At 66.8% G+C, this 55,546-nt stretch carries 53 protein-coding genes and 1 tRNA gene (1 of these 54 cut by a window edge); 28 read left to right on the top strand and 26 right to left on the bottom strand.

The features are described from left to right. Positions 1-2,574, bottom strand: the 5' portion of a protein-coding gene (locus BLQ70_RS22470; RefSeq protein WP_091861582.1) for an indolepyruvate ferredoxin oxidoreductase family protein. The gene continues 984 nt to the left of window position 1, outside the view; the window shows 2,574 of its 3,558 coding nt (coding positions 1-2,574); its start codon is at positions 2,572-2,574; the stop codon falls past the left edge of the window. 314 nt (positions 2,575-2,888) lie between these two features. Between BLQ70_RS22470 and BLQ70_RS22465 the strand changes: the two genes are divergently transcribed. Both BLQ70_RS22465 and BLQ70_RS22460 read left to right on the top strand, forming a co-directional pair. Beyond that, entirely contained in the window at positions 2,889-3,533 is a 645-nt protein-coding gene (locus BLQ70_RS22465; protein WP_170843501.1) for a DUF1007 family protein, read from the top strand. Beyond that, positions 3,524-4,546 carry a nickel/cobalt transporter gene (locus BLQ70_RS22460; protein ID WP_091861576.1) on the top strand — a complete coding sequence of 341 codons (1,023 nt, stop codon included), beginning with the start codon at positions 3,524-3,526 and terminating at the stop codon, positions 4,544-4,546. The genes BLQ70_RS22465 and BLQ70_RS22460 overlap by 10 nt, the downstream gene beginning before the upstream one ends. Before the next feature lie 3 nt (positions 4,547-4,549). Here BLQ70_RS22460 and BLQ70_RS22455 read toward each other — a convergent pair whose 3' ends face one another. From BLQ70_RS22455 to BLQ70_RS22435, 5 genes are read right to left on the bottom strand one after another with little or no spacing between them, the layout of a single operon-like run. Beyond that, the gene (locus tag BLQ70_RS22455; protein WP_170843500.1) at positions 4,550-4,936 is read right to left on the bottom strand and encodes a nitrile hydratase accessory protein; all 387 of its coding nucleotides are present in this window, start codon (positions 4,934-4,936) and stop codon (positions 4,550-4,552) included. Then, on the bottom strand, positions 4,923-5,582 hold the full coding sequence (nthB, locus tag BLQ70_RS22450; RefSeq protein ID WP_091861573.1) for a nitrile hydratase subunit beta: 660 nt from the start codon (positions 5,580-5,582) through the stop codon (positions 4,923-4,925). The genes BLQ70_RS22455 and nthB overlap by 14 nt, the downstream gene beginning before the upstream one ends. After that, entirely contained in the window at positions 5,579-6,202 is a 624-nt protein-coding gene (gene nthA / locus BLQ70_RS22445) for a nitrile hydratase subunit alpha (RefSeq protein WP_091861569.1), read from the bottom strand. Before nthA ends, nthB begins: the two co-directional genes overlap by 4 nt. A 12-nt stretch (positions 6,203-6,214) precedes the next feature. Continuing rightward, a complete protein-coding gene (locus BLQ70_RS22440; protein ID WP_091861566.1) occupies positions 6,215-7,411 on the bottom strand; it encodes an amidase in 1,197 nt (398 codons plus the stop codon). Positions 7,412-7,414: 3 nt separating this feature from the next. Beyond that, a complete protein-coding gene (locus tag BLQ70_RS22435) occupies positions 7,415-9,004 on the bottom strand; it encodes a gamma-glutamyltransferase family protein (protein ID WP_091861563.1) in 1,590 nt (529 codons plus the stop codon). A 130-nt stretch (positions 9,005-9,134) separates the two neighbouring features. Here BLQ70_RS22435 and BLQ70_RS22430 point away from each other — a divergent pair, with 130 nt between their 5' ends. Further along, entirely contained in the window at positions 9,135-9,374 is a 240-nt protein-coding gene (locus BLQ70_RS22430) for a hypothetical protein (RefSeq protein WP_061965956.1), read from the top strand. 18 nt (positions 9,375-9,392) lie between these two features. Here the strand turns inward: BLQ70_RS22430 and BLQ70_RS22425 are convergent, their stop codons facing one another. The 3 genes from BLQ70_RS22425 to BLQ70_RS22415 form a co-directional block, all read right to left on the bottom strand. Beyond that, complete coding sequence (locus tag BLQ70_RS22425) at positions 9,393-9,758, bottom strand: DUF1850 domain-containing protein (RefSeq protein WP_091861559.1); 366 nt, start codon at positions 9,756-9,758, stop codon at positions 9,393-9,395. Next, a complete protein-coding gene (locus tag BLQ70_RS22420; protein WP_091862006.1) occupies positions 9,755-11,899 on the bottom strand; it encodes a TRAP transporter permease in 2,145 nt (714 codons plus the stop codon). Before BLQ70_RS22420 ends, BLQ70_RS22425 begins: the two co-directional genes overlap by 4 nt. A 175-nt stretch (positions 11,900-12,074) precedes the next feature. Next, the gene (locus BLQ70_RS22415) at positions 12,075-13,040 is read right to left on the bottom strand and encodes a TAXI family TRAP transporter solute-binding subunit (protein WP_091861556.1); all 966 of its coding nucleotides are present in this window, start codon (positions 13,038-13,040) and stop codon (positions 12,075-12,077) included. Positions 13,041-13,247: 207 nt separating this feature from the next. Between BLQ70_RS22415 and BLQ70_RS22410 the strand changes: the two genes are divergently transcribed. Genes BLQ70_RS22410 through BLQ70_RS22380 form a run of 8 tightly spaced genes read left to right on the top strand, consistent with a single transcriptional unit; the run spans position 13,248 to position 20,056 of the window. Further along, positions 13,248-14,897, top strand: a complete 1,650-nt coding sequence (locus BLQ70_RS22410; RefSeq protein WP_244512123.1) for an OpgD/OpgG family glucan biosynthesis protein — start codon at positions 13,248-13,250, stop codon at positions 14,895-14,897. Positions 14,898-14,957: 60 nt separating this feature from the next. Beyond that, positions 14,958-15,107 carry a hypothetical protein gene (locus BLQ70_RS25750; RefSeq protein ID WP_162260073.1) on the top strand — a complete coding sequence of 50 codons (150 nt, stop codon included), beginning with the start codon at positions 14,958-14,960 and terminating at the stop codon, positions 15,105-15,107. 12 nt (positions 15,108-15,119) lie between these two features. Then, the gene (gene aztA / locus BLQ70_RS22405) at positions 15,120-15,854 is read left to right on the top strand and encodes a zinc ABC transporter ATP-binding protein AztA (RefSeq protein WP_061965964.1); all 735 of its coding nucleotides are present in this window, start codon (positions 15,120-15,122) and stop codon (positions 15,852-15,854) included. Positions 15,855-15,876: 22 nt separating this feature from the next. Beyond that, entirely contained in the window at positions 15,877-16,752 is an 876-nt protein-coding gene (locus tag BLQ70_RS22400) for a metal ABC transporter permease (RefSeq protein WP_091861553.1), read from the top strand. Between the two features lie 34 nt (positions 16,753-16,786). Beyond that, positions 16,787-17,728, top strand: coding sequence for a metal ABC transporter substrate-binding protein (locus BLQ70_RS22395; RefSeq protein ID WP_091861550.1), 942 nt, complete (start codon positions 16,787-16,789; stop codon positions 17,726-17,728). A gap of 46 nt (positions 17,729-17,774) precedes the next feature. Continuing rightward, positions 17,775-18,737, top strand: coding sequence for a CobW family GTP-binding protein (locus BLQ70_RS22390; RefSeq protein WP_061965970.1), 963 nt, complete (start codon positions 17,775-17,777; stop codon positions 18,735-18,737). A gap of 14 nt (positions 18,738-18,751) precedes the next feature. Next, entirely contained in the window at positions 18,752-19,762 is a 1,011-nt protein-coding gene (locus BLQ70_RS22385; RefSeq protein ID WP_061965972.1) for a WD40 repeat domain-containing protein, read from the top strand. A gap of 6 nt (positions 19,763-19,768) precedes the next feature. Then, positions 19,769-20,056 carry a hypothetical protein gene (locus tag BLQ70_RS22380; RefSeq protein WP_091861548.1) on the top strand — a complete coding sequence of 96 codons (288 nt, stop codon included), beginning with the start codon at positions 19,769-19,771 and terminating at the stop codon, positions 20,054-20,056. On the opposite strand, the gene BLQ70_RS22375 is transcribed toward BLQ70_RS22380, so the two are convergent. Both BLQ70_RS22375 and BLQ70_RS22370 read right to left on the bottom strand, forming a co-directional pair. Continuing rightward, positions 20,053-20,877: an OmpA/MotB family protein gene (locus BLQ70_RS22375; protein ID WP_061965976.1), complete on the bottom strand. Its 825-nt coding sequence runs from the start codon at positions 20,875-20,877 to the stop codon at positions 20,053-20,055. The two genes, BLQ70_RS22380 and BLQ70_RS22375, sit on opposite strands and share 4 nt — an antisense overlap. A gap of 15 nt (positions 20,878-20,892) precedes the next feature. Beyond that, positions 20,893-21,663 (bottom strand): motility protein A, encoded by a 771-nt coding sequence (locus tag BLQ70_RS22370; protein WP_061965977.1) that lies wholly within the window; start codon positions 21,661-21,663, stop codon positions 20,893-20,895. Positions 21,664-21,801: 138 nt separating this feature from the next. On the opposite strand from BLQ70_RS22370, the gene BLQ70_RS22365 reads away from it, so the two are divergent. The 3 genes from BLQ70_RS22365 to BLQ70_RS22355 all read left to right on the top strand — a co-directional run bounded on the left by BLQ70_RS22365 (position 21,802) and on the right by BLQ70_RS22355 (position 25,137). Next, on the top strand, positions 21,802-23,607 hold the full coding sequence (locus tag BLQ70_RS22365) for a glucan ABC transporter ATP-binding protein/ permease (protein ID WP_091861999.1): 1,806 nt from the start codon (positions 21,802-21,804) through the stop codon (positions 23,605-23,607). A 56-nt stretch (positions 23,608-23,663) separates the two neighbouring features. Then, on the top strand, positions 23,664-24,644 hold the full coding sequence (locus tag BLQ70_RS22360; RefSeq protein WP_091861545.1) for a TRAP transporter substrate-binding protein: 981 nt from the start codon (positions 23,664-23,666) through the stop codon (positions 24,642-24,644). Positions 24,645-24,801: 157 nt separating this feature from the next. Beyond that, entirely contained in the window at positions 24,802-25,137 is a 336-nt protein-coding gene (locus BLQ70_RS22355) for a DUF1330 domain-containing protein (RefSeq protein WP_061966080.1), read from the top strand. 6 nt (positions 25,138-25,143) lie between these two features. On the opposite strand, the gene aroB is transcribed toward BLQ70_RS22355, so the two are convergent. Then, positions 25,144-26,283, bottom strand: a complete 1,140-nt coding sequence (gene aroB / locus BLQ70_RS22350) for a 3-dehydroquinate synthase (protein WP_244512122.1) — start codon at positions 26,281-26,283, stop codon at positions 25,144-25,146. Further along, a complete protein-coding gene (locus BLQ70_RS22345; RefSeq protein ID WP_425284631.1) occupies positions 26,280-26,882 on the bottom strand; it encodes a shikimate kinase in 603 nt (200 codons plus the stop codon). Before BLQ70_RS22345 ends, aroB begins: the two co-directional genes overlap by 4 nt. Before the next feature lie 177 nt (positions 26,883-27,059). Between BLQ70_RS22345 and BLQ70_RS22340 the strand changes: the two genes are divergently transcribed. Together BLQ70_RS22340 and BLQ70_RS22335 are read left to right on the top strand one after the other, a co-directional pair. Next, positions 27,060-27,206, top strand: coding sequence for a hypothetical protein (locus BLQ70_RS22340; protein WP_061965984.1), 147 nt, complete (start codon positions 27,060-27,062; stop codon positions 27,204-27,206). Continuing rightward, positions 27,203-28,132 carry a site-specific tyrosine recombinase XerD gene (locus tag BLQ70_RS22335; RefSeq protein ID WP_091861539.1) on the top strand — a complete coding sequence of 310 codons (930 nt, stop codon included), beginning with the start codon at positions 27,203-27,205 and terminating at the stop codon, positions 28,130-28,132. The genes BLQ70_RS22340 and BLQ70_RS22335 overlap by 4 nt, the downstream gene beginning before the upstream one ends. A gap of 6 nt (positions 28,133-28,138) precedes the next feature. Here the strand turns inward: BLQ70_RS22335 and BLQ70_RS22330 are convergent, their stop codons facing one another. After that, positions 28,139-28,837 (bottom strand): carbonic anhydrase, encoded by a 699-nt coding sequence (locus tag BLQ70_RS22330; RefSeq protein ID WP_061965988.1) that lies wholly within the window; start codon positions 28,835-28,837, stop codon positions 28,139-28,141. Between the two features lie 250 nt (positions 28,838-29,087). Between BLQ70_RS22330 and BLQ70_RS22325 the strand changes: the two genes are divergently transcribed. Both BLQ70_RS22325 and BLQ70_RS22320 read left to right on the top strand, forming a co-directional pair. Further along, positions 29,088-30,581 (top strand): amidase, encoded by a 1,494-nt coding sequence (locus BLQ70_RS22325; RefSeq protein ID WP_091861536.1) that lies wholly within the window; start codon positions 29,088-29,090, stop codon positions 30,579-30,581. A 46-nt stretch (positions 30,582-30,627) separates the two neighbouring features. Next, a complete protein-coding gene (locus BLQ70_RS22320; RefSeq protein WP_091861533.1) occupies positions 30,628-32,211 on the top strand; it encodes an ABC transporter substrate-binding protein in 1,584 nt (527 codons plus the stop codon). A gap of 51 nt (positions 32,212-32,262) precedes the next feature. On the opposite strand, the gene BLQ70_RS22315 is transcribed toward BLQ70_RS22320, so the two are convergent. Together BLQ70_RS22315 and BLQ70_RS22310 are read right to left on the bottom strand one after the other, a co-directional pair. Beyond that, positions 32,263-33,858 (bottom strand): gamma-glutamyltransferase, encoded by a 1,596-nt coding sequence (locus BLQ70_RS22315; protein ID WP_091861530.1) that lies wholly within the window; start codon positions 33,856-33,858, stop codon positions 32,263-32,265. 109 nt (positions 33,859-33,967) lie between these two features. Next, the gene (locus BLQ70_RS22310; protein WP_061965995.1) at positions 33,968-34,258 is read right to left on the bottom strand and encodes a YggT family protein; all 291 of its coding nucleotides are present in this window, start codon (positions 34,256-34,258) and stop codon (positions 33,968-33,970) included. Positions 34,259-34,375: 117 nt separating this feature from the next. On the opposite strand from BLQ70_RS22310, the gene BLQ70_RS22305 reads away from it, so the two are divergent. Continuing rightward, positions 34,376-34,451, top strand: a tRNA-Ala gene (locus BLQ70_RS22305). Between the two features lie 389 nt (positions 34,452-34,840). On the opposite strand, the gene BLQ70_RS22300 is transcribed toward BLQ70_RS22305, so the two are convergent. From BLQ70_RS22300 to BLQ70_RS22270, 7 genes are all read right to left on the bottom strand, one after another. Continuing rightward, positions 34,841-35,638: an ABC transporter ATP-binding protein gene (locus BLQ70_RS22300; RefSeq protein ID WP_091861527.1), complete on the bottom strand. Its 798-nt coding sequence runs from the start codon at positions 35,636-35,638 to the stop codon at positions 34,841-34,843. After that, positions 35,635-36,666, bottom strand: a complete 1,032-nt coding sequence (locus BLQ70_RS22295; protein ID WP_091861524.1) for a FecCD family ABC transporter permease — start codon at positions 36,664-36,666, stop codon at positions 35,635-35,637. Before BLQ70_RS22295 ends, BLQ70_RS22300 begins: the two co-directional genes overlap by 4 nt. Continuing rightward, positions 36,663-37,649, bottom strand: coding sequence for a FecCD family ABC transporter permease (locus tag BLQ70_RS22290; RefSeq protein WP_091861521.1), 987 nt, complete (start codon positions 37,647-37,649; stop codon positions 36,663-36,665). The genes BLQ70_RS22295 and BLQ70_RS22290 overlap by 4 nt, the downstream gene beginning before the upstream one ends. Continuing rightward, positions 37,646-38,563 carry an ABC transporter substrate-binding protein gene (locus BLQ70_RS22285; protein ID WP_091861518.1) on the bottom strand — a complete coding sequence of 306 codons (918 nt, stop codon included), beginning with the start codon at positions 38,561-38,563 and terminating at the stop codon, positions 37,646-37,648. The genes BLQ70_RS22290 and BLQ70_RS22285 overlap by 4 nt, the downstream gene beginning before the upstream one ends. A gap of 20 nt (positions 38,564-38,583) precedes the next feature. Further along, entirely contained in the window at positions 38,584-40,992 is a 2,409-nt protein-coding gene (locus tag BLQ70_RS22280) for a TonB-dependent receptor (RefSeq protein WP_139163619.1), read from the bottom strand. Positions 40,993-41,130: 138 nt separating this feature from the next. Further along, on the bottom strand, positions 41,131-42,126 hold the full coding sequence (locus BLQ70_RS22275) for a FecR family protein (RefSeq protein WP_091861512.1): 996 nt from the start codon (positions 42,124-42,126) through the stop codon (positions 41,131-41,133). Between the two features lie 45 nt (positions 42,127-42,171). After that, positions 42,172-42,663: an RNA polymerase sigma factor gene (locus BLQ70_RS22270; protein ID WP_162766454.1), complete on the bottom strand. Its 492-nt coding sequence runs from the start codon at positions 42,661-42,663 to the stop codon at positions 42,172-42,174. 167 nt (positions 42,664-42,830) lie between these two features. Between BLQ70_RS22270 and BLQ70_RS22265 the strand changes: the two genes are divergently transcribed. Then, entirely contained in the window at positions 42,831-43,595 is a 765-nt protein-coding gene (locus tag BLQ70_RS22265; protein ID WP_091861506.1) for a siderophore-interacting protein, read from the top strand. A gap of 222 nt (positions 43,596-43,817) precedes the next feature. Here the strand turns inward: BLQ70_RS22265 and BLQ70_RS22260 are convergent, their stop codons facing one another. Both BLQ70_RS22260 and BLQ70_RS22255 read right to left on the bottom strand, forming a co-directional pair. Continuing rightward, positions 43,818-45,224: an amidase gene (locus BLQ70_RS22260; protein ID WP_091861503.1), complete on the bottom strand. Its 1,407-nt coding sequence runs from the start codon at positions 45,222-45,224 to the stop codon at positions 43,818-43,820. Further along, the gene (locus tag BLQ70_RS22255) at positions 45,214-46,245 is read right to left on the bottom strand and encodes a LacI family DNA-binding transcriptional regulator (RefSeq protein WP_091861499.1); all 1,032 of its coding nucleotides are present in this window, start codon (positions 46,243-46,245) and stop codon (positions 45,214-45,216) included. Before BLQ70_RS22255 ends, BLQ70_RS22260 begins: the two co-directional genes overlap by 11 nt. Positions 46,246-46,439: 194 nt before the next feature. Between BLQ70_RS22255 and BLQ70_RS22250 the strand changes: the two genes are divergently transcribed. From BLQ70_RS22250 to BLQ70_RS22240, 3 genes are read left to right on the top strand one after another with little or no spacing between them, the layout of a single operon-like run. Then, positions 46,440-47,381 (top strand): ABC transporter permease, encoded by a 942-nt coding sequence (locus BLQ70_RS22250; protein WP_091861496.1) that lies wholly within the window; start codon positions 46,440-46,442, stop codon positions 47,379-47,381. A 13-nt stretch (positions 47,382-47,394) separates the two neighbouring features. After that, positions 47,395-48,273, top strand: coding sequence for an ABC transporter permease (locus BLQ70_RS22245; protein WP_091861492.1), 879 nt, complete (start codon positions 47,395-47,397; stop codon positions 48,271-48,273). 49 nt (positions 48,274-48,322) lie between these two features. Further along, a complete protein-coding gene (locus tag BLQ70_RS22240) occupies positions 48,323-49,882 on the top strand; it encodes an ABC transporter substrate-binding protein (protein ID WP_091861489.1) in 1,560 nt (519 codons plus the stop codon). Positions 49,883-50,057: 175 nt separating this feature from the next. Here BLQ70_RS22240 and BLQ70_RS22235 read toward each other — a convergent pair whose 3' ends face one another. Next, positions 50,058-50,951 (bottom strand): LysR substrate-binding domain-containing protein, encoded by an 894-nt coding sequence (locus tag BLQ70_RS22235; RefSeq protein ID WP_061966019.1) that lies wholly within the window; start codon positions 50,949-50,951, stop codon positions 50,058-50,060. 106 nt (positions 50,952-51,057) lie between these two features. Here BLQ70_RS22235 and psrA point away from each other — a divergent pair, with 106 nt between their 5' ends. The 5 genes from psrA to BLQ70_RS22210 form a co-directional block, all read left to right on the top strand. Continuing rightward, positions 51,058-52,146, top strand: a complete 1,089-nt coding sequence (gene psrA, locus BLQ70_RS22230) for an iron-containing alcohol dehydrogenase PsrA (protein WP_061966021.1) — start codon at positions 51,058-51,060, stop codon at positions 52,144-52,146. 80 nt (positions 52,147-52,226) lie between these two features. Further along, entirely contained in the window at positions 52,227-53,102 is an 876-nt protein-coding gene (phnD, locus tag BLQ70_RS22225; protein WP_091861486.1) for a phosphonate ABC transporter substrate-binding protein, read from the top strand. A 30-nt stretch (positions 53,103-53,132) separates the two neighbouring features. Then, on the top strand, positions 53,133-53,942 hold the full coding sequence (gene phnC / locus BLQ70_RS22220) for a phosphonate ABC transporter ATP-binding protein (RefSeq protein WP_091861483.1): 810 nt from the start codon (positions 53,133-53,135) through the stop codon (positions 53,940-53,942). A 14-nt stretch (positions 53,943-53,956) separates the two neighbouring features. Continuing rightward, the gene (gene phnE, locus BLQ70_RS22215; RefSeq protein WP_061966027.1) at positions 53,957-54,760 is read left to right on the top strand and encodes a phosphonate ABC transporter, permease protein PhnE; all 804 of its coding nucleotides are present in this window, start codon (positions 53,957-53,959) and stop codon (positions 54,758-54,760) included. Positions 54,761-54,785: 25 nt separating this feature from the next. After that, the coding region (locus BLQ70_RS22210; RefSeq protein ID WP_170843499.1) for an alkaline phosphatase family protein at positions 54,786-55,546 on the top strand (761 nt) is incomplete at its 3' end.

Here is a 55,546-nt window from a genome sequence, read left to right as displayed (position 1 = left end):
CGCGCGCTTCAGACGCTCGGTCGGCAAGGAGAAGTCGGCATTGCGGGTGAAATCGCCCGGCAGGCTCTCGGCGGTGTTGACGATGACGGTGCCGCGCTCGGGCCGGATCGCGCCCAGTACCTTCTTCGAGCCGGTGACGGTGAGGTCGCAGCCGAGCACGAGGTCAGCCTGTCCCGCGGTGACGCGAATGGCGTGGATGTCGTCCGGGTGCGGCGCGAGCTTGACATGGCTGAAGACGGCGCCGCCCTTCTGGGCGAGACCGGCCATGTCGATCATGCCGCAACCCTTGCCTTCGAGATGCGCGGCCATGCCGAGGATCGCGCCGATGGTGACGACGCCGGTGCCGCCGACGCCGGTGACGATCACCGCGAAGCTGCGGTCGAGCGCTGGCACGAGCGGTTCGGGCAGTTCGGCTTCGCCGAGCGCGGCGGCATCGAGCCGGAGCGGATCGGCTTTCTTTGGCTTGGCGCCATGGACCGTGACGAAGGACGGGCAGAAGCCCTTCACGCAGGAAAAGTCCTTGTTGCAGTTCGACTGGTCGATCTGCCGCTTGCGGCCGAATTCGGTCTCCAGCGGCTGGACCGAGACGCAGTTCGACTGCACGCCGCAATCGCCGCAGCCCTCGCAGACCAGCTCGTTGACGATCACGCGCTTGTCCGGGTCAGGGTAGGCGCCGCGCTTGCGCCTGCGGCGCTTCTCGGTGGCGCAGGTCTGGTCGTAAAGCAGCAGCGAGACGCCGGAAGTCCCGGCCAATTCGCGCTGGACGGCCTCGAGCTCGTCGCGATGATGAAGGGTCGTGCCGGCCGGCCATTGCGTGCCCGGCGGATATTTGCCGGGGTCGTCGCTGACCACGGCGATGCGCTGCACGCCCTCGGCCGCGACCTGCCTTGCCATCTGGTCGGGCGAGAGATGGCCCTCCGCCTGCTGGCCGCCGGTCATGGCGACCGCGTCGTTATAGAGCAGTTTGTAGGTGATGGTGACGCCCGAGGCGACGGCCCAGCGGATCGCGAGCGAGCCGGAATGGGTATAGGTGCCGTCGCCGAGATTCTGGAAGACGTGTCCGCGCTTCGAGAACGGCGCTTCGCCGACCCAGTTCGCGCCCTCGCCGCCCATCTGGGTGAAGCCCGCCGTGTCGCGGTCCATCCACTGCACCATGTAGTGGCAGCCGATGCCGGCATAGGCGCGCGCGCCCTCGGGCACGATTGTCGAGGAATTATGCGGGCAGCCCGAGCAGAAATAGGGCGTGCGCTTGGCGATCTCCTGCGCCTCGGCGAGGCGGCCTTGTGCTGCGGCGATCTCCTCCAGCCGGGCGCGCAAGGCGGTGTCGTCGCGGTATTGCAGCAGGCGGCCGGCGAGCGCGATGGCGATATCGTTGGGGTCGAGCGCGCCATGAACTGGGAAGAGCCACTCGCCTTTCTCATCCTTCTTGCCGATCACCATCGGCTGGTGTTTGGCGCCGTAAAGCTCCTCGCGGACCTGGACCTCGATCAGCGAGCGTTTTTCCTCGACCACCATGATCAGGTCGAGTCCTTTGGCGAAGGCCTTCAACTCGGCCGGGTCGATCGGCCAGGGGCAGGCGAGCTTGAACAGGCGGATGCCCAGATCGTTGGCGCGGACCTCGTCGATGCCGAGATCTGCCAGTGCCTGCTGCACGTCGAGATAGGATTTGCCGACGGTCGCGATGCCGATGCGCGGCGTCTTGCCGCCCTGGGTAACGATGCGGTTCAGTTTGTTGGCGCGCAGATAGGCCAGCATCGCATCGCGCTTGTAGAGATGCATCCGGCGTTCCTGCTCGACGAAATCGAGCTCTCGGCGGATCGCGAGGCCGCCGGGCGGTGGGGTGTAATCGGTGGGCGTGACGATGCCGACGCGGTCGAGCGAACCATCGATCGATGCGGTCGATTCGATGTTGTCCTTGACGCATTTGATGCCGACCCAGACCGAGGCGAAGCGCGAGAGCGCGATGCCGTGCAGGCCGTAATCGATGATCTCCTGCACGCCGGCCGGGTTGAGGATCGGCATCATCCGGTCGACCAGCACGAATTCGGTCTGGTGGGCGTTTGTCGAGGATTCCGCGGTGTGGTCGTCGCCCATCAGGCAGATCACGCCGCCCTTGGGATCGGTGCCGGCCATGTTACCGTGGCGGAAGACGTCGCCGGAGCGGTCGACGCCCGGGCCCTTGCCGTACCAGAGCGCGAAGACGCCATCATGCTTGCCCTCGCCGCTGAGCCCCGCTTGCTGCGTGCCCCAGATCGCGGTCGCGGCGAGGTCTTCGTTGAGGCCCGGCTGGAAGACGATGTTCGCGGCGTTCAGGGGCTTGGACGCTCGCATCAATTGCTGGTCGAGGCCGCCGAGCGGGGAGCCGCGATAGCCGGAGACGAAGCCCGCCGTATCGAGCCCGGCCTGCCGGTCGCGCTCGCGCTGCATCAGCAGCATGCGGGCGACGGCCTGTGTGCCGGTGAGGAAGACCTCGCGCTTGTCGAGATCGTATTTGTCGTCGAGCGCGACTTCGCGCAGTCCGGCTTGGCGCAGCGCGCCCGCCTCGGTGTCGGATTTCCGTGGTGTCTCGGCCATGTTCGGCCTCCCGGATCGTCGTTCCCGCCGACGGGCCGGTAGTCCCGGCCTCATGCTTTGCCGTCTCCGCGGCGAATATGTCAGCAAGGCTGACATATCGACCGGGGGCGGTCAATTGATCTGGTATCATTCCAGTTTTCGAGGCGGGGTCCAGCGGTTTGCGGGAACAGCCGCTGTGCGCCACGGGAGGAGCGCCGCGATTTGGCCCCGTTTGGCAGGGATGGCTGTCGCAGCGATCAGGCGTGACGAAGCGCCCGTTGACGATCGCTTAACCATGATCCACGCAGACCACGGGGATCACGGAGGGTTCGCCTTTGACGCGACGCGCGCATCTTACGGCCCTTTTCGGGTTCCTGCTGGCCGCCATCTCGGCCGGGCCGGTGGCAGCGCATCCGCATGTCTTCGTCAATGCCAAGGCGGAAATCGTCTTCACGGCCGACGGATCGGTGCAGGCGATCCGGCACCATTGGAGCTTCGATGAGGCCTATTCGGCCTATATCACGCAAGGCCTCGACAAGAACGGCGACGGCAAGCTGACCTCGGACGAGCTGGCCGAACTCGCCAAGATCAATGTCGAATCGCTGCCCGATGTCGAGTTCTTCACCGCCGCCAAGCTCAACGGCCGCAAGCAGGAATTCGGCACGCCCGGCGAGCAGGTCATGTCCTACGCCGACAAGGTGCTGACGCTGGTCTTCACGCTGCCGCTGAAGAGCCCGGCGAAGGCGCGCTCCTTCGGCATCGAGATCGGCGACCCCACCTATTTCGTCGCCTTCGACATCGTCGACGCGCCGGATGCGGTCGTGACCAAGGGTGCGCCGCAGGGCTGCGTCGTGCGGGTCAATCGTCCGCCCAAGCTCGACGACGCCACCCAGAAGCGCCTCGCCGAGGCCGATATCACCGCGACGCCCGATGTCAGTGGGCTCGAGGTGACGACACGGGCGCTGGTGGCATGTCCGTGACATCGGCCGAGACAGCGCGTCCGGCCGCTGCGACGCTGTCGCGGCGCCTGATCGCCTGCGCGCTGGCGCTGCTGCTGGTCGCGGGCGTTGTTGCGTTGCTCGCCCTGCTGATCGCGAGCGTGAGCCCACCTCCGCCGCCTCCGCCGCGCAATCCCTTTGGCACGGCGCTGCCGCGCGAGGCTCTGCCATCGACCACCGGCTTCGGCGCGGTATTGATCGCCTGGCAGTCGAGCTTCTATCGCGAGCTGACGGCGACACTGAAGGCGATCGCGACTGCGCCCGCCGCGCTCTGGGGTTTGCTCGGGCTCTCCTTCGGCTATGGCGTCTTCCATGCGGCCGGGCCCGGTCACGGCAAGGCGGTGATCTCCGGTTATATCGTCGCCGACAACCGCAGCCTGAAGCGAGGTTTGGGTCTGAGTTTCGCGGCCGCCCTCCTGCAGGCCGTGGTCGCGATCGCGATCGTGACGGTGGCGACCTTGCTGCTGCGGGTCACCGCGATGCAGATGAACGCCGCGACGACCGTGATCGAGCAGGGCAGCTTCCTGCTGGTCGCACTGGTGGGGCTCTTGATGCTCTGGCGGAAGGCGGGCGCTCTGGTCCGGCTAGAGGCCGGCGGGGCGCATGATCCTGCGGCCTGCGACCATGTCCATATGCCCGATGCCGAGCAGGTCTCGCGGCTCGCCGGCTGGCGCGACATGGCCGGCGTCGTCGTCGCGGCCGGTGCACGGCCTTGCGCGGGGGCGCTGATCATCCTCGTCTTCGCCAATGCGCAGGGGCTGTTCTGGGCCGGCATCGCCGCGACCTTCGCGATGGCTTTGGGCACGGCGCTCACCACCGGGGCGCTGGCGGCCTTCGCCGTCTTCTTCAAGTTCGCCGCGCTGAAATTCGCCGGCGGTGGCAGCCTGCGCTCGGCGCGCCTGATCGGCGGGCTCGAATTGCTGGCAGCCGCCTTCGTCGCCGTGCTCGGCGCGGCGCTGTTCACCGGTCTCTGGATCGGCGGGGCGGGGAGCTGAGACTCAGCTCCGTTGCGGATCGTTCTCCAGCAGGATCGGCTTGCCATGCGGCGTCGCTTCGGCGGCGCGGGCCCATGAGGCGGCTAGCGCGTCGACGCCGTCATGGGAGGTCAGCCCCTTTGCGATCAGCAGGTGCTCCAGCGCCTCGCACCAGCGCTCGTAATAGTCCGAACCGTCCTTGCAGCCGCCGGCCGCGAGGGCCTCGCGGATTTCGGCACCGAGCGCCTGCGCCCATTCCTCGGCGGTGAAGACGCCCTTGTTCTGGAGTTCGACGACCAGCGCGAAGGCCTGCGCCTGCCAGGGCTCGGCGAAGATCGGGCCCTCAGTGTCACGCGGGATCGGCGTGTCGGCGGCGAGCGTTGCCGCGAGGTCGGTCTCAGGCCGGCTCAAGATAGCTCTCCCAGGCCTCGATGCTGACGGTTGATGTCGGGTCGGCGTCGCGGCCCCAGAGCTCGCGGCCGTCGAAGACCACCGTGTAGAGCCATTGCGCCGTCTCAGGCTGCCCCTGCGCACCCGTGTCCGGGAAGACATGGCAGCCGGTGATGCGCTCGACCACGCCGGTCTTGCCGCGGGCATAGCGCGGCAGGCGGGTATGGTGCTGCGGATGCATCACGATGGTCCGGACCCTGTCGCCCACAGTGAAGCGCGCCGGGGCCTTGCTCTCGCGCTCATAGGGGAAGCCGCGGCGCAGGACGCCAGCGACCTCCTCGCCCTTGAGCACGCGCTTAGGCTCGCGCCGCTCGGGCGCGGGCTTGCCGCTGGCGAGTTCGTCCGTGCTCAGGAAGCCGTGCTTGACCAGCACCTTGTCGAGGGCGGCGAGCCAGATCTCGTAATAGGTCGAGGAGAGATACTGCGCCGGCGGCAGGCTCTCGCGGGCATGGCGGATCTCGTCGATCGACCAGGCACCCATGGCGCCGGCTGCGACGTTGATCGCCAGCACGCGCTTTTCCCAGTCGCCATGGAAGACCGGCTCGTTCGGCTCGGGCACGACAGGGCCGAAACCCATCTGGCCGCCGAGGTCGTGGGCGCTGTTCATGCCGCGTCCTCCACCTTCGGCAAACCGGTGCCGATCATCGAATCGCGCGTGACGATGCTGGCGAGCTTTTCCTCGCTCCAGCCCTCGGTGCCGGCAGGGCGCATCGGGATGACGATGAAGCGGGTCTCGGCGGTCGAATCCCAGACGCGGACGCGCTGGCTTTCCGGCAGCGTCACGCCGAAATCGGCGATGGTGCCGCGCGGGTCGAGCACCGCCTTGGCGCGATAGGGCGGCGATTTGTACCAGACCGGCGGCAGTCCGAGCACCGGCCACGGATAGCAGGAGCAGAGGGTGCAGACGATCAGGTTGTGCTGCTCGGGCGTGTTGAAGCAGGCGACGATATGCTCGCCGCCGCGCCCGCCATAGCCGAGTTCGCCGACCGCCGCGGTGCCGTCCGCCTTGAGACGCTCGGCGAAGGCCGGATCGGTCCAGGCCCTGGCGACGATGCGGGCGCCATCGCGGGGACCAATCCTGGTCTCGTAGGTGTCGATGATCGCGTCGAGCGCGGCCGGGTCGACATAGCCCTTCTGGACCATCAGCGTTTCCAGCGCCTTCACCCGCGCCTCGATGGCGGTAAAGTGGTTGTCGTGGTCGTGATCGTGGTGGTGATGTCCGCTCATGGCGGTCTCCTCTCAGGCGATCCGGATGCGGGCGGCGCGCTCGTAGCGCACGGCGAAGGCGACGAGCGAGCGGTCGGAGCCCTTCGGTCCGATCAGCGACAGGCCGAGCGGGGCGCCCTCGCGCTGCGCCACGGGAATCGTGATCTGCGGGAAGCCGGATAAGCCCGCAAGGCAGAGCAGGCGCAGCGCCCGGTTGCGGAAATCCTCCAGCTCGGGCTCCTTCGCCGCGATCAGCGGCGCGATATCCGGCATGGTCGGCAGGATCAGCACGCCGTCCTGGCCGAGCAGGCGCGAAAGCCTGGTGCGGACGGATTTTCGGGTGGATTCGCCCTTGGCATATTCGGAGTCGGTCACCGCCTTCGAGAAGGCGAAGCGCTCCTTCACGCCGGGCCCGAGCGGGGGGCTGAAGCGTTCGATCATCGGGCCGTCCGAAGCCCAGGCCTCGCGGCCCTGGATCCAGCGGAAGGCCCAGTAGAGCGGGTCGAGATCGCGGACGAGCTTGATGCCCTCGGGTTGGCCGAGCGCCGGAACCGTGCGCTGCACGACATTGCGCAGGATCGTCTCCGCCTCGGGCACGGCCTGGGCGAACATGTCGTCGGCCATCAGGAGGCGCGGCGCCTCCTGGAGTTCCGTCTTGTCGGGGCCGAACAGGACATTGGCGACGCGGGCGAAGGTCTCGCCGTCGCGAGCGAACCAGCCGGGCGTGTCGAGGCTTGCCGCGAGCGGCCAGGTGCGCTTCAGCGAGAGCCGGCCGTGGCTCGGCCGGATGCCGAAGAGGCCGCCATAGCTCGCCGGCGCGCGGACCGAGCCGCCGGTGTCCGATCCGAGAGCGATATCGGCGAGGCGCCCGGCGACCGCTGCCATCGAACCGCAGGAGGAGCCGCCGGTGATACGATCGGGCGCCGCCGGATTGATCGGCGAGCCGAAATGGGCGTTCTGGCCGTTGAGCGAGAAGGCGAGTTCGTCGGTATGGGTCTTGCCGACGAAGCGGGCGCCGGCCTTGAGCAGGTCCTTCACGATCGGGGCCGTCTTGGCCTTGATGCCGGACTGCGCCAGCACCAGCGGCGAGCCCGCCCCGGTCGGGTAGCCCTTGATGTCGAAGAGATCCTTCACCGCCAGCGTCAGCCCGGCGAGCGGGCCGGCAACGGCATGCTTCACCTCGGCGTCGGGATAGGGAAGGAAGCAGCGGAACGGATCGTCGAAAGTCATGCGTCAGAGCCCCCTCGCATCGCCATCGGAACGCGGATCATGCACGGCTTCGACCTGGCCCCTGGCGTGCTTCACCAGCATGCCGGCATGGCCGAAGCCCTCGGAATAGGCGAGGCCGCTTTCCTCGACCGGATGGCCGGCGGCATCGAGCCGCTCCAGCAGCGACGGGTCGAATCGATCCTCGAACTTGAGGCTGGTCGAGCCCGCACCCCAGGTCTTGCCGAAGAGCCAGCGCGGCGCGTCGACCGCCGTGGCGAGGTTCTGGCCGGCGCGGTAGCGCGTCAGGATCTGCGCCTGGAACTGCGGCTGGCCGTCGCCGCCCATCGAACCATAGGGCAGGACGCGCCCGTCGTCGAAGCGGGCAAGCGCCGGGTTCAGCGTGTGAAAGGGTTTGCGGCCCGGAACCAGCGGATTGGTGGCGTTCTTGTCGAGCGAGAAGGAGACGCCGCGATTTTGCCAGTGGATGCCGGTCGCCGGCAGCACACAGCCGGAGCCGTATTCCCAGTAGATCGACTGGATATAGGAGACTGCGAGGCCCTTGCCGTCGATGGCGCCCATCCAGACCGTGTCGCCGTCGCCATGGCGCAGCGGCAGCTTTGCAGCCCGCTTCATATCGATGGCGGCAGCCTCTCGGGCCAGCGCGGCCTCGGTCAGGAATTCGGTGGGCGGGTGGTCGAGCTCGGCCGGGTCGGTGACGTAGCGGTCTCGGATCGCGAAGGCGCGCTTCGTCGCCTCGATCAGGCCGTGATGATGCTCGAACGAGTCGAGCTTCCAGGGGCCGAGCCGCCCGAAGATGCCGAGGATCATCAGCGAGGCCAACCCTTGCGTCGGCGGCGGCAGGTTGGCGACGGTCAGACCGGACAGCTTCAGCGAGAGGGGTGCGACGGAGCGTGCGTGATACCGTTCGAGGTCGGTGCGGGTAACGGGGGCGCCGATGCGCTCCAGATCGGCGGCAATCTCGCGGCCGACATCGCCGCGGTAGAAATCGTCGAGGCCGGCATCGGCGAGCTGCTGCAGGGCGGCGCCGAGCGCCTCCGGCTTGCGGCGGGCGCCGGGCCTGGGCGGGGCGCCATCGATCCAGAAGCTGGAGACGAAGCCGGGAGCGGCCTTCAGGGCCTCCAGCTCGTTCGGCTTGTTGCCCAATTCGGAATCCGAGACCGCATAGCCCTCGCGGCAATGCGTGATCGCATCGATCAGCAATTCCCGCAGCGGCATGCGGCCGCCGAGCGCGCGGGAGAGGTCGAGGGCGAGCTGCCAGCCGCTGACGGCGCCGGCGACGGTCAGGGCGGCTTCCGGCCCGCGCGCCGGCAGGATGTCGTAGCCCTTGCCGCGATAGCGCTCGATCGTGGCGAGCGCGCCGGCCGGGCCGCAGGCCTCGATGCCGTGCATTTTCCCGCCGGGCTCATGCACCAGCCAGAAGCCGTCGCCGCCGATGGCGTTCATATGCGGATAGACCACGGCGATCGTCGCGGCCATCGCGACCATGGCCTCGATGGCGTTGCCGCCTTCGGCCAGAACAGCCCGGCCCGCTTCGGAGGCGAGGCGGTGAGGGGCCGCCACGGCGGCGGAAGCGAAGACAGGCGTATCCAGCATCAGGACTTTTCAAGCGCGCAGATCGTGCCCATCTGGGCAAGGGGCGCGAATTTGTTGCATGGGGCGGCAAGCTCCGCTAGGTGCGTGGGGCGCATGACCGCTTGAGGTGCTCGCGCGAAGGAAGGACAGCATGGCCGGACGGCATACCAACTGGCGCAACCTGATCATGGTCACCTCGTTCGGGATTCTGATCGCGGTCGAGCTCCTCGGCGTGGCGCTGGCGGCTGGCTGGGCGCTGGCGGGCCTGTTCGAGCTCGGCACCATCTTCGAATACATCATGATGGCGATCTTCTCGGTCTTCGCGGCCTACGGCATCGTCAACCTGATGCGCCGCATGCTCAAGATCGAGCATCTGACCGAGGTCGATTGAGGCCTTCGGCCTTTTCTATCAATCGCAGATCTTCAGCGTGACCGGATCGGCATCCGCCGGGAGATAGTCTCCCATCGGACGGCAGCCCGATGCCGTGCAGATGCGCCAGTCGGCCGTCGCGCCCGAGCGGCGCATCACCACGTCCTTCAGCGGCGGCAGCGCCGGATGCCAGCGCCAGAAGCCGTCCACGAGCTTCGCGCCATCGGGCGGGTCCATGCCGGCGCCGGAGCCTTCGATCCGGGCCTCGACGATCTCCAGGCCGGCGGGCGTTTCCCGCCAGACCTCCTCCCAGAGCGTCTTCTGCACCGAATGGCGCCAGCCCAGCGTGATCTCGCCCGTGCCGAGCGCTACCACGAGCGCGCCGGCCGCGAGGCACAGGCTCATGCGGCGGCCGTCTCTGCCTTGCGCGCGGCCAGCCAGTGCCGCCCGACGATGGCGATAGCCAGCGCATAGCCGAGCGGGTCGCTATAGGCGAACTCGCCGAAGAGCAGCACGGCGGCGCCGAAGCAGAGTACGCGCTCGATCACGGTGAGGCGCCCGAACAGCCAACCGATCGCGACCATGCCGAAGAGGCCGATGGCGATCGTCGCCTTGAAGGTGGCGTAGACCACGGCCGGCCAGAAGCCGATGACGTTCGCCATCGGATCACCCTGCTGCAGCATCAGCGCCGGCGAATAGACGGCGATGAAGGGGATGACATAGCCCGCGAGCGCGACGCGCATCGCCTCCCAGCCGATCTTGTCGGGGTTTTCCTTGGCGATCGGTGCGGCGGCGAGCGCTGCCAGCGCCACCGGCGGCGAGAGGTCGGCCATGATGCCGTAGTAGAAGGCGAACATGTGGCTGACGATCAGCGGCACGCCGAGCTTTTCCAGTGCCGGGGCGGCGAGCGCGGCGACGATGATATAGGTCGGGATCGTCGGGATGCCGGTGCCGAGCAGGATCGACAGGATCATGGTCAGGATCAGGGCCAGGAACAGGCTGTGCTGGCCGAGCCCGATGATCCAGGCGCCGAAGGTGGTACCGATGCCGGTCTGCGTCATCAGGCCGATGATGGTGCCGACGATGGCGCAGGCGATGCCGACGGGCAGCGCCGTCTTGGCGCTGTCGGCCAGCGCGTCGCGGCTGATCGCCAGCGTCGTGCGCCCGCCGAGCGTGAAGGCGTTGGCGAGGACCAGGACCGCGATCAGCCCGGCGACGATGCGGATATCCATGCCCTCGCGGAAGAGCGCCGCGGCGATGAGTCCGAGCCCGACCCAGAAGATGATCCGTAGCGTCTGCGTGCTGAAGCCGGCCGTGATGCCGGCGCCAAGCAGGAGCCCGACGGTCAATGCCAGGCCCATCGTGCCGGCGAAGAGCGGTGTGAAGCCGTGGAACAGCATGAAGACCAGCACGGCGAGCGGCAGCGCCAGATACCAGCGCTCGCGCAGGGCCTTGAGCGGGCTCGGCAGCATGGAGCGCTCGATACCCTTGAGGCCGTATTTGCCGGCCTCCAGATGCACCATCCAGAAGGCCGAGGCGAAATAGAGCACGGCAGGGATCGCCGCGGCCTTGACGATCTCGGCATAGGGCACGCCCAGCGTCTCGGCCATGATGAAGGCGACGGCGCCCATCACCGGCGGCATGATCTGGCCACCCATCGAGGCCGTGGCCTCGACGCCGGCGGCGAAGGCGCGCCGGTAGCCGAACTTGATCATCAGCGGAATGGTGAACTGGCCGACGGTCACGACATTGGCGACGCCGGAGCCGGAGATCATGCCCATCATGCCCGACGAGACCACGGCGACCTTGGCCGGGCCGCCGCGCGCGCCGCCGAAGAGGCCGAGCGAGACATCGTTGAAGAGGTGGATCATCCCGGCCTTTTCGAGGAAGGAGCCGAAGACGATGAACAGGAAGATATAGGTCGCGGAGACGTAGATCGGCGTGCCGTAGAAGCCTTCCGTGCCGAAGGAGAGGTGGCCGATGATCTGGTCGAAGCCGTAGCCGCGATGGTTGAAGGGCGCGGGCAGATACTGGCCGAAGAACCAGTAGAGCAGGCAGACGCCGCACATGATCGGCAAGGCGTTGCCCATCAAACGGCGGGCCGCCTCGAAGATCAGCACGATCAGGAGCGTGCCGACGACGAGATCGAGCGTCGAGGGATCGCCGTCGCGCAGGATCAGGTCGGCGTAGAAAATCCACTGATAGAGGCCGATGCCGAAGCCGAGGATGCCGAGTGCCCAGCCGAGCAGGCGGCCGGGCGTGTCCTTGGCCCTGAAATTGGCGATGAGGCCGAAGGAGAGCAGCAGCAGGAAGCCGACATGGACGCCGCGCGCCGCCTGGCTCGGCAGGAAGTTCCAGGCGGAGACCGCAATCTGGAAGGCGGCGAAGGCGAGCGCCAGCCCATAGGCGAACAGGCCCCAGCCGCCGGGGCCGAAGCCGGGCGGGAAGCCATGCTCGAAATTGTCCAGATCGGCGTGCTCGACCTCGCCCGGCTTCGCACCGGAGAGGGTTTCCAACTGGTCGGTTTCGGCGGCGGTGGTGGTCATCGTCCAGATCCTGCCGGTGCTCATATGTCATCCCGCACGCGCCGCGGCATGGAATGCCGCTGCGCAGATGCGGGATCGTTCTCAGGAGAAGGCGCCTTCTCGTCGCGCGGCCCCGTGTCTGCGCAACAGCGTTACACGCTGCAGCGCGCACGGGATGACGCGCTTCATGCAGGCGTCAGGAACCGACCTTCAGGCCCTTTTCCTTGAGATAGCGCGCGGCGCCCGGATGCAGCGGGACCGGCATGCCGTCGAGCGCCTTCTCCAGCTTGATCTCCTTGCCGGCCGCATGCGAGGCGGCGAGCTCGCCGAGATTCTCGAAGATCGCCTTCGTCATCTGGTAGACCAGCTCCTCCTTCACGCCCTCATGGGTGACGAGGTAGTTGACCACGGCAGCCGTGTTCACCGCCGCGCTCTGGCCGGTATAGGTATTGGCCGGGATCGGGGCGCTGATGAAGGGCGGGCCGGCCTTGTCGATGACGGCCTTCGGCACCTCGACGACATTGATCTCGACCGAGGTCGAGAGATCGCGCAGCGAGGCGACGCCGAGGCCGGCCGATTGCAGGGTCGCATCGAGCTGGCGGTTCTTCATCAGCTCGACCGATTCTGCGAAGGGCAGGTACTCGATCTTGCCGAGGTCCTTGTAGGTGATGCCGGCCGCGGCCAGGATGGCGCGGGCGTTGAGCTCGGTGCCGGATTTCGGCGCGCCGACCGAGAGGCGCTTGCCCTTGAGATCGGCCAGCGTCTTGATGCCGCTCTCCTTCGAGGCGACGATCTGGACGTAGTTCGGATAGATCGCGGTGACGCCGCGCAGCTTCTTCAGGGGTGCTTTGAAGCCGGCCTCCTCGTCGCCCTTCCAGGCGGCGTCGAGCGAATCGCCCAGCGTGAAGGCGATCTCGCCGCGGCCCTGCTGCAGCAGCACGAGATTCTCGACCGAGGCCTTGGTCGCCTGCACGGTCGGCCGGACGTTCTGGATCTTCTCGCCATAGATCTTCGAGAGCGCGACGCCCATCGGATAATAAACGCCGGAGGTGCCGCCGGTCAGGATGTTGATGAACTCCTGGGCGCTGGCGGTGACCGGCGCGGCGACCAGCGCAACGGCGGCGGCAAAGCCGGCAAGACGGCTGCAGAACTGTGCTTTCATGACATCTCCCTGAGGGTCGCTCCGGCTCATGCGGCCAGTTGTCGCGTTTTTAGAGCATGCTGAACCGGAAAGGGAAAGCGTTCGACAACAGGTGGCAGTCCGCCTTTAGCCCAAGGGCCGGACTGGTTTCGCCATGATCGGCTGCCTATCTCCGGTTTCGCACGGTCACTTCGCCATGGGCGGTCTGGCTGCGCTTCCGAGCAACGAATGACCAGGAACGACATGCAGGACCGCGCCGAGCAGGGTAGCAGCCAGGGGCTTCGCCTCGACCGACGGACTCTTCTCGCCGGCGCGGGCGCGACAGCGACGCTTGCCGCGCTCGGCTTTGCGCCGGAAGCCCTGGCGCAGCAGGGGCTCAAGCTGGGCGAAGCCAAGGAATTCAGCTTCGAAGCCCTGAAGGAGCGTGCGAAGGAGATGGCGGCCAAGCCCTATTCGGCACCGCCGAATCCGCGGCCCGAGGTGATGCGGCGGATCGATTACGAGGCCCATGGCAAGATCCGGTTCAAGCCGGAAGCGGCGCTCTGGGCGAATGGTCCCTCGCCCTGGCCGGTGACCTTCTTCCATCTCGGCCGCTTCTTCCAGAAGCCGGTGAGGATGCATGTCGTCGATGACGGCAAGGCGCGCGAGATCGTCTACGATGCCAGCTATTTCGAGATGCCCGTCAACTCGCCGGCGCGCGAACTCCCCGCCGGAGCGGGCTTCGCCGGCTTCCGCCTCCAGGAAAGCCGCAGCGGCCATCCCGGGCGCAACGGCGAGGCGCTCGACTGGAAGACGAACGATTGGGTCGCCTTTCTCGGCGCCTCCTATTTCCGTGCCATCGGCGAACTCTATCAGTACGGCCTGTCGGCGCGCGGCGTCGCGATCGACCCGGCGGTCTCCGGCAAGGCCGAGGAATTCCCCGATTTCACCCATATCTGGCTGGAAACCCCGCAGGCGGGCGCCGAACATGTCGTGGTCCATGCGCTGCTTTCAGGGCCGAGCCTGGCCGGCGCCTATCGCTTCCGCATGCATCGCGGCAAGGGCGTCACCATGGAGATCGAGACCGCGCTGCATCTGCGCAAGGACGTCTCGCGGCTCGGTATCGCGCCGCTGACCTCGATGTTCTGGTATTCCGAGACGGTCAAGCAGACGGCGGTCGACTGGCGCCCCGAGGTGCATGATTCCGACGGGCTCGGGCTCTGGACCGGTTCGGGCGAGCGCGCCTGGCGCTCCCTGAACAATCCCCCGCACACCATGGCCTCGTCCTTCGTCGACAGCGACCCGCGCGGTTTCGGGCTGATGCAGCGCGACCGCGAGACCGGGCATTATCTCGACGGCGTGCATTACGAGCGCCGTCCGAGCCTCTGGGTCGAGACGGACGGGCAGTGGGGCAGGGGCTCGGTGCAACTCATCGAGATCCCGACCGACGATGAGATCCACGACAATATCGTGGCGATGTGGGTGCCGGAGGCGCCAGCCAAGGCCGGTAACGCCTATAATTTCCGCTACACGCTGCACTGGCTCTCCGACGAACCCTTCCCGACGAAGCTCGGGCGGGTCGTCGCGATGCGGCTCGGCAATGGCGGCCAGCCGGGGACGGCGCGGCCGCGCGGCGTGCGCAAGTTCATGGTCGAGTTCCTCGGCCTGGCGCTGGAGGCGATCCCCTTCGGCACGAAGCCGGAGGTGGTGCTCTCGACCTCGCGTGGCAGCTTCTCCTATGTCTTCACCGAAGCGGTTCCGGACGACGTCTCCGGCCATTGGCGCGCCCAGTTCGACCTCACCGTCGCCGGCAGCGAGCCGGTTGAGATGCGCTGCTATCTCAAGGCGGGCGATACGGTGCTGACCGAGACCTGGCTCTACCAGTACCTGCCGTTCTGAGCGGGGACGGGCGCGGAATCGCGCTTGCCCCGGCGTGAGCGTAACATTATATCATTTCTTATGGCTCACGCGCACGCTCCTCACACGCATCGCGCCGCCTCGGAAGCTCCGGGGTGGTCGCTGCTGCGTCTGTCGGCGGGAACGCGCGTGGGATTGGCCGCTGTCGTCGTCGCCTTGCTCTGGCTGGCGACGCTGGCCGTGATCCTGTGATCGAGTAGCGTCATGTCCGCCATCCGCCTGACCGACCTGACGCTGGGCTATGACCGCCATCCGGCGGTGCATCATCTCTCCGGCGAGATCGAGACCGGCAGTTTGACCGCCATCGTCGGGCCGAACGGCGCCGGCAAGTCGACCTTGCTCAAGGGCATTGCCGGGGCACTCGCGCCCCTCTCGGGCGGCGTTGCGCTCGCCAGGGGCAAGCGGCTCGCCTATCTCCCGCAATCGGCCGATCTCGACCGCTCCTTCCCGATCCATGTCTACGATCTCGTCGCCATGGGCCTGTGGAACCGCGCCGGCATCTTCGGCCGCATCGGGGCCGGGGCTGCCCACAAGATCGAGCACGCCATTGCGGCCGTGGGACTCACAGGCTTCGAGCGCCGGCCGATCGGCACGCTCTCCGGGGGACAGATGCAGCGGGCGCTTTTCGCGCGACTCCTGCTGCAGGATGCCGACGTGATCCTGCTCGACGAGCCCTTCACCGCGATCGATGCCCGCACCACCGCCGATCTGCTGGAGCTGGTGCGGCGCTGGCATGGCGAGAGCCGCACGGTCGTGGCCGTGCTGCACGATATCGAGACCGTCAGGCAGGCCTTCCCGCAGACGCTGCTGCTGGCGCGCGAGGCCGTGGCCTGGGGCGAGACCGCGACTGTGCTGACGCCCGAGAACCTGCTGAAGGCGCGGCGCATGGTCGAGGCCTTCGACAGCCACGCCGTTCCCTGCCAGCGCGACGCCGCCTGATCCGCCCAAACAGGCCAAGCCGATGTTCTACGATCTCCTCATCGGCCCCTTCGCCGAATTCGACTTCATGCGCCGCGCGCTCGTCGGCGTGGTCGCGCTTTCCGTCTCGGGCGCGCCGATCGGCGTCTTCCTGATGCTCCGGCGCATGAGCCTGACGGGCGATGCCATGGCGCATGCGATCCTGCCTGGCGCGGCGCTGGGCTATCTCGTTGCGGGATTCTCGCTGCCGGCGATGACGATCGGAGGGCTCGCGGCCGGCTTTGCGGTGGCGCTGGCGGCAGGCGCGGTGGCGCGCGCGACCGTCCTCAAGGAAGACGCCTCGCTCGCCGCCTTCTACCTGATCTCGCTGGCGCTCGGCGTCACCATCGTCTCGCTCCGGGGCTCGGCGATCGACCTGCTGCATGTGCTGTTCGGCAATGTGCTGGCGCTCGACGACCAGGTGCTGATCCTGCTCGCCGGCGTCGCGACCGTGTCGCTGTTATCGCTGGCGGCGCTCTATCGGCCGCTGGTGCTGGAATGCGTCGACCCCGGCTTCCTGCGTTCGGTCAGTCGCTCGGGTGGCGTCGTGCATCTCGCCTTCCTCGCGCTCGTCGTGCTCAATCTCGTCGCCGGTTTCCATGCACTGGGGACCTTGCTGGCCGTTGGCATGATGATGCTGCCGGCTGCGGCGGCGCGTTTCTGGACGGCCGATATCACGCGGCTCCTCCTGCTCGCGGCCGGCTTCGGCATGGTGTCCGGCTATGCCGGGCTGGTGGTTTCCTATGCGGCGGGGTCGAGCCTGCCGGCGGGACCGTCGATCATCCTCGCCGCGGGGGCGATCTATATCGGCTCGCTCCTGTTCGGCTCGCAGGACGGACTTGCACGACGCCTCTTGCCTCGCGCCCATCTCCAGAGATAGAAACGTTATATCGTTACATATCCTGGAGTCGCCCATGCCCAACCGTCGCGCTTTCGTCGCTGGCCTCGCTTTCGGGCTTGCCGCAGTCGCCACGCCGTTCGGCGCTTTTGCGCAGGAGAAGCTGCCGGTCGTCGCGAGCTTCTCGATCCTCGGCGATTTCGCCCGGCAAATTGGCGGTGATCGCGTCAGCGTGACCACGCTGGTCGGCCCCGACGGCGATGCGCATGTCTATTCGCCGACGCCGGCCGATGCGAAGGCGATGGCTGCCGCCAAGCTCGTGCTCGTCAACGGCCTGCATTTCGAGGGCTGGTTGCCGCGTCTTGTGAAATCCTCGGGCACCAAGGCGACGATGGCCGAGGCGACGAAGGGCATCACCCCGCTCGAAACCGACGACGACCATGACGACAAGGGCAAGGGCGGCCATGCGCATGCCCATGGCCATGACGATCCGCATGCCTGGCAGAGCGTCGCCAATGCAAAACTCTATGTCGCCAACATCAGGGATGCGCTGAGCGCAGCCGATCCGGCGGGCAAGGCGAGCTATGAGGCCAATGCCACGGCGTATCTCGCCGAGCTCGACACGCTCGAAGGCGAGGTGAAAGCCGCCATCGCGCGCATCCCGGCCGAGCGACGCAAGGCGATCACCACCCATGATGCCTTCGGCTATTTCGTGAAGGCCTATGGCATCGCCTTCGTCGCGCCGCAGGGCGTTTCGACCGAGGCCGAGGCTTCCGCCAGAGATGTCGCCCGCATCATCCGGCAGGTGAAGGCGCAGAAGATTCCGGCGGTCTTTCTCGAGAACGTCACCAATCCGCGCCTTGTCGAGCAGATCGCGCGTGAGAGCGGCGCCAAGGTCGGCGGCCGGCTCTATTCGGATGCGCTCTCGGCCGAGAGCGGGCCGGCGGGGACTTACATCCGGATGATGAAGCACAATATAAGCGAAATCGAAAAGGCGCTCGCCGCCGGCCCGGCCTGACCGGGCGGTGTCATCCTCGTCGCGTCGCAGTCATTCAGGTCAAGCCATGTCCGAGAAAATCCCCGTCACGGTGCTCACCGGCTATCTGGGCGCCGGCAAGACCACGCTCCTCAACCGCATCCTGACCGAGGACCACGGCAAGAAATTCGCCGTGATCGTCAACGAGTTCGGCGAGGCCGGCATCGATGGCGATCTCATCGTCGGCGCCGACGAGGAAATCTTCGAGATGAACAACGGCTGCATCTGCTGCACCGTACGCGGCGACCTGATCCGCATCCTCGACGGCCTGATGAAGCGCAAGGGCAAGTTTGACGCGATCATCGTCGAGACCACCGGTCTCGCCGATCCCGCGCCGGTCGCGCAGACCTTCTTCGTCGACCAGGATGTCGGCGATGCCACCCGTCTCGACGCGGTCGTCACCGTGACCGACGCCAAGTGGCTGAAGGACCGGCTGAAGGATGCGCCGGAGGCGAAGAACCAGATCGCCTTCGCCGACGTCATCGTGCTCAACAAGACCGATCTCGTGACGGCGGAAGAGCTGGCGGATGTCGAGGCCGCGATCCGCGCCATCAACCCCTATGCCAAGCTGCACAAGGCCGAGCGCGCCAATGTCGATATCGCCGCGCTGCTCGACCGCAACGCCTTCGATCTCGACCGCATCCTCGATATCGAGCCGGATTTCCTCGAATCCGGGCATCACCATCACCATGCCGAGGATGTGCGCTCGATCTCGCTGACCGTGCCGGGCGATGTCGATCCTGAAAAATTCATGCCGTGGATCAACGACCTCACCCAGATCCAGGGGCCGAACATCCTGCGCTCAAAGGGCATCCTGGCCTTCAAGAACGAGCCGCGCCGCTTCGTCTTCCAGGGCGTGCACATGATCCTGGACGGCGACCTGCAGCGCGACTGGAAGGATGGCGAGACGCGCGAGAGCCGCCTCGTCTTCATCGGGCGCGATCTCAACGAGAACGAATTGCGCAAGGGGTTTGAAGCCTGCGCGGCGTGAGCTAAAGCCGCGTCATGACGACGATGACCCCACCCGTCTCGCTGCGCGAGCATGTCACCCCAATTGCCGCGGAGACGCATGTCGTCGCGGTCCGCTGGCTGAAGCAAGGACTCGTGCTGGCGCTGGCCGACGGGCGCGTGCTGCGCTGGCGCGACGGCGCCGTCGTGGACGGCGTCGAGGCCCATGCCGGCGGCATCCTTTGTGCCACCGGCGACGGCGAACGCCTGATCACCGGCGGCGATGACGGGCGCGTCGTCGCTACCCGTTTCGAGGGTGAGCCGGAAGAGTTGGCGAAGGACCAGAAGCGCCGCTGGATCGATGCGATCACGCTGTCGCCTTCGGGCAACCTCGCCTGGAATACCGGCAAGACCGTGCAGGCCCGCGACGAGAAAGGCCGCATCCGCACGCTGGATGCCGCGAGCACGCCGCAGGGCCTCGTTTTCGCGCCGAAGGGCTATCGCCTCGCCATCGCCCAGATGAACGGCGTTTCGCTCTGGTATCCGAACACCGAGGCGAAGCCGGAATTCCTGGAATGGAAGGGCTCGCATATCGACGTCGTCTGGTCGCCCGACGGGCGTTTCGTGGTTTCCTCCATGCAGGAGAACGCGCTGCATGGCTGGAAGCTCGGCGACAAGCCCGGCCATATGCGGATGACCGGTTATCCGGCCAAGCCCCGTTCGCTGTCCTGGTCGCATGATGGGCTCTGGCTTGCGTCGAGCGGGGCGGATGGCGCGATCGTCTGGCCGTTCCAGGGCGACGGGCCGCAGGGCAAGGCACCGCGCGAATGCGGCGTGCGCCATGCCCGCGTCACCCGCGTCGCCTTCCATCCGGGCGCGCTGGTGCTGGCGATCGGCTATGATGACGGCTGCATCCTGATGGTCCGCCTGACCGACGGTTCCGAATTGCTGGTGCGGCCGGCGTTACGCGACAGCGGCATCAGCGCCTTTGCCTGGGACAAAGCCGGCAAGCGGCTCGCCTTCGGCGCCGAGGATGGCGCGGCCGGCGTGCTGACGCTGCCGAACTGAGCGGCGATGCGCTTCGGTCTCTTCGGCAAGGCTGAGACCCGCAAGAGCGGCGACGCGAAGGCCGAAGCCAAGGCTGCGGCCGAACGATTGAAGGTGCAGGTCAGGGAGCATCTCGGCCTGCCCGAGACGGCGGCGATCGCCGTCAACGAGATCATCTGCGCCGATCCTGCCTGCCCGGGCAGCGAGACGGTGATCCTGGTGATGAAGCCTGGCGAAAAGACCCGCGCCTACAAGTTGCAGATGGCGATGGCCGAGGTCACGGCGGAGGCGCTGGCCGACGCTTTGCGTGCTTAAGGCCTGAAGCCGTTCGGCAGAGCGGGCGCCTCGGCCTTGAGCACGATCCCGACCCGGCGATTATAGGGCAGATAGGGATTGTCCTTGATCAGCGGCTCGGTGTCGCCGCGGCCGGTAACGGAGAGGAAGCGCTCGTTCGGGACGCCGGCATTGGCGAGTATCTCGCGCACGGCACTGGCGCGGGCGATGGAGAGGCCCCAGAGGTCGCCCTCGGGTGCTTCTCCCGGTCTCGGCGTGGCGCTGTGGCCGGAGATGGCGATCTTGTTGGGCATCTGGCGCAGCGTCGGGGCGACGGCGGCCAGCACCTTGCGCATGCGCTCGTTCGGCTGGGCCGAGCCCTCCGCGAACATCGAGCGGCCTTCCTGGTCGACGAGCTGGATGTCGATGCCGGCTTCCGAGACTTCGACCAGCACGTTGCGCGAGATCTCGGCAATCTCCGGCATGTCGCGCAGGGCCTGCCTGAGCGAGGCGGCGGCGAGCGCGAAGCCGCGGTCGAAGGTCGCCGACATCAGCCCGTCGTCCTTCTGGTTGTGCTGGCTCGGGCCGGGCGTGTCGGTCGCGTCCTCCAGCGGGCGGATATGGGCGTTCTTGATGTGGCTCTTGGTCGGGATGCCGTCGCGCTCGACGATGCCGGCGAGGCGGACGTCCGTCTGCGTACCGAAGGCTTCGCGCATCGAGCCGGCGACGATCTGGAGCTTCTGCTTGTCCTGGCTCGAATAGGCGGCGACCATGACGAAGAACGCCATCAGCAGCGCCATCAGGTCGGCGAAGGTCACGAACCAGCCGTGACCGCCGTGTCCCCCGCGTTTTTTCTTGGCCATGGCCCTAGGCCCCGATCATGCCGCTTCGACCATTTCGGCGCGGTGATGGTCGGGCAGATAGGCGAGCAGCATCTCACGAACCAGCGTCGGGCTCTTGGCGTCGCGCATCTGCAATACGCCGTCGATGATCAAGGTGCGGGAGATTTCCTCCTCCTCGAGCTTGATATGCAGCTTGTCGGCGATCGGCAACGTGAACATGTTGGCGACCATCGCGCCGTAGAGCGTCGCCAGCAGGGCTGTCGCCATCGCCGGGCCGAGCCTCGATGGGTCCGACATGTTGGCGAACATCGTCACCATGCCAAGGATCGTGCCGATCATGCCCCAGGCCGGGGCGCAGTCGCCGATGGCGCGATAGACCTTGGAGCCTTCGTCGAGCCGCTGCAGGAAATTGTCGCGGTCGCGCTCCATCGTGTCGCGGATGAAATCCTTGTCGTAGCCGTCAGCGATATAGCGCAGGCCCTGGGCCAGGAAAGGGTCGGAGACCTCTACGCTCTCGAGGGCGACGGGGCCGCTCTTGCGGGCGATCTCGGCGACGCGGGTGATCTCGTCGATCAGCTCGCGCGGATGGATCGAACGCATCGTGAAGGCGAAGCGGACACCCATCGGCAGGCCATGCGCGATCACCGAGAAGGGAAAACGCAGCATCGTGGCCGCGCTCGCGCCGCCGAAGATGATGATTGCCGCGTGCTTGTCCCAATAGGCGGCAAAATTGCCGCCATCGATCATGATCAGCGCGACGATCGTCGCGATGCCACCCAGAATACCTGCGCCGGTGGCGAGATCCATGACAACATCCTGATCCACGCGATGCTCCGGAGCGCGGGCCGGGCTTTCGCAGTGCGTAAACCATAAGAGATGTGGGTTGAACGAAGCGTTAAGGTTGACCGCTTGCCCGGCGCGCCGGTTTCGCTAAAGCTCGGCGCGATGTCTCTGCTCTCGCTCTATGCCCGCGTCCTCGGCGAGCTCGGCCCGGAAAAGCGGCTGGGTATCATCCTGGCGCTCGCCAATATCGTGCTGGCGGCGGTCGCCTTCGCCGAGCCGATGCTGTTCGGCGCGCTGATCGACCGGTTGACCACGATCCAGGTTTCGGGCGGGACCCTGACATGGGCCAGCATCAACCTGCTGATCGTCGCCTGGGTCGGTTTCGGCCTCGCCAATATCGCGCTCGGCGTCTTCGTCGCGCTGCATGCCGACAGGCTCGCCCATCGCGCGCGCCTGACGGTGATGGCCGAATATTTCGAGCATGCACTGACCCTGCCGCTCGCCTACCACACCCAGACCCATTCCGGCCGCGTACTCAAGGTGATGCTCGACGGCACCAATGCGATGTGGGGGCTGTGGCTGTCCTTCTTCCGCGAGCATTGCGCCTCGGCCGTCGCACTGTTCGTGCTCCTGCCCTTCACGATCTGGAAGAACTGGCAGCTCGGGCTGCTGCTGGTCGCGCTCGTTGTGCTGTTCGGTTCGCTGACCGCCTTCGTGCTGCGCAAGACCGATCGCTTGCAGAGCAATGTCGAGGCCTATCACTCGAATCTGGCGGAGCGGGCTTCCGACGCGCTCGGCAACGTACCGGTGATCCAGAGCTTCACCCGCATCGAGGCGGAGGTGCGCGGCCTGCGCTCGACCATCGCCAATGTGCTGGCCGCGCAATTGCCGGTGCTGTCCTGGTGGGCGGTGGCCAATGTCGCGACGCGCGCCTCGGCGACGCTGACCGTGCTCCTGATCTTCATCGTCGGCACCTGGCTTCTGATGCACGGCCAGACCACGGTCGGCGAGATCGTCACCTTCATGGGCTTCGCCACGATGCTGGTCGGGCGCCTCGAACAGATCGTCGGCTTCGTGAACTTCATCTTCATGCAGGCGCCGAAGATGCGGGAGTTCTTCGAGGTGCTCGACACGCTGCCGAGCGTGCGCGATCTGCCCAATGCCAAGGACCCCGGCCGGCTCGAGGGCGCCGTCGCCTTCGAGGACGTCTCGTTCTCCTATGACGGCAAGCGCGCCGCGGTGCGCGACGTCTCCTTCATCGTGAAGCCCGGCGAGACGATCGCCGTCGTCGGCTCGACCGGCTCGGGCAAGTCGACGACGCTGGGCCTGCTGCACCGCGCCTTCGATCCACAATCGGGCCGGATCACCGTCGACGGCAACGATATCCGCGAGATCTCGCTCCTGTCGCTCCGGCGCAATATCGGCGTCGTCTTCCAGGAGCCGATGCTGTTCGCCCGCTCGATCCGCGAGAACCTGCTGGTCGGCAAGCCGGATGCGACCGATGCCGAGATGATGCAGGCGCTGGAACGTGCCCAGGCGGCCGAAGTGATGGCGCGCCAGGTCGACGGGCTCGACACGCTGGTCGGCGAGCGCGGCCGCACGCTCTCCGGCGGCGAGCGCCAGCGTTTCTCGATCGCGCGCGCGCTGCTCAAGAACCCGCCGGTGCTGATCCTCGACGAAGCCACCTCCGCGCTCGATGCGGCGACCGAGGTCAAGCTGCAGAAGGCGCTGGAGGAGGTGATGAAGGACCGCACGACCTTCGTCATCGCGCACCGCCTCGCGACGATCCGCAACGCCGACCGCATCCTCGTCTTCGAGCAGGGACAGGTCGAGGAGATGGGCACCTTCGACGAGCTCGTCGCCAAGGGCGGGCGCTTCGCGGCGCTGGCGCGGGCGCAGTATCTGGTGACGGACAAGCCGGCCGCGGAGGCCGCAAGCCCGCTGGCGCAGAAATTGCGGGCGGATTGACGAGGGCCCACCCCTCTTGCTGGAATGCTCCGGCAAAGCACCAGAGGGGAATTGTCATGCGATGGCTGGCCGCCGGTTTCGTCGTCACGGGTCTCGTCTTCGGCGCTGGCGCCGCATTGGCGCAGACGAGCTGGGAGATGCCGACAGAGTATCCGGAGACGGCGATTCCCGGAGAAGGGGTCGCGAGTTTCGCCGGGCTGGTCAATGAACGGGCCGGCGGGCGCCTGACGATCAAGCCGAGCTTCGACGCCAAGCGCGGCATCAAGTCGGCGCAGATGATCGCAGCCGTGCAGAAGGGCGAGGTTGCAGCCGGTGATGCCTTCGCCGGTGCGCTCGGCGCGGTCGATCCGCTGTTCGGCCTGTCCTCGCTGCCTTTCCTCGCGACCTCGATCGCCGACGCGCGCCGCCTGACCGATCTGGCGCGGCCCGCCTACGCGAAGAAGCTTGCAGGTTTCGGGCAGAAGATCCTCTACACGACGCCCTGGCCGGCCTCGGGCATCTGGTCGAAGGCGCCGCTCGATTCGGCCGCCGCCCTGACGGGCCTGTCGATCCGGACCTATGACGCGACTTCGACCGCCGTGATGAACGCGGCTGGTGCCAAGGCGGCCAACCTCTCCTTCGCCGATGCCATGCCCAAGGTGAAGGATGGCTCGGTCGTCGCCGTGCTCTCCTCTGGCGATGGCGGGGCAGGGCGTAATCTCTGGGATTTTCTGCCGAATTTCACCGAGGTGAACTACGCGATGCCGATCTCGCTCGCGACGGTCAATCTCGCGGCTTACGAGGCGCTGCCGGCCGATCTCCGACAGATCGTGGATGCGGCGGCGAAGGAGACGGAAGCGCGGCAATGGACGGCGATCCGCACGCGGCTCGATGAAAATTACGCACGGATGCGGGCAAACAAGGTCGCGATCCGCGCCGAGGTACCGCCGGACGTGGCCCAGGCACTGGCCAAGGCCGGGCGCGGCGCCGTGGAGGACTGGCGGCACCGGGCCGGCCCGGACGGGGCGGCCCTGCTCGACCAGTACGAGAAAAAATAGGGCGCGATCGGGGGGCGATCGCCGCAACCGAGGGGGTCTGTCGCGGCAAGTCCCCGGAGCTGCGCGATTACCCCGGTGGTAATCGACCTCATACGCGCGAGTCGCCATGGTCCTCCGCAACGAACGGCCTCTCGGCCGCCAGATGCAGGAGAGAACCATGACCGCCTATGCCATCGCCCATCTGCAGGATGTCCGCCTCGGCGCCGAGATCATCGACTATATCGCGCGCATCGACGGGACGCTCGCACCCTATGACGGGCACTTCCTGATCCATGGCGCGACGCCGGAGATCGTCGAGGGGCCGTGGCCCGGCGATCTCGTGATCATCGCCTTCCCCGACATGGAGCGGGCGCGCGCCTGGTACGATTCGCCGGCCTATCGCGCGATCCTGCCGCTGCGGACGGAAAATTCGCGCGGTGTGACGATGCTCGTGAAGGGCGTGGAGCCCGGTTATCGCGCTGCCGACTTCCTGGCGAAGATCGGTGTTGCCTGAACCGGCTCAGGCGGCGAGTTCTGCTTCGACGAAGGCGCGCACCTCATCGGCCGCGACGCCCGGCGCGATGAAGCTCTTGCCGATGCCGCGAGCGAGGATGAAGGTCAGAACGCCGCGCTTGACCTTCTTGTCCTGCGCCATGGCGTTGACGATCTCCTCGGCGCTGCCGGCTCCGCCCGGCACCTGCTGCAACCGGCTGGGCAGACCGACATGGTCGAGATGGCGCGAGACGCGGCCGGAATCCTGTCCCGAGCACAGGCCGAGACGCTGCGAGAAGCGGAAGGCCAATGCCAGGCCGATGGCGACGGCCTCGCCATGGACGAGGCGCGCGGAATCGTAATGCGTCAGCCGCTCCAGCGCATGGGCGAAGGTGTGGCCGAGATTGAGCAGGGCGCGGTCGCCTTCCTCGCGTTCGTCGCGGGCGACGATCGCCGCCTTGGCGCGGCAGGAGACGGCGACGGCGTGATCGCGTTCCGGGCCGCCGGCGATGACGCGGCTCCAGTTCACCTCGCACCAGTCGAAGAAGGCGGGATCGTCGATCAGCCCGTATTTCACGACCTCGGCATAGCCGGCCTTGAACTCGCGCTCGCTCAGCGTGTCCAGCAGGGCGGTATCGGCGATGACCAAAGCCGGCTGATGGAAGGCGCCGATCAGGTTCTTGCCATGCGGCGAGTTGATGCCGGTCTTGCCGCCGACCGAGGAATCGACCTGGGAGAGCAGGGTGGTGGGTACCTGCACGAAGCGCACGCCGCGCCGCAGAACCGCCGCGGCGAAGCCGGTGAGATCGCCGACGACGCCGCCGCCGAAGGCGATGACGAGGTCGTTGCGCTCGATCTTCGCCGCCAGCAGCGCATCGCAGAGCGCAACGAACTGGGGATAGGATTTCGACGCCTCTCCCGGCGGGATGGTGATGCGGGTCGCGGCGATGCCTTCCTGCTGCAGGCAGGTCTCGAAAGCCGCGCCATGCAGGGCGGCGACGCTCTCGTCGGTGACGATGGCGGCCTTGGCGCCGGGCGCGAAGGCGGCGATCAGGGCGGCCGCCTCGCAGAGCTGGTGGCGACCGATATGGATATCGTAGCCACGGCCTTCGAGCGCGACGGGGACGACGATGCGGGCACCGGTCTTGTCGGACATGGTGGCGTTCATGATGCTGTCGCTCCGGCTGCCGGCCCGAGATAGTCGCCCAATGCGGCGATGGTTTCGCCGACCACGACTTCGTGAGGCTCGTCGCTCGACAGGATGGTGATGTCGGCGAGCGCATAGACCGGCTCGCGCTCGGCCAGCATCCGGCGCAAGGTCGCTTCCGGGTCGGCGGTCTGGAGCAAGGGCCGGTTCGAGCGCTTGCGGACGCGGCGCATCAGCACGTCGGGCTCGGCCTTGAGCCAGACGGAGATGCCGAGTTCCTTCACGCGCTCGCGCGTCTCGGCATTCATGAAGGCGCCGCCGCCGGTCGCCAGCACGAGCGGGGCGCGGGTGGTCAGGACGCGGCTGATGACCCGGCGTTCGCCCTCGCGGAACTCGGCCTCGCCGCGCTGCGCGAAGATCTCCGGGATCGTCATATGCGCGGCCGTCTCGATCTCGGTATCGGCATCGACGAAGGGCAGACCGAGGCGCGCCGCCAGCCGGCGGCCGACGGAGCTCTTGCCGGACCCCATCATGCCGACGAGCACGATGGCCCGCGCGCCGAGAATGGCGCGGAGATCGGTCGTTTCGGAGGCAGCGATGGAAGCGGCGGCGGTCATGATACCTTTCAATCCTCGGCACGGCTGTAGCACCGGCCGGCCGCTGCGTCATGCCCCTGTCACGCGCTTTGCACGAGGCTGTGGCCCGCCGGCCCTTGCGCGGCGCGGTTGCGATCGGGGATAATCAAATCGGGTGCCGGGATCGCGCGCGCCCCAAGCGATTGCGAGAGTCCGCCCGACGTGCCGACGCTGTTCCGTTTCCTGGCTTTCATCGCGATCATCGCCGGGCTGATCTTCGGGGGCATGGTCGCGCTCGTCACCTTCGTTCAGCCGGTTCAGCGCGAGATGGTCGAGATCGTACCGCCTGCCAAACTGCAGCCGAAATGAGCCGGTTGGGGCGCCAGCGGCTGAATGCCTTCCTCGACATGCTGGCGGCCGAGCGCGGCGCGGCGCGCAACACGCTCGACGCCTATGAGCGCGACATTACCGATTATCTCGAATTCCTCGGCGGCAAGGCGCCGGGCGACGCTCTGCCTGGGGATATCCGCGGCTGGCTTGCCGATCTCGCGGCGCGGGGCCTCAAGGCTTCCTCCGCGGCACGCCGGCTTTCGGCCGTGCGGCAGTTCCATCGCTTCCTCTATACGGAGGGGCTGGCCGGCACCGACCCTTCGGCCGCGATCGCCGGGCCGCGACTCGGCCGCCCCCTGCCCAAAGTGGTGACGGTCGCGGATGTCGACCGCCTGCTGGAAGCCGCGCGGGCCGCTAGCGAGCGGGAGGGGATAACGAAGGCCGCGCGGCTCAAGGCCCTGCGCATGCGCTGCCTGGTCGAGATGCTTTATGCCACGGGTTTGCGCGTCTCGGAACTGATAGCGTTGCCCTTGTCGGCCGCGACGACGCGCGAGCGCTTCCTGATCGTGCGCGGCAAGGGCGACAAGGAGCGTCTGGTGCCGTTGAACGACGCGGCACGACAGGCTGCGCGTGACTGGCTGGCTGCCTTGAAAGAGGCCGGAGAGGCGGATGGGCGCTGGCTCTTCCCCTCGGACGGCGAGAGCGGGCATCTGACCCGTCAGGTCTTCGCCAGGGATCTCAAATCGCTGGCCGGGGCGGCGGGGCTCTCAGTTGCGAGCTTAAGCCCGCATGTGCTGCGCCACGCCTTTGCCAGCCATCTCTTGCAGAACGGCGCCGATCTCAGGGTCGTCCAGGAATTGCTGGGGCATGCCGACATCGCGACGACACAGATCTACACCCATGTCCTCGACGAGCGGCTGAAGAGCATGGTCCGCGATCTCCATCCCCTCGCGGATGGAGAATGAGGCGCCTCAGGCCTCGGAACAGCGGATCTGCTGGACGCGCTTGGGCATCTCGCCGACGGCCGGGATGAACTGGCCGGTCGCGGGGTCGAGGATCATCAGCACACCGGTGGCGACGGCGAAATAAGCGCCGTGCAGGTGCAGTCGGCCCTTGCTCTCGAGGATCTGCACGCAAGGGAAGGTGCGGAGATTGGCGAGCGATTGCTGGACAGAGGCCAGCTCCAGCCGCTGCAGATAGTCGTCGAAGCTCTCATGGCGACCACGTCCGCCGGTGCGCTCGGCCGCCGGGCCGATCAGGGTGATCCATTTCCCGATGAAGTCGCCCGGCGAGAGCGCCTGCTGGCTGTCATCGGCGAAGGCGCGGATGCCGCCGCAGCGGCCATGGCCGAGCACGACGATGTGCTGCACCTTGAGCGCCTGGATGGCGTATTCGAGCGCCGCCGAGGTGCCGTGGAGCTGGTCGTCCGGCTGGAAGGGCGGGATCAGATTGGCGATGTTGCGCGCGACGAACATCTCGCCGGGGCGCGCATCGAAGATGACTTCCGGCGAAACGCGCGAGTCGCAGCAGCCGATGAGCATGATCTCCGGCGTCTGGCCGTGTTCGCCGAGCTCTTCATAGCGGCTCTGCTCGCGGATGAAACGATCGTCGAGGAAGGAGCGATAGCCTTCCGTCAGGCGCTGCGGGAATGGCTCTGCAGGCTTTTCCATGGATCCTGTCGAACAGGAAACGGACGGCTTCGTCAAGCATATGTTGCGGTGCGGTATCGCCCAGCCCGCCTGCCGGCCTTCGCTCAATCGCCCTTCCGGGCCAACTATAGACGGCATGGAACCCGCGCGGAGGGAGGGGGCTGCATGCACGATCGGGACATGGACATCTCGGCCTCGTCGCCTAGTCTGCTCGGACTGCCCCGCGCGGCACAGCGCTTGCGCGGGGCTGAGCGCAACGGAGACACCTGCCTTGACCGAACCCTGCGATCTCAGCGCCGTTGCCGCGCGTGCCCTGATCGGCGCCAAGAAACTCTCGGCCCGCGAACTGCTCGAGAGCTGCATCCGCCGCATGGATGCGATCGACCCCGCCGTGAACGCGATGGTCGCGCGCGACGACGACAAGGCCCGCAAGGATGCGGCAAAGGCGGATGAGGCGACCGCGCGGGGCGATGCGCTCGGTCCGCTGCACGGCCTGCCGATCGGTATCAAGGACCTGGAGAACGTCGCCGGCCTGCGCACCACCTATGGCAGCGCGCTCTATCGCGATTTCGTGCCCAAGGAAGACCAGCTCATCGTCTCCAGCGTCCGCAAGGCCGGCGCCATCATCGCCGGCAAGACCAACACCCCGGAATGGGGCGCCGGCGCCAATACCCGCAACGCCGTCTATGGCGCGACCGGCAACCCGTTCGACGCCTCGAAGAGCGCGGCCGGCTCGTCGGGCGGCTCGGGCGTTGTGCTGGCGACGAACATGGTGCCGCTCGCGACCGGCTCCGATACCGGCGGCTCGCTGCGCAATCCCGCCGCCTTCAACGGCATCGTCGGCTTCCGGCCGACGCCCGGGCTCGTGCCGAGCGAGAAACGACAGCTCGGCTGGTCTCCGCTGCCGGTGCTCGGCCCGATGGCGCGCAACCTGCCGGATCTCTGCCTGCTGCTCTCGACCATGGTCTCCGATGCCGCTGCCGATCCGCTCGCGACGACGATCCATGGCAAGACCGTGCGGCGGCCGGAGGATTTCGCCCGCCCCGACGCGATCGATCTCGCCTCGCTCAAGGTGGCTCTGACCCCGGATTTCGGTTTTGCGCCGACCGAACGCCTGATCCGCGATACCTTCTCCGACAAGACCAAGGCCTTCAGCCATCTCTTCAGGGCGGCGGAGGAGGCGACGCCGGATTGCGAGGGCACGGACGAGGTCTTCGAGATTCTGCGTGCCAGCAATTTCCTCGCGGCGCATCTCGACAAGGTCCGCGATACGCCCGACATGGTCGGGCCGAACGTCCGCGCCAATGTCGAGGAGGGCCTGCGTTATTCGGCGCTCGACGTCACCCGCGCGATGAAGCAGCAGACGGTGATCTACCAGCGCTGGCAGCGCTTCTTCGAGGATTACGACGTCATCCTGTCGCCGGCGGTGACGCTGAGCCCGCGGCCCTGGACCGAGCTCTTCCCCTCCGAGATCGACGGCAAAGCGACCCGGACCTATTTCCACTGGCTCGCGGCAGCCTATGCCGTCACCATCGTCGGCCATCCCGCGATTTCGCTGCCGGTCGGGCTCGACCGCAACGGCATGCCCTTCGGCCTGCAGATCGTCGGGCCGCGCGGCGGCGACGCCAAGGTGCTGGCAGTGGCGGCGGCGCTGGAAGCGGCGCTCGCAGGCGATCCGCTGACGGCCCGGCCGGTTCCGGATCTGGCGAAGCTCGCTCAGGCGCGGCCGATCAGCGAAAGCCCGAATTTCATCGGCTTCGCCTGAGGCCTGATTCGCGTTCCATACCAATCATAAAACGGGGAGAGTATGAATGAAGCGTCGTGATTTTCTGATGGGGACGGCCGCTCTCGGCCTCGCCGGCCCGGCTCTGCCGCGGCCGGCCGCAGCGCAAAGCAGCGCAACGCTGATGAAGTTCGTGCCGCAGGCCAATCTCTCGGCGCTGGACCCGGTCTGGACCACCGCGACCGTGACCAACAATCACGGCTACTATGTCTTCGACATGCTTTACGGGGCGGACGAGAACCTGAAGCCGCAGCCACAGATGGCGGAGGGGCACGAAGTCTCGGCCGACGGCAAGACCTGGCGCATCAAGCTGCGCGAAGGCCTGAGCTTCCATGACGGGACGCCGGTCAAGGCCGTCGACTGCGCCGCGAGCCTCAAGCGCTGGACGCAGCGCGACCCCTACGGCCAGTTGCTCGGCCGGGCGGTCGAGGAATGGGGTGCGCCCGACGATCGCGTCGTCGAGATCAAGCTCAAGCGCCCCTTCCCCATGATGCTGGACTGCCTGTCGAAATCCGACCAGCCGCCGATCATCATGCCGGAGCGCCTGGCCAAGATCGATGCGAACACGCAGGTCACCGAGATGACGGGGTCGGGACCCTACAAGTTCGTCGCTTCGGGCTATGTCTCGGGCAGCAAGGTCGTCTACGAGAAGTTCGAGGGCTACAAGCCGCGAGCTGAGCCGCCCAGCCGCAATGCCGGCGGCAAGGTCGCGCATTTCAAGCGGATCGAGTGGAACATCCTGCCCGACCCGGCGACCTCCGCCGCGGCGCTGACCACCGGCGAGGTCGACTGGTGGGAGCGTCCGCTCACCGATCTCCAGCCGATGCTGGCTGGCAACAAGGACATTAAGCAGGAGATCATCGACAAGGCCGGGCGCGGCGCGATCATCCGTCTCAACCACCTGCAGGCCCCGTTCAACAATCCGAAGGTGCGCGCCGCCGTGCGCATGGCGGTGAAGCAGGAAGACTATATGCGCGCCGCCCAGGGCGACGACACCACGCTCTGGCAGACCTGCCGCAGCCTGTGGTGGCGCGGCACGCCCTATTACGACGGCGAGCAGGAAGACCTGATGCCGCAAAGCCTGGAGAAGGCGAAGGCGGCGCTCAAGGAATCCGGCTACAACGGCGAGAAGGTCGTGATCATCAACCCGACCGACTTCCCGGATATCGGGCCGCTCGGCGAGGTGACCTTCGAATTGCTCAAGCAACTCGGCATGAATGTCGAGATGGCGGCGAGCGACTGGGGCACCGTCGTGCAGCGCCGCGGCAGCCGGGAATCGACCGAGAAGGGCGGCTGGAGTATCTTCCACACCACGGGATCGGCGACGAGCTGGGGCAACCCGGCGATGTCCTCGCTGGTCCGCGGGCAGGGCGAGAAGGGTTGGTTCGGCTGGTGGAAGAGCGATGCGGCCGAGGCGTTGGCCGAGGAATGGCTCTACGCCCCCGACGAAGCTGCGCAGAAGAAGAGCGCCAAGGCGCTGGCCCGATTGGCGCTGGAGGAGGTCGCGACCATCCCGCTCGGCCAGTTCGTCAGCCGCACGGCCTATCGCAACGACATGACCGGGATGCTCGCCGGCTCGGCGCCCTATCCGTGGGGACTGAAGCGAGGTTGATCGTCGAAAGACGAGGTAGTAGGGCGGCCGTAACGGCCGCCCTTTTTCATTTCAGCGCGTCGCAGCCACCGCCGCCGACCAGGGCGAGGCGGCGTCGCTCGAGCCTTCCGCACCGTCCTTGTCGACGCGGACGAAGTTCGGGCAGGCGAAGTTGATCGGCAGCACGCTGTGCTCGACGATCGCGGTCGGCCCCGCTGCTTCAAGTGCGGCAAGCGTCTCGGCCGGCAGGCGCAGATCGGCGCTGGCCGAATCCGGGCCGGAGACGTCGATGCGCGGCTGATGCGCGGTCTCCTCGGTATCCATGCCGAAATCGAGCTGCCAAGCCAGCGTCTGGTAGATGCTGGCGAGGATGCGGCGCCCGCCGGAGGAGCCCATCGCCTGGCGCGGCCAGCCGCCATCCTTCGGCGTGACCACGACCGGGCACATGTTGCAGAGCGGGCGGGCACCCGGCGCGATCGCATTGGCGCTGCCGGGGCGCGGATCGAACCACATCATGCCGTTGTTCATGAGCACGCCGGTCGCGGGCAGCACGACGCGGCTGCCCATCGAGGAGAGCAGCGTCGTGGTGACCGTGACGAGATTGCCCTCGCCATCGACCACGGTGAGATGGGTGGTGCAGGTGTCGCCCGGTTCCTTGGCCGCAACCGCGGCGCCGAGGCCGGCCAGCCTCTCCCGATAGGCCTGGCGCATCACGCTGGAGAGCTGCGCGAACCAGGCGGCGGAGGGGCCGTCGCCCTCGATCGGGGCATCAGCCATGCCGGCGACGACGCGTTCCAGCGTCGGCGCGGCGGTGAGGCCGCCGGCGGTGTGGAGGAGGTGAGTGCCGCGCCAGTTGATAGTCGGCGCCTCCCGCAATCCGGCCTTGCAGCCGGTCAGATCCTGGGCATCGACGACGCCGCCGGCCGCAGCGATATCCGCCACCAGCGCGTTCGCGACATCGCCGCGGTAGAAATCGTCGAGCCCCGCCTGCGCCAGCCGTTCGATCGTGTCGCCGAGCTTGCCCAGCTTCATGAAGCCCGGAATGCCCTGATAGGGCGGCACCGGCGGCAAGCCGCCAGGCAGATAGATGCGGGCGCTTTCCTCGTAGAGCCTGAGCACCGAAGCCGAGGAGGCGATCTTCAGCGTCGTGTACCAGTCGGCCGGCAGGCCGCGCCGGGCGAGCGCGATGGCCGGTGCGAGAATGTCGGCGAGCGGGAGCTTCGAGCCGAAGGTCTCCTTGAGCTTGGCATAACCGGCGACGGAGGAGGGCGTGACGAAGGAGAGGGGGCCGTGGATGTTGCGGTCGCCCACCACCTCCGGCCAGGTGAAGAGGTCCTTCTTCATCTCGCCGGTCAGGGGATAATCGGCAGGATCGGCACGGCGCGGTGCGACCGGCCCGAAATCGACGACCTGCGCGCGGGCCTCGCCCGCCTTGAGCACGACGGCGAAGCCGATGCCGCCGAGCCCGCTGTTCCAGGGTTCGACAGCCGCAAGCGCGAAGCAGGCGGCGACGGCGGCGTCGGCGGCATTGCCGCCCTGTTCGAGGATCACTGCTCCGGCCTCCGCCGCCTCGCGGCTCTGCGAGACGACGATGCCATGCCTGCCGCGCGCGGCAGGTTTGGTCAGAGCCCAATTCTGGCTGCGATAGGGAAGGGCGGCAGCGGCCATGCGGAAACCTCGAAGCGTTGGCGAGGCGGCCATACTGCATGCCGGTCGCCACGACGTCGAATGCGTCGTGGCGGATTGCGAGCCGCGCCCGGCGCAGGGCGCGGCAGGATCAGAACACGTTGGGGTAGATGTAGCGGGTGATCACGCTCTGGATGAAATAGATGATCAGCAGCAGGATGATCGGCGAGATGTCGAGCCCGCCGAGATTGGGCAGGCGCTCGCGAATCGGCCGCAATACGGGTTCGGTGATGCGGTAGAGCATGTCCCAGACCGTGGAGACGAACTGGTTGCGGGTGTTGATGACGTTGAAGGCGATCAGCCAGCTGAGCACTGCCGAGGCGATCAGAACCCAGATATACAGGTTCAGCGCGATCATGATCACGTCGAGAACGGCACGCATCGGGCTTCCTTTTAGGCCTGTCTGGAAAGGTGACGCGGAATATCCCGGCTCGCGCCAAATCAGATGGCGGAAGTGATTGACATCCACGCGACGCACAGCCTAGAAGGCCAGCGCCTTGGGGCTGTAGCTCAGATGGGAGAGCGCTGCAATCGCACTGCAGAGGTCAGGGGTTCGAATCCCCTCAGCTCCACCAGGGCTTAAGTCATTGAGAATGCTAACTTTTTAGCTCTCAATCGCCTTCCTAAAACCCGGTGATTCCCGCTGCTTGGTCCCACGCTGGCGCCACTGAGGGAAATCATGGCTCCATCCGCAAGCATCGCGACAAGGTCCAAGTCCGAATCCCCGTAGAGATTCGTGCCTGTTATCCGGTCATCCGCTACCTATGCCGATGCAAAGGAATGGGGAACCTGGGTCCCCCCAGCCATTATGCAGGTGCACGTTGCTGAACCTCCGTTGGAGCAGCGTTGGTGCAAGCCCGGCGCCCATGCGGCGCAGGTGGCCCGGATATGGCGAGGCTTCATCGGTGCCGGCGGTCGAGAATTGACGTAAGCGGCGGCTTTCCGGACCGGCCCCGGCTTTGCGTCAGTTCGCGAGAGCCGCCCGCTTCGGTACGATCAACGGCTTTCCGGTCAACGGATCGGCGATGACGATGCAGGGGACGTGAAAGACCTCGTCGATGAAGCCGGGCGTCAGAAGATCTTCCGGCAGACCCTGCGCCAGGATCTCTCCCGCGCGCATCACCACCAGCCGGGATGCATAGCGGGCAGCCTGGTTGAGATCGTGCAGCACCGCGACGATCGTCTTCCCGGCACAGTTCAGGGCGGAGCAGAGTTCGAGCACATCGATCTGATGGGAGAGGTCGAGGAATGTCGTGGGCTCGTCCAGCAGCAGGATATCCGCGCCCTGTGCCAGTGCCATCGCGATCCAGACCTTCTGACGCTGGCCTCCGGAGAGGCTTTCGAGCGTGCGCTCGGCGAGCTGGGAAACGCCCGCTGCTTCCATGGCGGCCTCCATGGCGCTCTGGTCGGCAGCGGTCCAGGGTTGAAACAGGCTGCGGTGAGGATGCCGCCCCCGTGCAACGAGATTCGCGACGATGATCCCCTCCGGCGCCTCCGCTCCCTGGGGCAGGACAGCAAGCAGCCGGGCGCGATCGCGTGGGCGATAGTGTGCGATCGGGTGTCCATCGAGCAGTACGCTGCCGCCGGAAGACGGGTGCAGCTGCGCGAGGCTTCTCAGCAAGGTCGACTTGCCGCAGGCATTGGGGCCGACGATCACGGTGAAACTGCCGGCCGGCAACGCAATATCGATCCCCTTGAGAACCTCGTGCGGGCCGTGATGTGCGCGCAGGGCCTGTGCTTCCAGCCTTGATTTGGTGCTCATCGGAGAGGCTCCCTGCGGCGGACCCAGGAGCCGAACAGCCAAATGAGATAGGCTCCGCCCAGACAGGCCGTCACGGCGCCGACGGGCAGCGCGCGCGGCGCCAGCGCGATGCGCGCGACCGCATCGCTGGCCAGCAGGAAAACCGCGCCGAACAGAGCAGAGGCCGATAGCGGCAAACCGGCCGAGCCCGTGAGCTTGCGCGCCGCCTGCGGCGCGATGAGCGCGACGAATCCGATCGGCCCGGCGATGAAGGTCGCTGTCGCTGTCAGGCCAAGCCCTATGAGACCGAGGCGAAGCCGGGTGCTGGCGGCGGGAACGCCTAGGGATTGCGCCTTGTCGTCTCCGAGTTCGAGAGCCTGTACGGAGCGGGCGCAGGCTAGGCCGAGGGGCAGCAGCGGGCCGAGCATCCCCGCGCCGTTCGCCAGCCGCCGGATATCGACCCCCGCGAGCGCTCCCTGCTTCCAGTTCGCGGCGACCAGCGCGATGTCGAGGGGAGCGACGAAGATCATCCAGTCGCCCAGGGCCGAAAAGGCAGCTCCGACCGCGATGCCGATGAGGATCAGCCGCGCGCGATCGGCGCGCAGGCCGCCGGCTGCGAGATAGACCATGAGGCCAGCGCCAAGCCCGCCGCCGAAGGCTGCAAGAGCGACCAGCGCGGGCGCCAGGCCGGCAAGAAGCGCCAGAAAGGCCCCGCCGAACGCGCCGGCGTCGAAGCCGATGATGTCGGGGCTTCCAAGCGGATTGCGCAGCAGCGTCTGGAACAAGGCGCCCGACAGGCCCAGCGCGGCGCCGGCTGCGAGCGCCGCGCCAATGCGAGGCAGGCGCCACTCGACGAGCAGTTGCAGCGCCGGACTCTCGTGGCCAGCAAGTGCGTGAAACACCTGCACCGGCGTGAGCCTGACCGTGCCCAGCGTCAGGGACGTCAGCACGAGCGCCAGACCACCGAGCCACAGCCCGAGATGGCATAGTGCCGGACGGCTCATCGCGCCGTTCATGATGGTTCCGCTCTGTGCGGTGAGACCCTTCATGCGGCAGCGTTCCTGCGGCGGGCGAGCAGGATCAGGATGGGCGCGCCGAGGAGCCCGGCGACGATGCCGACCGGCACCTCGGCGGGCGGCATCGCGATGCGGCCGAGCGTGTCGGCGATCACGACGAGAGCGGCGCCGATCAGGCCGGAGAGAGGCAGATGCGCCGCCGCGCCGATACCGCCGAGGCGGCGGGCGATATGCGGGCTGGCTAGGCCGATGAAAGCGATCGGGCCGGCCGCTGCGACGGCGCTGCCGGCGAGCAGGACGACGGCGATGAGCGAGCCAAGCCGCACCGGTCGGACCGCGACGCCGAGCGAGGCCGCGCGGTCGTCCCCGAGCGCGAGCAGGTCGAGGCGTGGAGCGAGCGCGAGCGTCAGCAGCGTTCCGACAAGCCATGCCAGCGTCACGCTTGGAAGGATCGCCCCAGTGGCTCCCGAGAGCGCGCCGACGCGCCAGTTCCTGACCAGATCGAAGCGCTCGGGATCTGACAACGCGACCGCCTGGCCGATACCGATGCACAGCGCCGTGATCGCGACGCCGGCAAGGGTGAGACGGATCGGGTTCGAGCTGCTGCGGGCGCCCGCGAGTGCCTGGACCGCGAGCACCGCGCCGAGGGCGCCGCAGGCGGCAAGCCAGGTCGCGGCCTGCGGGCCGGCGAGGCCGATAAGATCGGTGCCCAGGATCAGCGCGAGGCTCGCTCCCGCATTGATCCCGAGCAGGCCCGGATCGCCCAGCGGGTTTCGCGTCGCGAGCTGGATGACCGCGCCGGCAAGCCCGAGCGCCGCGCCGACCATCGCCCCGAGCAGGACACGCGGCAGACGCAGCCCCAGCACGATCTCGGCGGCTTCGTTGCCGCGGCCTTCATGCAAGATGGCGAGCCATTCGCCGGCCGCGATCGGACGCGCGCCCAGCGTCAATGCGATCAGCGAGGCAGCAAGCAGCACCAATGCGCCGATGACGATAGCCAATGGGGTCCGTGTCACGAGGCCATCCGAGTCAGCAACGCATCCCAGGCGCCTGCGAGATGGTGCGCGGTGTAGACCGACCCGAAGATGCTGTTGCCCGGCGAAACATGTACATGTCCAGCACGGACGGCCGGCAGCCGTTGCCAGAGCGGCTCACGGGCGAGCGCAGCCGGGGCGCGATCTCCCAGATCGATCAGCAGGACGCCGTCGACCTGCCCGAGGACATCCCCGAGGGATTCGAGCGCGACCTCGCCATAGGGGCCGAGCCGCCCGGCTTTCACGGCACGGCCGCCGAGATCGGCAAGGACCTGAGCCGGCATCACGAAGCCGTATCCGGTGCCGTCGCTGCGCACCACGAGCCGCCGCTTGAGCGGGTCATAGGTCGCCGCCGCCAGCAGGCTCCGCCGCAGCACGCCGTCATGGCGCTGGCGCAGTCCGGCAATCTGCTCGGCATAGGCCGCGGTGGTGCGGCCTGCGGCCTCGGTGCGCTGAAGCCAGCCGGCCAGGCTATCGAGATTGCCACGCCAATGCGTGCGGTGGTTGCTCGGCAGGACCGGCGCGATCCGGCTCAGCCGGGCCAGGGGCCACCACTCCGAGTAAGCGGAGGTGTCCGGGCAAAGGATCAGATCGGGTTGCAACGTCAGGATCTGTTCGAGATCGGGCGGCGCCGCCAGGAACGGCACGGAGGCCGGCACGGGCACCCATGGCCTAGCGCGGCTGTGGCTGTAGCCGATCAGAGGCAGATCGAGCGCCAGCGCCATCTCGAGGCTGATGCGCGAGTCGATCGCGACCACCCTGCGTGGCTCGGACGGCAGCTCGACGGGACCGAGCGGCGTGTTCACCACCCGGCGCCCGGACGCGGCACAGGCGGAGCCGGCCAGGATGGCCGCCCCGCCTGCCGCGAAGCTGCGTCGGGACAGGAATGTCGCCACGCGGTTCCCTGCCTTCGGCCCTAGAATTCGAAGGTCGAGGACAGCGAAACCATCCGCGCCTCGCTCGGATAGAGCAGGTTGAAGCCCGGATAGGTCGTCCAATACGCCTTGTTGAACAGGTTGGTGACGTTCGCCTGCAGGATGATCGGCTTGGCGCCGGCCCGCTCGATCTTGTAGCGCGCGCCGATATCGAAGGTCGTCCAGGCCTTCAGCTTCTGCAGGTTGGCGGCATCGGCATAGCTCGAGCCGGTATAGATCATCCGGCCGAAGAGGGTGAGGTTGCGGACGAAGCCCGGGTCCCATTCGAGACCGAGATTGGCCTGCACGCGCGGCGTGCCTTGCGCTTCGTTGCCGTCGAAGGTGCTGTTGGCGGTGCGCACGAGCTTGGAATCGAGGAAGGTGATGCCGCCCAGCGCCCGGACACCCTCGACGATCTCGCCGGCGACGCTCAGCTCTACGCCGCGATAGCGGGTCTCGCCATTGTCGCTGAAGGTGTTGGTGACGGTGTTCGCGATGCCGGAAGCCTGTTCCGACTGGAAGACGGCGACCGAGGTCATCAGCCTGCCCCAGTCGATCTTGGCGCCGGCTTCGTACTGCTTGGTGACGAAGGGCGGCAGGACCTGGCCGGCATTGACGAAGGTGTTGCCGACGACCGAACCCGCGGTCAGGCCCTCGATATAGCTGGCGTAGAGCGAGACGTTCTCAAGCGGCTTCACGACGAGGCCGATGACCGGCGTCACCGCATCGCTCTTGTTTTTGGAAGAGAGCAGGCCGGTTTGCAGCGTGTAGTTGTTGATGTCGACGAACTGCTTGCGCACGCCGAGCGTCAGTTGCAGGCGCTTGTCGAAGGCCGAGATCGTGTCCGAGATCGAATAGCTGGTGAAGCTGTTGTCGTTCTGGCGGTAGCGCCGGGCCGCCGGCATCACCGGATTGGGCGAGAAGGTCGGATTGTAGATGTTCGACGGCGTCACCGAGAGCGTCGCGGGCAGGCCGGAGGCGCGCGCCTGATAGAAGCTGTTGGCGGAAATGACGACCTCATGGTCGAGCGGGCCGGTCTGGAAGCGTCCGCGCACGCCCGCTTCGCCCGAATAGCGGTTGATGTCGATCTGATAGCGGGAGCCCGTGCTGGTGAAGTTGCCGTTGCGCCTGAGGCCGGAGCCGGCTTCCACCGCCTGGTCCCAGTCCATGTGGCTGACACCGGCCTTGCCGTAGACGGTGACGTTGGAGGTTACATCGTATTCGGCCTGGACCATGCCGTAGCTGTCCGCGAACTTGCTGTAGTTCCAGGGTGAGACATAGCTCTTGTTCGGTTTGATCGGCCGCGGGACCAGCTCGGTCGCCAATGGCGTCACCGTGTTGTTCATCCGGTCGGTGTTCAGCACCTGATAGCCGGCATCGAGCGAGATGCGGAACGCGTCGCTGCGATAGTCGAGCCCGATCGTGCCGTTGACCAGTGCCTGCGACTGGTGGCTGATGGGGGTGCCGCCATCGCGATAGAGCAGGTTGGCGCGCACGCCGAACTGCTTCTGATCGCCGAAGCGGCGGCCGAGATCGAGATGGCCGCCGAGCTGGGAATTGCTGATCCAGGTCGCGGTGAACCGGGTCAGCGGCTCGTCCGTGGCGCGTTTCGGCACGAGGTTGATGACGCCGCCGACGCCGCTCGGCGAGAGGCCGCCGAGGAAGGCGCCGGGGCCCTTCAGGACCTCGACGCGCTCGATGCCGGCCAGCGTCGACTGCGCATTGGGCGCGATACCGAACAGGCCGCCGAAAGCGACGGCGGCATTGCCGACCTGGATACCGCGGATGACGAAGTAATTGGCATTGCCGACATTGGTCGGCTCGACGTTGCGGATCGAGGAATCGTTCTTGACGACATCGGCGACGGACTGGGCTCGCTGGTCCTCGATCAGCTTGGACGTGTAGTTCGTCACCGAGAAGGGCGTATCCATCACGGAGCGCTGCCCGAGCACGCCGAGGCCGCCGCCGACCGCGACCTGACCGCCGGCATAGGCCGGGGGCAGCCCGGGCACGCCGCTGCCGACGACCTCGATGGTATCGAGGGCGATCGCGCCTTCGACGGCGCCGCCAGCCGCGACGGGTCGGGCCGGATCGTAAATCTGGACGGTGGTGGCGTTGCTGAAGCGGAAGGCGAGGCCCGTGCCGTTGAGCAGGGCCGCGACGGCCTGTGCCGTGCTCAGCGAGCCTTTCACCGCATTGCCGCGACGCGAGGCGGCGGGCGTCTCGGCGAAGACCACGTCGACGCCGGTGACGCGGACGATATCGTTCATCGCGGCGCGGACGGGTTTCGCCGGAATGTCGAAGCTGTGCAGCGTCTGCGCCTGCGCCGTCGCAACGGGAATGGCGAAGCTGGCACCCAGCGAGCTGAGAAATGTCGCTGCGAGGAGAACTTCCTTCGCCGTCAACCGCATCGAACGCATCCACCGACCCTTTTCGTACAGGATGGTGCGAGGCTTTCAGCCTCGCCCTCTATCTCCTTGTCGAACGGGCTGGCCGGTGACCCTCATGCATCGCGTGATTTTTTTGGAGTTGCCGACCCGGCATTGGCGTCAGGGCGAGACGAAGGTGACCGGCCCGACGGTGGTGACCGAAAAGCCGACCGAGGATTGCAGGGCCGCCAGCGCGGCTGCGCTGTCGCGCAAGGTGACATTGCCGGTGACATGGCGCCCGCCGAGCGTGGAGCCGAGCAGGACGATGCGGCCGCGATGGTGACGCTCGATCCGGGCAAGGACCCGCGCCAGCGGCATGTCGTCGAAGATGAAGCGCCCGGCGCGCCAGGCCGTGACCTCCGCGACATCCACGGCCTCGGCCTTGCCGAGCCCATGCCCGCCATAGGCGACCCGCTCGCCCGGGTTGAGGACCACGGCCTCGCGCGATTGCGGCAGCTCGACCGAGACGCTGCCGCTGGCGAGCGTGACGGTCACACTTCCCTCATCGCTTGCAGCGACCTCGAAGCTCGTGCCGAGCACGCGGGCCTCGCCCTGGCCGGCGCTGACCACGAAAGGCGCTTCGGAGCGCTTGACCTCGAAGAAGGCGGTTCCCCTGAGCAGGCGAACGCGACGCAACCCCGCGGAAAAATCGACGGCGAGCGCGCTGTCCGAATCGAGCTGCGCCGTCGAGCCATCCGCCAGCACGATCATGCGCTGCTCGCCGCGCGCCGTGACCTGATCGGCGCGCCAATTCTCGAACAGATGCGGCCGGTCGAGCCAGATCCAGCCAAGGCACAGGGCGAGCACGAGGCCGAGCACGGCCCCGGCGGCCGCTCGTCCGCGACCACGCTCGCGGCGTAGCGCCCGGATGCGCTCCAGCGGCGCGGCCAGCGCTTCGGTCTCGGAGGCACCGAGAGCGGCGGACAGCGGGCCCATGTCGGACCAGAGCGCCGCGACCTTGTCATAGTGACGGGCATGATCGCTCGAAGCCGCCAGCCAGGCCTCGAAATCCCCGCGATCCGCAGGCGAGGGGCGGCCGTTCATGCGGGTGAACCACGCGATCGCCTGCTTTTCCAGCAGGAGCTCATCGGTTCGGGGGCTGTCGTCGGTGTCCATGGCGCCTGAGTTACGGCTTGGGCCCGGAGGATCGTGCGCTTGGCGTTATCGCAATGTGTCCCGGCATGCCAGCAGGGCGCGGGCGATCTCGCGCTCGACCGTGCTGTAGGAGAGGCCGAACGCGGCTGCGATCTCGTCGTAGCTGCAGGCATGCACGCGGTTCAGCAGGAAGATCTGGCGCGTGCGTTCCGGCAGGGCCGCGACGGTCCGCACCACACGCTCCAGGTCCTGGCGGGCTGCCGCAACCTGATCGGGTAGCGCGACCGGGGCTGCGTACTGTTCTTCGGTGATCCGCAGCGGCAGGCTGGCGCGCCGGCGTTCAGCGCGCTGATGGCTGATCGCGGCATAGTCGATTGCGCGGCTCAGGTAGGATGCCTGGCAGCCGATATGGTCCCGGGCGCGCGACCAGAAGGCGACGAAGACATCCTGCACGACATCGGCGGCGTTGGCGACGCCGACGCGACGCGCAGCCCGCCGTTCCAGCCGGCGATGTTCCTGCGCGTAGAGTGTGCCGACATCGTCGAGGCTGCTCGACATGGTTCCGCTGGCTCCGGATATCCCAAGACCCAACGCCATAGCAGCCGCATTCCGGCCGCTCAATCGCGATGTTTTAGAAATACTCTAAGTAAATCAAAGGCTAAGGCTGTTGCCTCGACGTCGTTCGCATGAAACAAGCGCGGCGCTAGACGAGGTCGATCGGCACGATGGAAGCCAGCCCCAACCCGTTTCATGAAGCTGCCGTCGTGAGGCGCCGCTATCTCACGCCCGGAATGATCCGGCTGACGCTCGGGGGAGGCGGCATCGCCGGCTTCCGCTCGACCGGGATCGCCGACGAATATATCCGCCTGTTCTTTCCCGATCCCGAGACGGGCGAACTCGTCCTGCCGGAGATCGGTGCGGACGGGCGCTGGACATTTCCCGAGGACCGTCACCGCGTCCGCTATTCGACCTATACGGTGCGCCGCCACAATGCCGCTTCCTGCGAGCTCGACATCGACATGGTCGTTCATGCCGGCGGCCGCGCCAGCGACTGGGCCTGCGCCACCAGCGAGGACGACCGGGTCGTCATCAACAATCCGCGCGGGCTCTACAAGCCGCCGGCGGATTGCCGCCGGCAGATCCTCCTTGGCGACGCGACCGGCCTTCCGGCCATCGCCCGCATTCTCGAGAACGCGCCTCCCGACATGGAAAGCCGTGTCGTCATCGAGGTTCGCGACGCAGGCGAGCAGCAGCCCTTGCCGGAGCATCCGGGAGCGGATGTCACCTGGCTCACCGGCAGCGGGAACGGGGTCGGCGAAAGCCGGCTGGGCTCGCTCCTGGCCGACATGCCCATGGGGGCGGATCCCGGCTACCTCTGGGTTGCCGCGGAGCGAGCGGCCGTGCGTGCCCTGCGGGCTCAAGCGGATGCGCTGGGCTGCTTCGCCGATGATGGAAGGAAGCTCGTGGCCTATTGGGGGGCGCGGTCGTGATGTCTTTGCCCCGTTCGGCGCAGCCGCTCGATGTCTTTCCGGGCGATCACGGTCCTGACGTCCGGTTCGAAGGGTGGCAGGTGTGCCAGGCCCTTCGCTCTGAAGCGCCCAAGGGTGGCGGGCGCTTGCGCGCGTCATGGACCGGCTCAGCGCCAGCTGAGCCGACGCGGTCGCCAACCCTACGGCAGGAGCAAGAGCGAGCCGCCAGTTTCACTCTGCAGCCTACCGGGGATCGATAGGCCCAATCGGCAAGGCCAATTCACGCTCGATCCAAGCCGCCAACCGGAAGAGATCAGCCTCCCGCCGGGCGTGCGACAGGATCTGGACGCCGACTGGCAGGCCTTCCCGCGAGAAACCGATGGGAATGGCGATGGCTGGCAAGCCTGTGAGCGACCAGATCGCGGTGATCGAGATCCAGTCGAGATAGTCCTGCATCGGCTGCCCCGCGACCGTCTCCGGGAATAATGTTTCGACGGAAAAGGGCATGACCTGCGTTGCCGGGCAGATCAGGAAATCGTGCTCGTCGAGAACATCCACAGTCCGACGGTACAGTTCGCTTCGGAACCGATTGGCGGAGACGATGGCATTGCCCGGCTGGTCGCGGCCACGCAGGAGATCGGCGAGGACAGGCGCCGGAAACGCGTGGCGGTGCGTCTCGAAGAGAGGCTCGAACGTCGCGTAGAACCCTTCGCCGCGCAGCACGCGGAATGCGTCCATCGCGCCAGCAACATCCGGCGAGTTGTGAGCGACTGCGACGCCTGCCCGGTTCAGCATCTCAGCGAGCCGATCGAGGGCGGACCGGATCGGCTCTTCGATCGGCAGCATGCCAAGATCTGCCGAGACTGCGACCCGCGCGGGCTTGCGCGGCGTCAGCGCTGCTGCGAGGAACGGCGGCTCGCTGGTTGGCGCGGTCAGGATATCCCCGGAATCATAGCCGGTCATCGCATCGAAGAAGAGGGCGAGGTCCACAACGTCGCGCGCCATGGGCCCCTCCACGGCAATCGTGTCGAACGGATCGGCCAATCGCTTGCGCGGCACCCGGCCCGGCGTCGGCCGCAGGCCCGTCACATTGCAGAATGCCGCGGGAATGCGCAGGCTGCCGCCATAGTCGTTGCCGTGGGCGAGCCAGGCCTCGCCGGTCGCAAGCGCGACTGCTGCGCCGCCCGAGGAGCCGCCACAGGTCAGGCGCCTATCATAAGGGTTCCGTGTCGCGCCATGGACGCTATTGGTGGTCTGTGCTCCGCCGAGTTCGGACAGGTTCGACTTGCCGAGCGTGATCGCACCGTTTGCTTCCATCAGCGCCACGGTTCGGTCGGACTCGGTCGATATGCGATCACGGAAGATCGAGGTCCCTCCGGTATTGCGGACTCCTTCGACGTCGCTGTTGTCCTTGACGACGATGGGAAGCCCGCCGAGGAGGCTTGAGCGCCCGGCTCGACGCGCGACATCGGCTGCGCGAGCCTGCTCCCGCGCCCGGTCCAGGCAGAGCGTCGGCACGGCATTCATCTGCGGCTCGACAACGGCAAGGCGCGCCGCGGCCGCCTCGACCAGCTCGACGGAACTGATCTCCCCGGCCGCGAGGAGATCGCGGACGGCAAGTGCGCTGAGCTTCGTCAATTCAGTCGACATGGGCAGGCTTTCCGGAGGCAGGCGCACCGCATGAGCGGCGAATGACGAGGCGTGGCGCCATCACCGTGGTCGTGCCCGGACCATTCAGCGTGCCGGCAAGCCGCCGGATCAGGAGCTCGAGCGCGGCTTCGCCCATGGCGCGGACGGGCTGGGCAATGGCGCTGAGCCGGGGCGAGACCGCATCGGCCCAGGGAAGGTCGTCGATGCCGATGACGGAAACATCCTGCGGACAGGAAAGACCGCGGTCCGCCAGCGCCTTTACGACCCCGATCGTCATCAGGTTATTGGTGGCGAAGACGGCGCTCGGCGGCTCCGCCAGCGCCATGAGCTCGGCCATCGCCTGCTCGGCAGGCTGCTTGCGGAACCCGGCATCGCGGACGAGAGCCGGATCGAAGGAAAGGCCTGCCGCCAACAAGGCTTCGCGATAGCCGGCGAGGCGCTCCGCAGCCGTGCGGAACACTTCAGGTCCGTTGACGAGGCCGATCCGCCTGTGGCCGCAGGCGATCAGATGCTGCGTCGCCTCGAAGCCCGCGCACCGGTTGTCGAGGACGACCGCGTCGTAGCCTAGCCCTTCCATCGCCCGGTCGACGAGCACGACCGGGACCTCGAGCTGCGCCAGCAGCGAGGCTCTGTTCATCGAGACGGCTCCGGTCGGCGCCAGGATGAGCCCGTCGATCCGCTGCGTGCGAAGCATGCGCAGATGCGCCTCCTCGCGCTCGCTGCGCTCGTTCGAATTGCATAGCAGCACCAGATAGCCGCAGGCAGCGGCGGCATCCTCCACCGCCTCGAACAGATCGGAGAAGAACGGATTGGTGATGTCGCCGACGACGAGACCAATCAGCCCGCTCGATCGCTTGCGCAGCGAGCGCGCGCCCGCATGGGGCGTGTAGCTCAGCTTCTCCATGGCGGCACGTACCCGCGCCGAGAGCTCGGGGCTGACGCGATCTGCACTATTGAGCACGTTCGATACGGTAGCCACCGACACATCGGCGAGCCGCGCCACATCCCGAATCGTCGCCATTCAATCCCCAATGAAACGGTTCAAATCTGCTTTTCAGATTTGCGGATCGAAATGCATTTCGCAAGCGCAAAACCTCAATTGAACGCCTCTTGCGGGGAAGCTTGCTCTGTGAGAGCTTGATTGAAACGTTACAAAAATTATGAGGAGCCGATCGTGGGGGAGCGATTGTCCGTAACAGAAGGCTCGGCGGGGCCATGATGTCCTATGTCCTGCGCCGGATCGCCGCGACCCTTCCTGTCCTCGCCTTCGTCGGCCTCTTCGTCTTCTTCCTGCTGCGGTTGACGCCGGGCGATCCGGCGATCCTCATCGCCGGCGATCAGGCCACGACCCAGCAGATCGCTTCGATCAGAGCCCAGCTCGGCCTCGACAAGCCGCTGACAGAACAGCTCTTCGCCTGGGCGACCCAGCTTGCGCAGGGCAATCTCGGCCGCTCCGTCTTCTCCGACATGGCAGTTACGCGGCTGATCGGGATGCGGATCGAGCCGACGGCAATGCTGGCGCTCGTTGCGATCCTGATGGCACTAGCGATCGCGCTTCCGCTCGGGATCCTGAGCGCGCTCAAGGCCGGCAGCCGGACGGACCGGGCGGTCATGGCCTTCGCGATGGTCGGCTTCTCCTCGCCGGTCTTCGTCGTTGCTTTCCTGCTGGTCTATGTCTTCGCGCTGTCGCTCGGCTGGTTCCCGACGCAGGGCTATGTGCCGCTGTCGCAAGGGCTTCTGCCCTGCCTGAACAGCCTTGTCCTGCCGGGGCTGGCGCTCGCCATGCTCTATGCGGCGCTACTCGCTCGCGTGATGCGCGCGAGCCTGCTCGAGGTGCTGTCGGAGGACTATGTCCGTACCGCCCATGCCAAGGGCATGAAGCCCCGCCGCGTCGTGCTGCGCCATGCCTTGAAGAACGCCGCGATCCCGGTCGTGACCGTCGTCGGCGTGGGCATCGCCGCCTTGCTCGGCGGCGTGGTGGTGACCGAGACCGTGTTCAACATCCCGGGCCTGGGAAGATTGACGACAGATGCGATCCTGCGGCGGGACTATCCCGTGGTGCAGGGTCTCATCCTCGTCTTCTCGCTGGTCTACGTTACCGTCAACCTGCTGGTCGATCTAAGCTACGTGCTGTTCGATCCGCGCATCCGCTATTGAGGGCGCCGTGACGATGACCGTGACCGGCACCGTCGTGCGGAAGGCACCTGGCCACTTTCAGAACCTCGGCGGCTTCCTGCGCACCAATCCCACGATCCTGGTCGGCCTCGCGGTTCTGGCGGCCTTCACCTGCGTCGCGCTGATCGCGCCTTATATCCTGCCTGACCCTGTACGGGTGAATCCGATCCAGCGTTTGCGACTGCCCGGCGCCGATCATTGGTTCGGCACCGACCAACTCGGCCGCTCCACCCTGTCGCGCACGCTGAACGGCACCCGGATATCCTTGACGATCGGCGCGTTCGTCACCGTGCTGACGGTGACCCTGGGCCTCTTGATCGGGCTTGTCGCAGGCTTCGTCCGATGGCTGGACGGGATCCTGATGCGGATCATGGACGGCCTCATGGCCATCCCCGGCATCCTCCTGGCCATCGCGCTGATGTCGCTGTTCGGATCCAGCGTCCAGAACGTGGTGATCGCGATCAGCATCGCCGAAATCCCGCGGATGGCCCGCGTCATCCGCTCCTCCGTGCTGGTGTTGCGCGAGCAGACCTATGTCGAGGCCGCGATCACCAACGGCACGGGCCTGCCACGCATGCTGTTGCGGCATATCCTGCCCAATGCGGCTGCGCCCGTGATCGTGCAGGCGACCTATGTCTTCGCCTCGGCGATGATCGTGGAGTCGGTCCTGTCCTTCCTTGGCGCCGGCACGCCGCCGACGATCCCGAGCTGGGGCAACATGCTGGCCGAGGCCCGCCCCTTCATGCAGCGCGCGCCCTGGATGATCGCCTTTCCGGGCGTGGCGCTCGCGCTGCTCGTTTTGACCGTCAACGTGCTCGGCGACGCCCTGCGCGACGCCATCGATCCTCGCCTCGCCCGCAAACTCAGGGTTTGAGGCCGGCCATAAGAACAAGAAACCGGGACAATCCATTGGGAGGAAAGCGATGAAAAGCCTGACGAGACGAATGGCGTTGGCCGGCGGCCTCGCCCTGTCACTGGCGGCACTGCCTGCTGCCGCGCAGACCGTATTGAAAGTGCGCCCTTTCGGTGATCTGCGCACGCTCGATCCGATGACGACCTCGGACTACATGGTCCGCAACCACGCCTACATGGTCTACGACACGCTCTTCGCACAGGACGCCAAGGGCCTGATCAAGCCGCAGATGGTGGAGAATTTCACGACCTCTCCCGACGGCCTGACCTGGACCTTCGTTCTCCGCGACGGATTGAAATTCCATGACAACACATCGGTCACGAGCACCGACGTCGTCGCCTCGCTGAAGCGCTGGGGAGAGCGCGACGGTCTCGGCCAGCAGCTCATGGCGCATACCGCCTCGCTGGCGGCGACCGATCCCAAGACGGTCACGCTCGTGCTCAAGGATCGCTGGGGCCTCGTGCTCGACGCACTCGGCAAACCAAGCTCGATGCTGCCGGTGATCATGCCGGCGCGCATCGCCGCCACGCCCTCGAACCAGAACATTACCGACGCGACCGGCTCCGGCCCCTTCATGCTGGTCAAGGAGCAGTGGTCCCCGGGTTCGAAGATCGTCTACGCCAAGGCGCCGACCTATCAGCCGCGAAAGGAAGCGCCGGACGGGCTCTCCGGCGGCAAGGTGGCAAATGTCGACCGCGTCGAATGGCAGATCATGCCCGATGCCCAGACCGCCTTGAACGCGCTGCAAGCGAGTGAAATCGACATCTTCGAGGAGATGCCGCCGGACATGATCCCGCTGGTGAAGGGTAACGCAAAGATCACCGTCTCGAAGCTCGCAGCGCTGCAGGGCGTCTTCCGGATGAACCAGTCGCAGCCGCCCTTCAACAACCCCAAGCTGCGCCAGGCGATCCTGCGTCTCGTCGACCAGGAGCTGGCGGTCCGCGCCTATGTCGACGACAAGGCGCTCTACACCGTTTGCCCGTCCTTCTACATGTGCGACTCGCCCTATTTCACCGATGCGGCCTGGCCAAAGCCGGATGTGGCGGCAGCCAAGAAGCTGATCGCTGAAAGCGGCTACAAGGGCGAGAAGATCGTCGTGCTCGATGCCACGGAGACCGCGCTCAGCCCGCAAACCCTCGTCGTCTCGCAGCTGATGCGTGATGCTGGTCTCAACGTCGACTATCAGGCGATGGATTGGGGCACGCTGTCGAGCCGGCGCACCAGCAAGAACCCGGTCGACCAGGGCGGCTGGTCAACCTTCGCTTCCGGCCCCGCCGCGCCCGACATGACCGAGCCCGTAGGCCATCTGGCCCTGCGCTCCAACTGCGAGAATTCGTGGTTCGGCTGGCCCTGCGACGAGGCCATCGAGAAGCTGCGCGCCGAGTTCACGATGGCGCCTGATCTCGACACCCGCAAGGCGATCGCCCGCAAGATCCAGGAGCGCGCCGTCGAGACGGTGCCCTATGTTCCCGTCGGCCAATTCTGGCTCGTGCGCGGTCAGCAGGCCAGCCTCCAGGGCCTGCTCTCCCCTGGCGTCCCGGTCTACTGGAACGTCTCGAAGAACCATTGACGCTGACATCGACACCGCGCTTCCCGGAGCCAACACCTGATCCTCAAGCGTGCGGCGCAGGAATTGGCATAAGGGAAGCGCGGTGCGTCGCGAACGGGTTCCGCTCAGGTTCTGCTTCTGTAGCCGCTTCCGAAGAGAACTCTCTCTTGCGGAGAAGGCTCGGAAAGCCAAGCCACTACGATCTGCCGGCTCGGTCGTCGAAAGCATCGCGTGTCCCGTGAACAACATCGAGAAACGCCTTGATGATCCGGCTCGACTCGCGCTGCTTCAGCACGACGACATGGGCATAGGTGTAAACCTCGGCCCCCTCGATCCGGACCAGCTTGAGGTTCTCGTCGGGCACGAATTCGGCATCGGAGACATAGCTGATGCCGAGGCCATGGATCACCGCCTCGCGAATGGCCTCGCGGCTGCCGATCTCCATCACCAGGCGCGGCTTCGTTCCGGTCCTGGCCAGCGCATTCTCGAAAGCGCGCCGCGTGGTTGAGCCCTGCTCGCGCACGATCATCGGCTCGCCTTCCAGCTCCGCCAGCCGGATGCTGTCGCGTGCGGCGAAGCGATGGTCGCGCCGCACGAACACCGCGACCGGATGGCGCCTGTAAGGGATGGTCAGCAACCGGTCATCCTCGTCGATATAGGCGAGCACGGCGACGTCGCACCGGTAGCTGGCGAGATCGTCTAGGACTTCAGCGGAGTTTCCGAGCTTCACGGCGAGCTCGATCTCCGGATAGGCCTGGTTGAAGGCGGCCAGCATTTCCGTGACGTGGAACGGCCCCACGGCGCTGATCGACAAACGGCCGGTGCGCAATTCCCGCGTTTCCGACAGGAAGGCGAGCACCTCGGCTTCCTCGGCAAAGAGACGGGTGGTGATGGCGAGAAGCTGGCGCCCGGTGTCGCTGAGCTCGCGCCTCCGGCCGCGCTTGACGAAGAGCTCGACGCCGAACTCCTCCTCCAGCGCACCGACCTGTGCCGTCAGGGTCGGCTGGCTGATGTTGAAGGCATCGGCGGCGGCGTTGAAGCCGCCAGAGCCGGCCACGAGATGGAACGATCTGATCTGGGTATAACGCATAGCAAAAATCTATCTAATCACATCAAAAAATCAATTTGTTATAATATGCAGCTTCAGTGAGCATCCTCGCAACAGGCCGGCAAGGCGCATTGCGAGGATGAACCGCATGAACTGGGCGTATTGGAATCCCGTCAGGATCCGCTTCGGGGCCGGCCTGCTCGACGAGGTCGCGGGATTGATCGGCAACCGCCGCTGGGCGCTCGTCACCTATGACCAGCCGATCTTCCGCGAACTCTCCGCCCGGTTGACCGCTGTCGCCGGGGCACCGGTCGTGTCGATCACCAATATCGAGACCAATCCGGACTGCGCCGATCTAGCCTTGTCCTGCCGCCAGTTCGGCGCGGCCGAGCCGGCCGAAGTCATCGTCGCGCTCGGTGGCGGCTCGATGATCGATGCCGCCAAGGTGCTGGCGGCCAGCGGCGGCGATTTCGAGAATGTGCGCCGCCATCTCGTCGAGAAGAAGCCGCTGGACGAGGCCGCGATCATCCCGATCATCGCGGTGCCGACCACGGCCGGCACCGGCAGCGAAGTCACCTCCTGGGCCACGGTCTGGGACGCCGCCAATGGCAGCAAATACTCGCTCGCCCACCCCCGGCTCTACCCGGAGACTTCGGTGCTCGACCCCGCGCTGACGGTCGGCGCGCCGCGCGGCCTCACGCTGGCGACCGGGCTCGATGCCCTGTCCCATGCGCTGGAAAGCATCTGGAACGTCAACGGCAATCCGGTCTCGGCGAACTATGCGGTCGAGGCTGCCAAAGAGATCATCGACACCTTGCCCCGCCTGCTGGAGCGCCTCGACGATGTCGAGCTCCGCGCCCGGCAGATGCGCGCCAGCCTGCTCGCCGGCATGGCCTTCTCCAACACCAAGACCGCGCTCGCCCATAACATCTCCTACGACATCACGCTGAAAAGCGGCACGATCCACGGCATCGCCTGCTCCTTCTCGCTGCCGATCGTGATGCGCTGGGCGATGGGCGCGCAGCCGCAATGCGATGCGGCGCTGCGCCGCGTCTTCGGCCCCGACCTCGAAGCAGGGGCGGAGCGCCTCGGCGCCTTCCTGCGCAATCTCGGCGTCTCGACCGACCCCACCGCCTACGGCGTCTCAGGCGTCGAGTGGAACCGCCTCGTCGGCAAGGCGCTCGAAGGCGAACGCGGCCGCAACTTCATTGGAAGGCAGGCGGCCATGGCCGCCTGAGATCAAGCAACGGGCAACGACGCCCGCAACGGTTCCGCCGGCAGATCACAACGATCGCCGGATCATCTTGGGAGGATGACATGACCATCACGCGTCGGACGATTCTGAAGAACTCACTGGCTGCGGGAACGGTGCTGGCGATGCCGGCGCTGGTCCAGGCCCAGCCGAAACAGATCCGCGTCGGGCTGATCCCGTCCGAGGATTCGCGGGCGATGCTGGAATCGAGCCAGCAGCTCCTCGATGCGCTGGAGAAGAATCTCGGCATCAAGGTCCAGGGCTTCGTCGCCTCGGATTATAACGGCGTGATCGAGGCGATGCGCTCGAGCCATGTCGATGTCGCCTATCTCGGCCCGTTCTCCTATGTGCTCGGCACGACGGTGGCGCCGATCGAGGCCTTCGCGACGGCGGAGACCGCCAAGTCGAGCCGCAGCTTCTATCGCAGCCAGATCATCGCGCGGAAGGATAGCGGCATCCGCGATTGGAAGGACCTGAAAGGGCGCACCTTCGCTTTCGTCGACCCGTCTTCGACCTCGGGCCACCTCTTCCCTAAGGCCGGGCTGATAAAGCTCGGCTTCGACCCGGAGAAGGATTTCGGTCGCGTCCTGTTCACCGGCTCGCATGACGCCAACGCGCTCGCGGTCGCCAACAAGCGCGTCGACGCCGCGACGATCGCCGATCGCATCTTCGATGCCGCCGTGCAGAAGAAGCTGGTCGACCGGGCCGACATCCACGTCGTCTGGGAGTCGGATCCGATCCCGGAATCGCCGACCTGCTGGCGCAAGAACCTGCCCGACGACCTGAAGAAGCAGATCAAGTCGGCCTTCCTGAACATCCGGGACATCACCTGGGCCGACCAGGGCAATCTCAACCGCTTCGTCGAGACCAACGACCAAGCCTACGACATCATCCGCGAGACGGCGAAGGTGCTGAATCTCGATCTGACCAAGATGAAGTAGTCGCGACACGCGACCGGCGGAGGAAGCGACATGATCACGATCGAAGGCCTGAAGAAATCCTATGCCGGTCGCCCTGTCCTGCAGGGCATCGACCTCAGCGTCAAAGCCGGCGAGTTCCTCGTGGTGCTCGGCCCCAGCGGTGCCGGCAAGTCGACGCTGCTGCGCTGCATCAACGGGCTGGCCCAGCCCGATGCCGGCCGCACCGTCATCGACGGCACCGTGTTCGACACGAAACGCGCGGCCGCCGGAAAGCGGCCGGTCGCGATGATCTTCCAGCACCACAACCTGGTGAAGCGCCTTTCGGTGCTGAAGAACGTGCTCGTCGGCCGGATGGCCGGCCTGTCCTCCTTCCTGAGCATGCTACAGCTCTTCCCGCGGCAGGACGTCGCCATCGCCATGGACTGCCTGGCGCGGGTCGAGCTTGCCCACAAGGCGAATTCGCGCGGCGACCAGCTCTCGGGCGGCGAGCAGCAGCGCGTCGGCATTGCCCGCGCGCTCGCGCAGCAGCCGGCGGTGATCCTCTGCGACGAGCCGGTGGCGAGCCTCGATCCCAAGACCTCGCGCGTCGTACTCGGCTACCTCAAGGCGATCTGCAAGGCGGAGGGGATCGCGGTGATCTGCAACCTCCACCAGGTCGATTACGCCGTCGAATTCGGCGAGCGCATCGTCGGCCTGAGCGGCGGCCGGGTGATCTTCGACGATACCCCCGATCACCTGACCTCCGAGGTCGTCCACCAGATCTATCCAGGCCTCGAGGACCCCGGCATCAGCCGCGTTCTCAAGCCCCGGCCAGTGAGCCAGCCCGCGCTGGCGCCGCTGATCGCCCCTGCAATCGCCTGACGGGAGGCAACCCCATGTCCTTCGGAACGCTGCAACTCGTCATCCGTCCGCCGCAGAACCGCTTCGGCTGGTGGGGCGTCGGCACGATCGCGCTCGCGATCCTCGTCTTCCTGTGGTGGGCCGCGCTCGGCGCCCAGATCAACGCCAGCAATCTCTGGAACGGCATCCCCTATATGTGGGATTTCCTCGTCCGGATGGTGCCGCCCAACCCGGAATTCCTCGAACGGCTGTGGAAGCCGGCGCTGGAGAGCCTGCAGGTCGCGGTCTGGGGCACCCTGCTCGGCGTCGTCATCTCCCTGCCGATCTGCTTCTTCGCGGCGCGCAATCTCAGCCCGAGCCCGGCCGTCTTCCACGCGACGCGGCAATTGCTCAACTGCATGCGCGGCATCAACGAGATCATCCTGGCGCTGATCTTCGTCGCTGCGATCGGTCTCGGCCCCTTCGCCGGCGTGCTGGCGCTCGCCATCCACGGCGCCGGCATGCTCGGCAAATTCTTCGCCGAGGCGATGGAGGATATCGACGAAGGGCCGCTTGAGGCTTTCCGCTCGGCCGGCGTCGGCCCGTTCAAGACCTTTTTCTTCGGCGTGCTGCCGCAGGTCCTGCCGACCTGGCTCGGGACGATCTTCTACCGGCTGGAGACCAATGTCCGCCAGTCGACGGTGCTCGGCATGGTCGGCGCCGGCGGCATCGGCTTCGAGCTTGTCTCATCGATGAAGCTCTTCAAATACCAGGATACCGCCACCTGCATCCTCGTCATTCTCGCGATGGTGCTGGTGGCCGACCTCGTCTCATCCCGCGTCAGGGCGCTGATCCGCTGAGCGGCGCCGGCGCAAGGAGTTGGTCATGAACGCACATTCCAAGATCGGCTCGGATGTTGTTGCGAACGGTCGCGACTATGCGCGGCCGCGGCGCCCGACGGTTGTGATCTGCATGGACGGTTCGGAGCCGTCCTATATCGAGGCGGCCAGCGCCAAAGGCCTGACGCCGAACCTCGACCGGATCATGAAGGCCGGCGCCAGCACCTATGCCTATTCGGTGATCCCGAGCTTCACCAATCCGAACAACCTCTCGATCATCACCGGCCGCCCGCCGGCCGTGCACGGCATCGCCGGCAACTTCTTCTATGACCGCGAGGCCAGGGAAGAGGTGATGATGAACGATGCCCGCTTCCTGCGGGCGCCGACCATCCTCGCCGAGTTCCAGAAGGCCGGCTTCAAGGTCGCGATGGTCACCGCCAAGGACAAGCTGCGCACTCTGCTCGGCAAGGGGCTCGACTTCGCCTCCGGCTCCGCGATCGCCTTCTCCTCGGAGAAGGCCGACAAGGCCAACAAGGCGGAGAACGGCATCGAGAAGGTGCTCGATTTCGTCGGCATGCCCGTGCCGTCGGTCTATTCGGCCGATCTCTCCGAGTTCGTCTTCGCCGCCGGCGTCAAGCTGCTGGAGACCTTCAAGCCCGACCTGATGTATCTCTCGACCACCGATTATGTGCAGCACAAGGCGGCACCCGGCTCGGAAATGGCGGACTCGTTCTATGCCATGTTCGACGGGTATGTCGGCAAGCTCGACGCGCTCGGCTGCACGCTGGTCATCACCGCCGATCACGG

Source organism: Allobosea robiniae, assembly GCF_900102525.1.
Taxonomy (GTDB): domain Bacteria; phylum Pseudomonadota; class Alphaproteobacteria; order Rhizobiales; family Beijerinckiaceae; genus Allobosea; species Allobosea robiniae.
The sequence above is the reverse complement of the archived record's forward strand: the minus strand, read 5'-3'. Positions and strand labels throughout refer to the sequence as shown.

Excerpts from the sequence above, each read along its gene's own strand:
- BLQ70_RS22460 (WP_091861576.1), top strand. The coding sequence starts at position 3,524 with ATGTCCGTGACATCGGCCGAGACAGCGCGTCCGGCCGCTGCGACGCTG.
- nthB (WP_091861573.1), bottom strand. The coding sequence starts at position 5,582 with ATGAACAGCGCCCACGACCTCGGCGGCCAGATGGGTTTCGGCCCTGTC.
- nthA (WP_091861569.1), bottom strand. The coding sequence starts at position 6,202 with ATGAGCGGACATCACCACCACGATCACGACCACGACAACCACTTTACC.
- BLQ70_RS22440 (WP_091861566.1), bottom strand. The coding sequence starts at position 7,411 with ATGACTTTCGACGATCCGTTCCGCTGCTTCCTTCCCTATCCCGACGCC.
- BLQ70_RS22435 (WP_091861563.1), bottom strand. The coding sequence starts at position 9,004 with ATGCTGGATACGCCTGTCTTCGCTTCCGCCGCCGTGGCGGCCCCTCAC.
- BLQ70_RS22430 (WP_061965956.1), top strand. The coding sequence starts at position 9,135 with ATGGCCGGACGGCATACCAACTGGCGCAACCTGATCATGGTCACCTCG.
- BLQ70_RS22425 (WP_091861559.1), bottom strand. The coding sequence starts at position 9,758 with ATGAGCCTGTGCCTCGCGGCCGGCGCGCTCGTGGTAGCGCTCGGCACG.
- BLQ70_RS22420 (WP_091862006.1), bottom strand. The coding sequence starts at position 11,899 with ATGACCACCACCGCCGCCGAAACCGACCAGTTGGAAACCCTCTCCGGT.
- BLQ70_RS22415 (WP_091861556.1), bottom strand. The coding sequence starts at position 13,040 with ATGAAAGCACAGTTCTGCAGCCGTCTTGCCGGCTTTGCCGCCGCCGTT.
- BLQ70_RS22410 (WP_244512123.1), top strand. The coding sequence starts at position 13,248 with ATGACCAGGAACGACATGCAGGACCGCGCCGAGCAGGGTAGCAGCCAG.
- BLQ70_RS25750 (WP_162260073.1), top strand. The coding sequence starts at position 14,958 with ATGGCTCACGCGCACGCTCCTCACACGCATCGCGCCGCCTCGGAAGCT.
- aztA (WP_061965964.1), top strand. The coding sequence starts at position 15,120 with ATGTCCGCCATCCGCCTGACCGACCTGACGCTGGGCTATGACCGCCAT.
- BLQ70_RS22400 (WP_091861553.1), top strand. The coding sequence starts at position 15,877 with ATGTTCTACGATCTCCTCATCGGCCCCTTCGCCGAATTCGACTTCATG.
- BLQ70_RS22395 (WP_091861550.1), top strand. The coding sequence starts at position 16,787 with ATGCCCAACCGTCGCGCTTTCGTCGCTGGCCTCGCTTTCGGGCTTGCC.
- BLQ70_RS22390 (WP_061965970.1), top strand. The coding sequence starts at position 17,775 with ATGTCCGAGAAAATCCCCGTCACGGTGCTCACCGGCTATCTGGGCGCC.
- BLQ70_RS22385 (WP_061965972.1), top strand. The coding sequence starts at position 18,752 with ATGACGACGATGACCCCACCCGTCTCGCTGCGCGAGCATGTCACCCCA.
- BLQ70_RS22380 (WP_091861548.1), top strand. The coding sequence starts at position 19,769 with ATGCGCTTCGGTCTCTTCGGCAAGGCTGAGACCCGCAAGAGCGGCGAC.
- BLQ70_RS22375 (WP_061965976.1), bottom strand. The coding sequence starts at position 20,877 with ATGGCCAAGAAAAAACGCGGGGGACACGGCGGTCACGGCTGGTTCGTG.
- BLQ70_RS22370 (WP_061965977.1), bottom strand. The coding sequence starts at position 21,663 with ATGGATCTCGCCACCGGCGCAGGTATTCTGGGTGGCATCGCGACGATC.
- BLQ70_RS22365 (WP_091861999.1), top strand. The coding sequence starts at position 21,802 with ATGTCTCTGCTCTCGCTCTATGCCCGCGTCCTCGGCGAGCTCGGCCCG.
- BLQ70_RS22360 (WP_091861545.1), top strand. The coding sequence starts at position 23,664 with ATGCGATGGCTGGCCGCCGGTTTCGTCGTCACGGGTCTCGTCTTCGGC.
- BLQ70_RS22355 (WP_061966080.1), top strand. The coding sequence starts at position 24,802 with ATGACCGCCTATGCCATCGCCCATCTGCAGGATGTCCGCCTCGGCGCC.
- aroB (WP_244512122.1), bottom strand. The coding sequence starts at position 26,283 with ATGAACGCCACCATGTCCGACAAGACCGGTGCCCGCATCGTCGTCCCC.
- BLQ70_RS22335 (WP_091861539.1), top strand. The coding sequence starts at position 27,203 with ATGAGCCGGTTGGGGCGCCAGCGGCTGAATGCCTTCCTCGACATGCTG.
- BLQ70_RS22330 (WP_061965988.1), bottom strand. The coding sequence starts at position 28,837 with ATGGAAAAGCCTGCAGAGCCATTCCCGCAGCGCCTGACGGAAGGCTAT.
- BLQ70_RS22320 (WP_091861533.1), top strand. The coding sequence starts at position 30,628 with ATGAAGCGTCGTGATTTTCTGATGGGGACGGCCGCTCTCGGCCTCGCC.
- BLQ70_RS22315 (WP_091861530.1), bottom strand. The coding sequence starts at position 33,858 with ATGGCCGCTGCCGCCCTTCCCTATCGCAGCCAGAATTGGGCTCTGACC.
- BLQ70_RS22310 (WP_061965995.1), bottom strand. The coding sequence starts at position 34,258 with ATGCGTGCCGTTCTCGACGTGATCATGATCGCGCTGAACCTGTATATC.
- BLQ70_RS22300 (WP_091861527.1), bottom strand. The coding sequence starts at position 35,638 with ATGAGCACCAAATCAAGGCTGGAAGCACAGGCCCTGCGCGCACATCAC.
- BLQ70_RS22295 (WP_091861524.1), bottom strand. The coding sequence starts at position 36,666 with ATGAAGGGTCTCACCGCACAGAGCGGAACCATCATGAACGGCGCGATG.
- BLQ70_RS22280 (WP_139163619.1), bottom strand. The coding sequence starts at position 40,992 with ATGCGGTTGACGGCGAAGGAAGTTCTCCTCGCAGCGACATTTCTCAGC.
- BLQ70_RS22275 (WP_091861512.1), bottom strand. The coding sequence starts at position 42,126 with ATGGACACCGACGACAGCCCCCGAACCGATGAGCTCCTGCTGGAAAAG.
- BLQ70_RS22270 (WP_162766454.1), bottom strand. The coding sequence starts at position 42,663 with ATGTCGAGCAGCCTCGACGATGTCGGCACACTCTACGCGCAGGAACAT.
- BLQ70_RS22265 (WP_091861506.1), top strand. The coding sequence starts at position 42,831 with ATGGAAGCCAGCCCCAACCCGTTTCATGAAGCTGCCGTCGTGAGGCGC.
- BLQ70_RS22260 (WP_091861503.1), bottom strand. The coding sequence starts at position 45,224 with ATGTCGACTGAATTGACGAAGCTCAGCGCACTTGCCGTCCGCGATCTC.
- BLQ70_RS22255 (WP_091861499.1), bottom strand. The coding sequence starts at position 46,245 with ATGGCGACGATTCGGGATGTGGCGCGGCTCGCCGATGTGTCGGTGGCT.
- BLQ70_RS22250 (WP_091861496.1), top strand. The coding sequence starts at position 46,440 with ATGATGTCCTATGTCCTGCGCCGGATCGCCGCGACCCTTCCTGTCCTC.
- BLQ70_RS22245 (WP_091861492.1), top strand. The coding sequence starts at position 47,395 with ATGACCGTGACCGGCACCGTCGTGCGGAAGGCACCTGGCCACTTTCAG.
- BLQ70_RS22240 (WP_091861489.1), top strand. The coding sequence starts at position 48,323 with ATGAAAAGCCTGACGAGACGAATGGCGTTGGCCGGCGGCCTCGCCCTG.
- BLQ70_RS22235 (WP_061966019.1), bottom strand. The coding sequence starts at position 50,951 with ATGCGTTATACCCAGATCAGATCGTTCCATCTCGTGGCCGGCTCTGGC.
- psrA (WP_061966021.1), top strand. The coding sequence starts at position 51,058 with ATGAACTGGGCGTATTGGAATCCCGTCAGGATCCGCTTCGGGGCCGGC.
- phnD (WP_091861486.1), top strand. The coding sequence starts at position 52,227 with ATGACCATCACGCGTCGGACGATTCTGAAGAACTCACTGGCTGCGGGA.
- phnC (WP_091861483.1), top strand. The coding sequence starts at position 53,133 with ATGATCACGATCGAAGGCCTGAAGAAATCCTATGCCGGTCGCCCTGTC.
- phnE (WP_061966027.1), top strand. The coding sequence starts at position 53,957 with ATGTCCTTCGGAACGCTGCAACTCGTCATCCGTCCGCCGCAGAACCGC.